Raw genomic sequence first — 57445 nt, forward strand, 5'->3', positions numbered from 1 at the left:
TCCAGCAGTTCGAGAACACCGCCTGCACCGAGCTGCCCTCCCTCTTCGAAGAGCACGCCCTCGACCCGATCGAGCGCGCCCACGTCCTCACCTACATCCGAGGGCTCCAGGACTGGCAGTCCGGCGGTCACGAGTGGCACATGCGCTCCAGCCGCTACATGAACAAGGGCTCCTCGAGCAGCTTGCTCCTCCCCAAGGGCCCGACGGGCCTCGGGACCTCGGCCGCGCGCCTCGCCTTCGGGCTCAAGAGGTGGAAGAATTTCTCCCACGTCCCCTACCAGCGCGTCGGCCCGACGACGCTGCCCGATTTCTACATGCCCTTCTCCACGGGGACGAACCCCCACCTCGATGGTGCCAGGCAGCGCCTCAAGGAATGGGCGCGCCGCATGGGCTTCACCGGGCCCGTGCCCCACGTCGTCGGCCACAGCGGCTGGACCGAGCGTGAGTTCGAGGCCATCGATATCGCCTACTTCTCGGCGAGGTGCTCCCCGGACGCCTCGGCCGATGCTCTCGACCTGAGCGCGGGCTGGATCACCTGGGGGACGTACGGCGACGATTACTTCCCGGTGGTCTACGGGAACACCCGCGACATGGCGGGGGCCAAGGTGTTCGTCAAACGGCTGTCTTCGTTCATGCCGATCGAGCTCGGCGCCACCCCACCCCCGACCACGTCGTTCGAGCTCGGCCTCGCGGACCTCTGGGAGCGCACGGCCGCGCCGCTCTCCGTGGACGATCGGCGAAAGCTCCGCAGGGTGATCGAGGGCACCGTGGAGAGCTGGTTATGGCAGCTCCAGAACCGGATCCAGCATCGGATCCCGGATCCGATCGATTACATCGAGATGCGCAGGTGGACGTGCGGCGCCGAGCTCACGACGGTCTTCTGCCGGCTCGGGCAGCAGGGCGCTGCGATCCCCCCCGAGGTCCTCCGCACCCGACCGATGCGCTCGCTGGAGAACGCGTACGCGGATTACGTCGGCCTGCTCAACGACCTCTACTCCTACCAGAGAGAGATGGAAATCGAGGGCGAGATCCACAACTTCGTGCTGGTCGTGGAGCGGTTCCTCGACTGTGGGAAGGACAAGGCCGTCCAGGTGGTGAATGACCTGATGACCGCCCGGGCGCAGCAGTTCGAGCACGTCGTCGTCACCGAGTTGCCGGCGCTCTCGGACGACCTCGGGCTCTCGGGACACGCTCGCGAGGGGCTCGAGCGGTACGTCGAACAGCTCCAGAAGATGATGAGCGGCACCCTTCACTGGAGTCGGCAGACGGGTCGCTTCAACGAGCCCGAGCGCCGGGAGATCTCGCCGCCGGTGCACTTCGCGGGCCCTCGAGGGCTCGGCACCTCGGCGGCACGGATTGTGTCATTGTTTACGAGCGATCGGACCAGGTGACTCCACCAGCTCCCCTCCACGAGCCCGTCGCGAGCTCCCGCACGACGACCGTCCTCCCGTCCCTCGTGACCGCGGACTCGTACCAGCCGCGCGGCGCCTCGAACGACGCCACGTCGTGCATCTCCTCCCCGTCGAACCATTGAATCCCCTCGCCGACCAGGATCACCTGATGGTCCGGCAGGATGTGCACGTGGGTCTCGCCGGTCTTCCGCGAGGGCGCGAGGCGAAAGGACACCACGCGCCCCGTGCGTGGATCCACGCGCCGCTGGAGCAAGCCATGCTCGGCGCGTAGGCCCCGCGCGGCCGCGAGGATGGCGCGGTCCATCTCGGAGAGCCCTTCCTCGAGTTCCTGCGCGTGGTCCGGGGCGAGCTTTTGCAGCGATCCCAGATCGACGAGCGAGAGCACGTCGAGCAGCCCGTCTCGGGTCGGGACGAACCGCGCGGGCAAGACGGTCTCGTATTCGAGGTCCTCGTACTGCCGGTAGAGCAGCGGGAGCGGAAAGCCTTCGTTCGTCGGCGCGGCGCCTCGCGTCCAGGGCCTCGCGTCATAGAGGCGCGCCTCGTACGGCGCGGCCCAGATGCAGCCGAAGACGAGCAGGCGCTCGCCGTCGGCGGAGAGCTCATAATCGGTATGGCAAAAATCCCAGCTCTCCGTGGCCTCGAACGATTGCAACGTCCGTCCGCTCGCAGCGTCGAGGAGCCGCACGTCCATGTAGCTCGTCGCCGAGAGAAGCAGCACCTCCGCGCCATCGAGCCACGCGAACGTGGCCCGCGCCGAGAGGTGGCGCTCGTGGACGGCCAGCACCTCGCCCCGCGTCGCATCCATCAGCACGACCCGGCAGCCTTTGACGTCGGGCGCGGGCGGCAGCTCGAAGCAGAGAAACCGCCCCGAAGGCGAAACCACGAGATGCGTGGGCCAAGGCGCGGGCGATTCCGGAAAGACGAAGCGCGACGCCTCCACGAAGCGCGATGCCTCGCGGACGAACCGACGAAAGCCGCGGGCCTCGTCGTAGGTGACGAGGGCCTTCGAGGCGAATGCGTGGTTTCTGGTGTCCTCGAGGACGAGGAGGGGCTGCGCGTCGCCGCCCCGTTCGAGGTCGAGGACGTGGAGGTCGTGGCCGTGGATGTACGCCACGAAGCGGTCGTCGGCGAGCGAGAGCGCCTTGTAGATGGGCGGGCCGCCGGGGCTGCGGGGGCACGTCAGGCGGAGGAAGCGCGTATCCATCCGCCGTCCTGCGCCTGCTGGAGCGTGTCCTCGGAGCCGAACCACTCGCCATCCTTGAGGAAGGCCGCGCGAGCTTCCGGGACACGGGTCTTCACGTCGAGCGCCATGGGGGGAACGTCCTCTCTTGGGGTGGTGCACGCTACATGGGTCGGCGTACATGTGTCCAGATGGGCGGCGTGGGGATTGGACTGCCCTCTTGTCACTCGGGGGTGAATCTGTACAGTCCCGAACATGGACTCGACGGTAACGAGACTTACGGCATCCTTGGGGCTCGCCCTCGGCCTGGGCTTTGTCTTCACGCCGCTCGGCTGTGGGAGCAGCCCCATGGGGACCCCTCGGCCCAGCTCTCGTGCCTCGGGCGACGGCCCGTCGGTCCCGGCGGCGACCGCTGCCAAACTCAGGGACTGCGCCGAACATGGTGCGAATCGGCTGACGGACACGCACTACGCCATCATGTTCGACGTCGACGTGGCGGGAGACGGTCAGGTCGACAAGGCCAGGGTCAGGGAGTCCATGATCGACGATCGAGAGATCGTGTCGTGCATGGAGGATGCGCTCCACGGCATGTCGTTGCCTGGGGTCGTCACGCCGCTGCGATCCTCAGGGCCGGTCTACGGCAACAGCGTCTCCCCGGACGGCCGGACGCCCATGGGCCATCCCGCGGCTGCGGCCGCGGTGGCTGGTGCCGCCGTGAACCTGATCCCGATCGTGCTCGCCGCTGGCGGGGTGACGATCCTTGTGGCCGTCACGGCGCATGTCGCGGAGGAGGTGGTCGAGGCGGTCGAGGCGGCCGGTCGACGGCGCGCGGTGGAGAGGCGATGCTATGAGCTTCAGGAGGAGTGTCTAGAGAATCCATGGCAACCCGAGGATAACAAGAAAATTTATGGAGAGAAGAAGGATTGTCGAGGCTGTCTGCGCGAGTGCTTATGGAAAAGCATTTGGCCTGCGGAGAGATGTCCGCGCCCTGGCAATCGCTCCAACTGAGCCGCATTCGGTGGTGAACTCTGTCCAGGAGTGAAGCGTCATGCAGTCTCCCCGTGAGAATCCTCAACTTTGCTCGTTCTGCAGGAAGCGGGAGGCGACACAGTCCTACACGTGCGCAGGACGCACGGAGCGCGTGTGCGCTACCTGCCTCGATCGGCTGGAGGTGCAAGAGGAATTTGAATACAAATGCCTCGATATCGATAAATTCATGAACGAAGAGCGATACGACGAAGCGCTTGCATGCCTGGATGCGTTTGAGCAAGCGAATCACTCTCGTGATCACGATGGTTGGCTGGCCCGAAGCGTCGCGTCGGAGCGCGAGCACATCCTCCACGAAGCCGGCAGGTACGAGGAAGCGCTGCAAGTATCCGAAGCCGTGGCGCAGCTTGGATTCGAGAACGTCACGTACCGATGGTCGCATGGCGGCTCCAAAGCACGGATCCTGCAAGCACTCGGGAAGGATCGGGAAGCCCTGACGGCTTACGAGGAGGCGTTCCACCATCAGGATCCGAGATACGCATCGGCCATTCCCTATTACCTGCCCATGCTGGTCGAGCTTTCGGAGAACGTAGGCCTGCCGGTCGACGAGACGTGGCGCAGCGTCGCGGAGGCGGGCGCGGAGGACTTTGCCGTCGAGCTGCCCGTCCGGGACTCGCTCGGAGAAAGCATGCGCGCACTCGCGGAGATGACCCAAGGGATGCCGTCGAAGAGGGAGCGGGAGTGGAAAGCAAAACAGGGCGGCGGAACCGACAGGGACGAACCGTGATTCGACCGCCGGGACCCTGCGCTCGTGCCGCGAGCTGCTAGCGCGAGGAAGATCCCGCGGGCAGCAGCACACGAAAAAGGGCGCCGCCCTCGGGCGCGTCGCCAATCTCGACACGACCGCCGAGATCCCGAACGACATCGGCCACGATGGGCAGCCCGAGCCCCGTGCCTCCGCTCTCGACCTTCGTCGAATAGAAGAGCTCGAAGACCTGCGACCGCTTTTCCTCGGGGATCCCGGGTCCCGCGTCGGCGACCTCCAGCCGGAGGACGGGCTCGCGCTCGGGCCCCGCTTCCTCGCCGCGCGCGAGCGAGATCCGGAGCGTCCCACCCCGCGGCTGCGCCTGAATCGCGTTGATGCAGAGGTTCATCACGACCTGGAGCAGGCGATCGCGGACGGCGACGATCGGCGGCAATCGTTCGGCGACGACGAGACGCAGCTCGATGCGACGCACGCGCAGGTCCGGCGCGAGGAACGCGCTCACGTCCCGCACGACGTCGGCGAGCTGCACGGGCACGACGTGATCCGTGGGGGGGCGGCTCACGTCGAGCATGCGCTGGACGATCCGCGTGATGCGCTCGCACTGGCCCGCGATGGTCTCGAACTGCCGGCGCACGGGCTCGGGCAGGTCGTCGTCTGCGGCCGAGAGGCGGGACCAGCCGAGGATGGTGTTGAGCGGCGAGCCGATCTCGTGCGCGAAGGAGCCGGCCACCTGCCCCACGACCGCGAGGGCCTGCGCGTGCCGCATGCGCGCCGCGAGCTCGGTCCGCTCCGCCTCGGCCGCGAGCAGTTTTTCGCGGGCCTCGGCGAGCGAGCGGGTCATGTCGTTCACGGCGCCCGCGACGCGATCGAGCTCGAGCTCAGGGGAGGCCTCGACGCGCACGTCGAGGTCCCCCGCGGCCACGCGATCGACGGCGTGCACGAGGTCGCCCCACGCGCGCCCGAGCACACGCGAGATCCAGATCGCGACGAGCGAAACGCAGAGCGCCGCCGCGCCGCCCGTGAGCGCGAGCCGGACCAGGGTGAGGTCGATCATGCGATCGATCGGCCCAAGCTCGCGGGTCATGACGACCGCGCCCAGACCGGGCGCGTCGCGCACGGGCTCGACCCGGACGAGCACCTCCTCATCGCCGATCTGCAACGTTCCATGGCTCGCGTCGCCGGTGGCCACGGCGCGCGCCGCCAGGACATCGAGGGCGGAGGGCGCGCTCCGGAGCGCGGACGAGCGCACGAAGGGCGCGCCCCGTTCGTCGTAGAAGGCGACGCCGTGCACGGTCTCCTCGGCGGCGACGCGCTCGACGAGCGCCACGGCCTCCTCCGTTCGCCCCGTCGCTGCGATGGGCAGGGAGGCCGTTCGGAGCGTCGCGATGTTGTCCGCGAGCGCACGCTCGCTGCTCTCGACGAGGGAGGCGCGGGTCGTCCGGATGGACACGACCCCCGTCACCACGAACCCGAGGATGACGGGCGTGGCGAAGACGGCGAGGAGCTTGCGGGTGAGCCGCTTGCGCGCGAGGTTCATGGCAGAGTTCGTTATGGCACGCCGCGAGCGCCGAACGGGTCGTGGCGGACGTTGCGCACTGCTTGAAGAAGAACGGCACGCGCGCCGGGAGCGCTCGGCAGGGCCGCCTACCGCGCGCCCGCGTCCTCTTCTGTTGCTCCGGCCCGCCCCGCGGCCCGGCCGAGGCGCTCGGCCAGGCGGCGGAGGTGCTCGATGAGCTCGACTGGCTCGTGCACCTCGAACTCGAACCCCATGAACCCGAGGTGGAACGCGAGCGCCTCGAGGCTCCCGCCGCCGGTGTGGACCACACAGCGGTCGGGCGCGAGCGCCTCGACGCGCTCCGCCACGCCCGACAGCCGCTCCGAGACGGCCTGCGCTGGGGCGTGCACCGTCACGCGCGCCCGGAGCGGGTACGCGACGGTCGAGACCGACTTCGACACATAGGCGGCCACGTCCTCCGCGGGCAGGGGGCGCGGCTTGAAGCGCCCCGCCGTCTTCGGCCTGCCCTGGATGCGATCGACGCGGAACGTCCGCCATGCGCCTCGATCGAGATCGTACGCGAGCAGGTACCAGCGGCGGCTCGTGTGCACGAGCCGGTACGGCTCGACGGCGCGCACGCTCGCGGCGCCGCTATGGCTGCTGTAGTCGAAGCGCAGGACCTCGGCGTCGCGGCACGCGTTCGCCATCGCGGCGAGCGCGTCCGCGTCGACGGTGGGTCCGCCGTCGCCCAGCCGCACGCTCACGGCGTCGAGCGCGCTCACCTTGCGCCGGAGCCGCTTGGGGAGCACCTGCTCCAGCTTCCCGAGCGCGCGGACCGACGCCTCCTCCAGCCCCTTCACCGGTCCGGTCGCCGCCGCGCGCAGCCCCACGGCGACGGCGACGGCCTCGTCGTCCTCGAGGGGCAGCGGCGGCAGCTCCTTCCCAGCGCCGAGCTGGTATCCGCCGCCGATGCCGGTGGCCGCGTGGACGGGGTACCCGAGGCTCCGGAGCCGGTCCACGTCGCGCCGGACGCTGCGCTCGGTGATCTCGAGCTCGCGGGCCAGCTCCGCGCCCGTCCAGAAGCGCCGGGATTGCAGCAGCGACAGCAGCTTCAGCAGCCGCGCGGAGGTCTGGACCACGTACCACCTCTCTCCTTGCGGACCAAATCTGTCCGCAATCCAGTGTAGCTTCCTCTCCTCCCTCGGGCGAGGCGTCCAAAGGCGTCCCGCCCCCATCCCTGGAGCTACCGCCCATGAGCAACGCCGCTGCCGAGCACACCACGACGACCCCCGGCCCCCGGACCTACAAGGGAAGCTGCGTTTGCCGCGCCGTCCGCTTCGAGGCCGACTTCGACCCGAGCGCCGGGACGGGGAAGTGCAACTGCACGATTTGCGCGAAGACACAGTGGTGGGGCATCATCGTGAAGCCGAGCGCCTTCCGTCTGCTCGCCGGCGAGGAGGTCCTCGGCGACCACTCGCGATCGGAGGCCGGCCATGCCCGGTTCTGCAAGACCTGCGGCATCCGCGTGTTCGCGCACGGGCACCTCCCGATGCTCGGCGGCGATTACTGCTCCGTGAACCTGAACTGCCTCGACGACGCGGACCTCACCGGCGTTCCGGTGATGTACGTCGACGGGCTCCACAACACGTGGGCGCCGATCGGCTCCACGACGTACGTCGATCGGTTCTCCGCCGCAAAGGGGGCTTGAGCCGGAGCACGCCGCGGCGGTTGATCGAACGCGGTGTACGCGATCGTCTGCCCGGGCCGTTTGAGCTGATTGCCCACAGCGTCGTAAGCGTACGCCGCTCGTCGGGTAGGCCGCGCGCGTGCTCTCCGGGGCGGCGCGCGTCGATGCGCGCGCAGGGTGCGCCCGCGGAGCAGCTCCATGGCGTACCACGGCCGTCCGGCGTCCACGCCCTGCGCGAGGATCTGGACGATGCCGGGGTGGCGGAGGCGGCCGAGGGCGTGGATTTCGCGGCAATCGGGAGCAGCCGAGCTCCCGCGAGCGCAGGGGTTCAAAGGTTCTGACGCGCGGCCAGCATCGTCACGCCTTCGACGAGCAGACGAGCTGAAATGCCGAACATGACGAGGGCGATGAGGCTGTCGAGGACCTTCCAGGCGAGCGGCCGCTGGAAGACGGGCGCCAGCAGCCGCGCGCCATAACCCAGCGCGGTGAACCAGAGGAGGGACGCGAGCATCGCGCCGCCCGCGAAGAACGCGCGGGTCTCGAGCGGATAGCGGCCGGAGATGCCGCCGAGGAGGACCACGGTATCGAGGTAGACGTGGGGGTTCAGCCACGTGAGCGCCAGGACCGTCGTGATCGCCTGGCGCGCCGAACCACCTGCGCCGCTGCCCGACTCGAGGCTCGACGGCGAGAGCGCTCGGCGCACCGCCGAAAGCCCGTACCACGCGAGGAAAGCTGCTCCGCCGAAGGCGAGCACGGTGAAGATGCCCGACGAAGCGTTCACGAGCGAGCCGACGCCCGCCGCGCCGGCCAGGATCAGGCTCGCATCGCTGAAGGCGCAGATGGCGACGATGGGGCCGACATGCCGTCGCACGAGCCCCTGGCGCAGCACGAAGGCATTCTGCGGGCCGATGGCGATGATGAGGCTCGCGCCGAGCGCCAGACCCTCCAGCAAGGCGATGACGGCTTTGGATCCCATGCGTCTCCGTTCCGTGCAAAGGTGCTGTTAGCGGGTCGCGGCCCGCCCTGCAAGCCGCCGCTTCGGGCCCGCGAGGCGACCGCGGAGCAGCGCGACATAGAAGTCCCGGTAGCCCGCGTGGCAGTGCTCGATGTTCTGGCCGATCGCGCGGTGGAGGTCAGGAAGCCGATCCATTGGCAGACGGGGCATCATGTGGTGCTCCACGTGGTAATTGTTGCCGTTCGTGTACCAGTACATGAGCACATTGGACTCGATCGTCCGTGTGTTGCGGAGGACGTCTGTGGTGGAAGGGTCGCACTGGTAGTGCTCCGGCATTTCGATCAGCGCGTGCACGGGCATCGCGACCAGAACGAGCGGTAGCACCCAGACCACGAGAATCAGCGAAGCGTGCGTCGCGAACGACGCCGCGCCCAGCGTGAGGATGGCGAGCAGCATCACGATGTAGTCACGGCACATCCGCGCCGAGACCTCTGGGCGTTCCGAAGAGAATCGCCGCACGGCGAGGGCCCGCCACAGGTTCTTCGTGACGGCCAGGTAATGTCTCGGCATCATGAGGCGATCGAACCAGAGCCCGAGCGATGCAATGCGGGAGCCGCCTTCCCCGTGCGGGTCGCCGTAATCGAAGAATTCCTCGTTCGCCGGGGTGCCCAGGTGCTTGTGATGACGCAGGTGGGCCGCCTGGTAGCCTGCGAACGAGACGAGCATGGGCAAGCCCAGGAGGATGCCGACGATCTCGTTGAGCTTTCCGTTCCTGAACCCTTGCTTGTGCAGCGCTTGATGTTGCAGTTCGACGCCATGCGCGAACATGAGCCCCAGGGTGAGGACGCCGAGGATCTGCAGCACGAGCAGGTCCGATGTGGCGAGCCGAGCGCCGTACGCGACGAGGGCGAGGTAAATCGACACCTTCAGCAGAAACGTCACTTCGTTGGGACGGCTCTCGAGATCACGGAGCGACACGCCCCGCCTTGTCATGCCAACCTGGGAGCGCGACGGTGCCTCTGGATTCATCATGGGGTGATGTCCTGCGCGTGGGTGGAGTTTGTCCCGGAGGGTGTGTCGCGTCCGGCCCCGCTGGAGCGGCTGGGCACCTGCGGACAGGGCGCCCGGTCATCACGACCGGGGTCCTCCGTGCCACCCGCCCGCAGCATGGGTCGTGCCACGTGGCAGCGACGGCGGTCGCGCTGCTCGAAAGCCACGTTGTGCCTACGCGACCGATGAACTGGCCCGGCACGCGGTGGCAAGCAAGGGTTTGCGCATGCACGCAAGCTCCGCGGCGTCGCACCCCCGCTCGGTGCCTCCTGCGCGGCGAGATACGCGCCTTTCTCTTCCCGCCAACGCCCCGGGCGCGCCGGATGGTATGCGCCGTGCACCAGGGGCCGGCGGACGTCGACCTGCCTCGACGCCCAAGGAAAGGACATGATCGGGACCAAACGTATCTCCTGGGTCGGATCGAAGTTGCCAGCCATGATGAAGGGCGCCGCGGCCGAACGAGCGCCGACGGCCGCCCGCGAGGAGGCCACGCATCGGCTCCTCGAGGCGACCGGCATTCCGACCATCGCGGAGGCCACGACCCCCGAGGAGGAGGCCATCGAGCTGTTGCGGATCGCGGCCGGCGTCGAGCACGCGCTGATGGTCCAGTACCTCTATGCCGCGTTTTCGTTCCGCGACGCACGACATGATTCGTTCGCCAGAACGATTCGCACCATCGCCGAGCAGGAGATGGCGCATTTCGCCACGGTGCAGAACCTGCTGCGCGCCCTCGGGGCCGAGCCGTTCCTCGGGCGCCGCAACGACGGACCCCCGAGCGAGCTCGATCCCCTCCCGTTCCACCTCGAGCCCGCGAGCCGCGTCGCCCTCGCCAAATATGTCGCGCTGGAGATGCCTTCGCTCGATCTGGTCGCGCCCGAGCTGCGCCCCGAGGTCGAGGCGATCGTCGCCGAGGCGAACGACGCCGTCCCCGGCGACGTGCGACGGGTCGGCGCCATTTACCTGAAAATCTACTGGCTCTTCCAGGAGGGAGATGGGCCCGAGGGCCCGCTCGCGCTGACGCCGGCGATGGGCATGCCGGCTGGCTGGCACATCCGCGCGCTCCGGCCCAGGGACGAGGTCATGCCTTACCAGACCACCGCGGCCGAGTGGCGCGGCAGCGTGCCCAATTTCTACGTCGACCCCGTCGGCGATCGCGCGGACGCATTCAAGGCGCTCCACCGGATCATGGCCCAGGGCGAGGGCTTGCTCGACGACGACGATTCGCATTTCCACGCCTTCCTCGAGGGATATCGCAGCTTCGTGGCGGCTCCCCCGGGGATCCTCCCGGTCCCGACGAACCCGAGCCTCTCGACGGAGCCGCACGCAGACGCCGAGCGCGAGCAGAATCGCATCACCCATCCGCTGGCGCGCTTGTGGGCGGAGCTGTTCGACATCCGCTATCACATGCTCCTGATCATCCTCGGCCTTTCGCTCTCCACGCCGACGTCGGACCCGGCGCGTGAGACGTACGTGAACTGGTCGCTGGAGGAGATGAAGACCGGCATCGCGCGCGTGTCCCAGCACATCTCGCAGCTACCACGCAAGGAAGGCGGCGCGCCGGACGGGGACCGCGCAGCCCCCGCGTGGAGCGCCCCCGGCGTTTTGCCGTCGGGGAGAAACGAAGGCTTGCAACGCTTGAGGGAGCTCACGGCGCGATCGGAGCGCCTGCTCGCGCGGCTCGCCGAGGTCGATCAAAGCCTCGGGGTGAGGTCGCTCATCGCGAACCTCCGGAGGCTCGACAGCGCGCGCCGCGAAGGCCCATCCCTCCTTTCCGTCTTGCCCGTCGCTTGAACACGACTCTCCTTTTGAAATCAACATCCGAGAAGGACGAAAGAACGACACCATGGCAAAGGTTTACAAGATCCACCCTGGAATCGGCATTGCGCGCGTGGGCGACAGCGCCGAGGAATTCTTCCTCGGCCCGGAGATCCCGGGGCAGCGGGGCGTCGTGCCCACGCCGGGAGGGGAACGGCCGGTGACGCAATACAAGGACACGTCGGGCCGGGTGCTGCGGCAGGCCGCGCGGTTCCGCGTTTACGAATACGAGAGGACCGACGGGGGAGCCCTCGAGCTCCTGCGCGAGATCACCGCGGCGGAGGCGGAGGTCACCTGGCAGGTTCGTCTCGCCAACCGCAAGGCGGCGTCGATCGAGTATGGCGGCAACGATCGGCGAAACCCCAACGTGCCCGAGGATGATCTCGTGATCGCGCCTGTCTTCGCCCCGATCGCCGGTCCGAGACGAAGGGTCGTGGCGAGCCGCGCGGGTCGCTTCAAGGGGACCGACGTCTACCTGGGCGAGCTGCGCACCGACGCGGCCGGGCGGCTGCTCGTGCTCGGCGGCCGCGGTCGCTCGGCCTCCGTGCCCGAGGGCCAACCCGTCGGCAGCCCCTTCAACAACGATGGCTGGCACGACGATGTGTCGGACGGCCCGGTCACGGCGACGATCCGGTTCCCGAACGGCGAGACACGAGAGGTCGACGCGCCGAGTTGGGTCATCGTGGCGCCGCCCGATTACGCCCCCAATACCGGCGCGATCACCACCCTCTACGATATCGCGGTCCAGGCCGCGGTCACCGGTGGCTTCGCGCGTCCACCGGAGACACCCTCCTTCAAGCGGGACGTCCTGCCCATTTTGCGTCGCGCGAGTGGCCTGCGCTGGGTCCACGATTGGGAGCACTTCAATGACGTACCCCGCGACTACGAGGCGCTGTCGCGCAAGGGCGACCCCGCAGCCAGCGAATTGCGCCGAGCGGCATACCATTTCGTCGTCCACGCGCCCCTGGCCCAGTTCGAACTCACCAAGGTCCAGCTCGCGGTGCTCGAGGCGTGGCTCGCCGAGGACTTCGTCGACGACGCGTCCGCGCCCGACGAGCCCATGGCGATCACGCCCGACGGTCTCGATCGCGCGGGGCTCGATGCGTGCGTGGGCGGTGGTTTCCATCCGGGCATCGAGGCCGGCCAAAAGATGAAGACCGCGGCGATGTACGCCGAGCCCTGCCGCTTCACGACCGGCTCGTTCGTGAACGCCGAAGGCGAGCAGGAGACGCTCGTACCCGGCGCAATCACCGCGCGCATGGCCGTGCCGTGGCAGGCGGATTTCAACGCGTGCGGCAGCGGGTGGTGGCCTTCGCAGCGGCCCTCGTATGTGATGCGTGACCCGAACAGCGCCGCGCCCGACGTGTACTGGGATCGTGGCATCGGTTCCAACGAGGAGCTCATCGCCAAGTTCGGGCGGCTGGGGTTCGTCCTGCCGCGCCGGAATGCCGCCGGCGACGAGGTCTTCGTCGAGGCAGAGCGCGGCGATGTCTAGGGTGGAAAGGGCATAACGAAGCCAATGGAGCCCTTCTTCGACGTCACTGTCATCGGTGGCGGGCCGGCCGGATGCGCCGCCGCCATCAGGCTCGCTCGCGCCGGCCAGCGGGTGCTCGTGCTCGAGCGCGGGCGATACGAGCGCCTGCGCGCGGGCGAGACCCTGTCCCCCGAGGCGCGCGTGCCCTTGCAACAGCTCGGGATATGGGAGCGGTTCGTCGAAGAAGGGCACCTGCCGTCGCCGGGGACGGTGTCCTCCTGGGGGAGCGAAGCGCTGCACGAGAACGAGTTCATCTGGAGCCCCTACGGCCACGGATGGCACCTCGATCGATTGCGGTTCGATCGATTCCTCGCCGCGGAAGTGATGCGAGCGGGGGCGACGCTGCGCTGCGGCGCCCATGTCCGGTCCTGCGAGTGGTCCCAGGCAGGCGTTCGGCTCACCCTCGACGTGGACGGCCGCGTCGAGCGCATCCACGCGGAGGCCGTCGTCGAGGCGGCGGGCCGGTCCGGGCGCCGCATCGCCGCGCCGAGCGCGCGCCGGATCACGTTTGATCGACTGGTCGCCCTGGTGGGCTACGTCGAGGGCGGGAGCGAAGAGGACCCGCGCACGTCGATCGAGGCGACCCCGCTCGGCTTCTGGTATTCGGCCCGGTTGCCCGGGCAAACGCTCGTGGCCGCCTTCATGACCGACGCCGACCTCCTGCCGGGGCGCGGGCACGGGAGCGTCGACGCCTGGCAAAGGGCGCTCGCCGGCGCGCCGCGGACGAGCCTGCGGCTCGGCGGAGGCCGGCTCGCCGCCGCGCCGAAGGCCGCCCCCGCGGAGAGCGCGTGCTGGGACCGGGTGGCCGGCGAGGGCTGGGTCGCCGCGGGTGACGCGGCGTGCGCGCTCGACCCCTTGAGCGGCAGAGGCCTGTTCGAGGGGCTCTCGGCGGGCGTATCCGCGGCGAACGCGCTCTTGTCGGGCAGAGAGGCGATCGCCGCCCACGCGCGCGGGGCGCACGTCCGTTTCGCGGAGTACCTGCGGACGCGGGGGGCCACGTACGACGAGGAGCAGCGCTGGCCCGCGTCGCCCTTCTGGCGGCGCCGGCACGAGGCCTCTCGCGCGGCCGCCCGCGAGCTCCAGCAGATCCCCGGGCCCCCCCAGCCGTGACGCCCCCGCTGCGGCACGAGCGAGCCCGTCGTGAGGCGGAGCGCGCGCCGAAGCGCCGGTCGTGGCGCCTTGTCGGTCACGGGCGCCGCACCCAGGTTTGGGGCAGGCCGTGGGACATCCACCCCAGTCGGGGCGCACGCGTTCGTGTCGTCCGACGGGCCGCAAGATCATGGTCAGTCCGCATCTCGACGTCCCGCGACCGGGCGACATCGTGGCCGGAAAGTACCGGGTCGAGGGCACGATCGGGCACGGCGGGATGGGCGTCGTCCTCGCCGCGGAGCACCTGGCGCTCCGGCAGCCGGTCGCGCTGAAGTTGTTGCTCCCCCCTCACGGAGGCGCGGCCGAGGCCCACGAGCGCTTCCTGCGCGAAGCCCGCGCCACGGCGTCGCTCCAGAACCAGCACGTGGTGCGTATCCTCGACGCCGGCCTGCTGGAGACGGGCGTGCCGTACCTGGCGATGGAGCGCCTGCGGGGGCTCGACCTCCACGAGGTGCTCCATCGGCGTGGGCCCCTCCCGAGCGTCGAGGCCATCGACCGCTTGCTGGAGGCGTGCGAGGCCATCGCCGAAGCACACGCGCGCGGGATCATCCATCGCGATCTGAAGCCGGCCAACCTGTTTCTGGCCACGGGCGCCGACGGGGTGGAGATCGTCAAGGTGCTCGACTTCGGCCTGTCGAAGTGGATCGCCCCCGGCGGCCCGACGGAGGGGAGCTTGACGGACTCGAACGCGGTCATCGGCTCGGTCCCGTACATCTCGCCCGAGCTCTTGCGAGGCCTCAAGTGGGCCGACACGCGCGCCGACATCTGGGCGCTCGGCGTGACCCTCTACGAGCTCGTCACGGGGCAACGCCCCTTCGAGGCCTGCACCACGCCGCAGTGCCTGCTCAAGATCCTCGAAGCGCCGCCGATTCCCATCGACGCCTGGGGCACCGTCGTGCCGGCGGGCATCAACCGGGTGATCCTGCACTGTCTGGAGAAAGATCCCGAAGCACGCCCGCAATCGGTCGCCGAGCTCGCCCAGGCGCTCGAGCCGTTCGGCACCTCCGCGGCGCGCGGGTCGTTCGAGCGTATCCGCCGCTACCAGGCGAAGGACGGCCCCGTCGACCCCGAGCACGCGATCGTCGCCAAGCCCCCCTCCTCGGCGCGCGCCGCGGCCCTCCACGCGGACGACACCCCGAAGCCCTGGGTGTCGCCGGACGAGCCGCCACGCGCGCGCCCGAGCAGCGCCCCGCCCGTCTCCTCGACGACTCGACCGAGCGCGTCGATGGCCCAGACGCCCACGCCCGCGCTCGCCCTCGCCGAGCGCCCGAGGCGCTTCTCCTGGGCCCTCGCCCTCGGCATGGTCGTCGCCGCCGTGCTCGCGTTCTCGCTCTCGCGCGTGGTGCCGCGGCTCGACGTCATCGCGTCGGCCGACATCCTACCGGAGCGCCTCACGAGCTTCGCGCCTCTGCCTGCCGGGCCGACGGTGCCGCCCGATCCCACGTCCAAGGCGCAGATCCACCTGGGCCGGGTCCTCTTCTACGATCCGCGCCTGTCCAAGAACCACGACATCTCGTGCGCCTCGTGCCACCCCCTCGATACCTGGGGCGTCGACCGCAGGAAGCTCTCGCGGGGCAGCGACAACCGCGAGCCCCCGCGGAACACCCTGAGCGTCTACAACGTCGACGGGTTCTTCGCCCTCCTCTGGGACGGTCGCCAGGACAACCTCGTCGATCAGGCCAAGGAGGTGCTCCGATCCCCGAGGGCCATGGCGGCGACGCCCGAGCGCGTCGAGGCGACCCTCCGCGCCTCGGAAGGGTACCCGGCTGCGTTCGCCGAGGCGTTCCCCGCCCAGGCCGAGCCCGTGACGTTCGACAACGTCGCGCGCGCGCTCGCGGCCTTCCAGGCCACGCTGTACACGCGGAGCCGCTGGGATCGGTTCCTCGAGGGAGACAGGGCCGCGCTGAGCGACGAGGAGAAAGCCGGGTTCAACCGCTTCGTCGAGATCGGCTGCATCACCTGCCATTTTGGTCCCAACGTCGGCGCGACCATGTACCAGAAGGCCGGGCTCGTGAAGCCGTGGCCGGACACGAAGGACCGGGGACGCTACGAGATCACGCGGCGGGACGTCGACTGGATGGTCTTCCGCGTGCCGAGCCTGCGCAACGTCGCCGAGACGGGGCCTTACTTCCACGACGGCTCGATCTCCTCGCTGGAGGAGGCCGTGAAGATCATGGGCAGGCATCAGCTCGGGCAGGAGCTATCCGACAGGGACACTCGCCTGATCACGCGGTGGCTGGAGAGCCTGACCGGCGAGATCCCCCGCGACGCCGTCGATCTCGACGAGGCCTCCCGCGCGCTCTTGCCCTGAGCCGCGCCGGGCGAAGCCGCGACGAAGGCCCCGAGCGGCCGCTCGGGCGTAGCATGGGGCGCTCCAGGTCGAGGATTGCGTAGTCGCGCAAGGAACCGTCATCGCGGGTTCGCGTGCAGTGCCGAACCCCCGCATGAACCGACGCCGGATCCCGTTGGCCCGACCGTTGCAATCCGAGGCGCCCGAGAGGGCCTCAATGGACGACCCAGCCCGGTTCGATCCCTGATGGCCACGAGCCCGAAAGGAGAGGACGCATGAAGATCAAGAAACTCACCACCGTCACCGCCAGCACCTACAAGTATCCGTGAGCGAGACGCTCGTCACGACGACCCGCCCGGGGCGACCCGGGCGGGTCGCTCGCGCCGTGACACTGGTCCGTGCGCTGCATGCGCTGGAGGCATCATGTCGATCCACCGTGTCCCATTCGAAGGATTCTCCATCCTCTGCGAAGGGGACACTTTGCATTATTCTCTGCCGTGGTTGTCCATCGAGGCGGAGCTCGTCGGGCCCGACAAAGACATGGTCCTCGCCGGCGTCGCGCAGCTCCAGAAGCAGGATTACTTCGCGCCGGAGGCGCAGGACTTCCTCCGCCGGCTCGAGGACTACCCGGCGAGTTATGTGGCTCCGCGGCAGGGCCTCGAGCGGAAGGCTCCGCCGCCCAGGCGCCGAGAGCTGCCAGCCTGCGCCGCGCCGGCGGACATCCTGTCGCAGGTGGGCGCGCCCTACACGATGCACGAGTGGCTGTGGGACGCCGAGCGAATCGCGTCGCTCTCGCGGATCGAGCACGACGCCTTCGATCCGCTCTGCGCGGCTTCATACCTCGTCGGGAGGCGGCTCGAGTTCGAAGTCGCGACGGAGCCGTACCGCCGCGCCATCGAGCAGAAGCTCGACCGGCTCCGCCGCCTCGACGAGGTCGCGCTTTTCGACGTCGCCAAGTTGCTGATCCGGCAGACGCACTACATCACGATCGGGCTCCTGCCCACCGTGACGATCGCTGGCGCGGAGACCCCTCGACTCTCGGGGCCGCTCGAGGACTTCATGAGCGAAGAGCGCGGGCACGATGCCCTGATGGCACGGTCCTTATCGCACCTCGGCTGCGAGGATCCGGAGAGAATCCCGGTGTTACCCTCGACGAGCACGCTGATGCGGCTCTTCGCGTTCGCGGCCCGGCATTCGCCCATCGCCTTCGCGAGTTGCATCGGGATGTTCGAGGGCTCATCGTACCCTGACGGCGATCCCCTGGCGGAGCTCCTGGAGAAGACGTCGATCCCTGGCGCCGCGTTCGGCTACAAGGCCCATTTCGAGATCAACCGCGCGCGCGACCACAAGAACGAGGTCTTCAAGCTCGCCGCCGCATTGCCGCCCTCGAACCTGGCGGAGGTCTTGCTCGGCGTGCGCGTATTCGAGCTCGCCGCGCGGACGTCGCAGCTCATGGACATCGAGATCAACCAGGAAATCGACCGCGCGGTCAGCGCATGGTTCACGCAATGACGAGCCCAGCCCCCCCCGCCCCGTCCTCCGCGTTCCTCGAGTTTCGACCGCCGGCGGAAGACGACATGCCCCACCTCCTGGCGCTCCAGACAGAGGCGTCGATCATGCGCTATTATGGCGGGGTACAGGACCGAGCGAACATCGCCCGCCGGTTGCAGCTCGCCATGGAGCACGAGCGAAGGTTCGGCTACGGCCTGTGGAGCCTCTACGAGCGCAATACAGGCGAGTTCTTCGGGATCGGAGGCGTCATCCACTACGACTTCGATTTCGAGGCGGAGCTCGTCGAGCCCGTCGTTTGCCTGAAGCTCGAAGCGCAAGGGCGCGGATATGGCCGCCGGATCCTGGAGCTGCTCCATGTCTGGTGTCGCGACGCCGGCCTCCTGCATCGCGCGGTGTGCCGGGTCGAGATCGGCAATCGACGGATGTTGGCGCTCATGGATTCGTATAAAGGGCACCCCTCATCTCCTGTCGTCCGATGCCATTCCATGGCGGATGCGCGCTACACGTTTTACCGTGCTGGCAAGGAAGCGCCGGACACACCTGCGGATGTGCCGTGATTACATCGTGATGCTGCTTGCCGTCATCGCGCCGGGCGCGGCGTCGTTCGCGGAAAACCGCAGGAACCATACGAGCGAGCAGAAGGCCGCGCTAAGCGCTGCACAGCCACGGAAGCGCGTCGGCCAGTTCAGCCCGCCAAGGTTCGAACGCATGTGCTCCGTGAAACACGTGGTGCCTCACCTTGGCGCCGCTGGCTTTGAGCGCATCGACGGCGGATTGCACGCCGGCGACCTGCGTGAACTCCTGGCGCATTCCCGTGGGTGGATGGGTGGCGTTGTCCTCGAGCTCCTGGTCGCCGACGCTGAGCCAGTGGCGGGAGCTGATCTTTGGGAATGCGCGTGCGAGGCTGGCGAACCGTTTGCGTTCCCACCAGAAGGAGCCGGATTGGCTCAGCGCGGACGAAAAGACGTGGGGATGGGTCAGGGTCATGTGGGCGCTGGCGAGACCGCTTAGGCTGAGACCGCAGACCAGATTTCTCTCGCCGCGGAGGGGGCTCGCTCGGTTCCTGGCCCAGCGAACCAGGTCTTCGGAGATGAATCGAGCGAAGCGATCGTTGCAGACGAAGTCTTCGTGTCGCGACGGGGGGCCGTTGCTCGGAACGAAGGCGAAGGACATCTGCGGAATGCGTTGGCTCGTGATCAGCTCCTGGAGGATGGGCAGGGCGCCGACGCGCTCGAGATAGTATTCTCCGTCCAGGAACACGCAGAGCGGGTGCTCGGTCGCCTGGGGGCCGGCGATGAACCAGACGGTACGGGTGTAGTCTTTGCCTTCGACGACGACCTGCTCGGTGTTCATGGGCCGATTCTACGGAGCCTCGCGCTCGAAGAGAAGTGATCTTCCCCCGCTCCCGTGGACAAACCGCCGATCGACGCCATCGCGGCTTGCCGACCTTCGCGATGCTCCGACGGAACCCGTCCGCTCTCACGCTCGCTCGCGGAGCTGTCGAGGCGACTCTCCTGCATAGCGACGGAATACGCGGCGAAACGCCGCCGCGTCGGCGTACCCCACACGCTCCGCGATGTCGTCGACCGAGTCGCGGGTCGTCTCCAAGAGGTGCACCGCGCTGCGTATGCGCACCCGCTGCACGAAGGCCTGCGGGCTCGAGCCCACACTCGCCCGGACGCGCCGCGCGAGCGTCCGCGAGGAGACGCCCGCCGCCCTGGCCAGCTCCTCGAGCGAGATCTGACGACTCAGGTTCCGCACGACGAACGCCTCGAGCGCAAGAACCGCAGGATCGTTCGCGCGCAGATGGTCGAGGAGCATGTAGCGAGCTTGGGTGGGCCGCTCGTCCAATACCAGGTAGCGGCTGACCAGATGCGGCAATGACGGCCCGACCGTCCGCGCGACGATTGCGAGGGTGAGATCGGCGTGCGCGAGCGCGGCGCCGGCCGTGATCACTTCCCCTTCGTCGACCACCATGCGATCGGCCGAAACCGAGACCTCGGGGAAGCGCCGCGCGAGCTCGGAGGCGAGCCACCATGACGTGGTCGCGGACCTCCCGTCGAGCAGTCCCGACGCCGCAAGCACGAACACGGCCGAGCACGAAGCTGCCACCACCACCCCCTTTGCGCTGGCCTTTGCCAGCAGCACGGCGGCGCGTCGGAGCTCCTCGCGACCGAGCAACTCGTCCAGGGTACGTCCGCTCGCCGAGAACATGCCCGGGACCAGGACCACGTCCTGCGGGCGTAACGCGCGAAGGTTGAGGGCGCCGTCCACGGCGACCGTACGCCCCACCGAAGAACGAACCGGCGCGCCGTCGATCGACACCACCCGCTGCACGAGATCCCGCTTGCCGATCCGCACCGACACGCGACCTGACCGACTGAAGTGTGCAGCGGTACCGAGGATGTCGAGCGCGACGCCGAGCGATCCATCGGAGAAGCCGTCGAGGAGGAGGTGGACAAACATGTGGCTATTCTGGACCGAACGTTGTCAATCGCGCCACTGGCGCAGAGCGCCCGCGATTGCGATGGTGGTGCTGCGTCGGGCAACCCTGCCGGGCGCGCAAGAGGACCCACATGACACGAGAACGAGAGCCCGAAGTGAAGGTCGACGTAGAAGCCCACGGTGCCACCTTGGTGGCCCGCATCGACGCGGGGCCGCTCCAGGTGTTCGGTGCCGATCTGGCGCGGCAGCTGGAGGCCCTGGTGGAGCGCGCGGACACCGATCCCGACGTGCGCGCCGTGGTCCTCACCAGCACGCACCCCACGCGTTTCATCAGCCACGCGGACGTGAAGTGGCTTCAGGAAGGGGGGGCGCAGTACGTGGCAAGGTTGCGATCGAACGCCGCCGCCGACGCTCCGCCGCCACCGCCAGAGTACGTCGGACTCGACCGACTGCATGGATTGTTTCTTCGCATGAACGGTGCCGCGGCGGTGTTCGTGGCCGCGCTGGAAGGCGCCGCGCTCGGCCTGGGCGCCGAGCTCGCCTGGGCGTGCGATCTGCGTGTCATGTCCGACCGTGATGCGTTCATCGGTCAACCCGAAGTCCTGCTCGGGATCATGCCGGGTGGCGGCGGCAGCCAGCGATTGACCCGTCTGGTGGGCGTGCACCGTTCGCTGGTTGCCATTCTCGACGGCAAACCCTTCACGCCGGCGCAGGCGCTCGAGATCGGCGCGGTCGACGCGGTGGTGCCCAAGGACAGCGTGGTCGCCAAGGCAACCGCGCTCGCCGACGAGCTCGCCAAGCGCCACAAGCCGAGCATCGGCGCGATCAAGCGTTCGGTGTACTTCGGCGGCTCCCTCCCCCTCCCCGACGGCATCAAGCTCGAAGCCAAGGAGTTCCTCGGCCTCGATGTCGCGGAGGAAGGCCAGCGACGCATGCTCGCCTATCAGGCAGAGACGCTCCAAAAGGGCGAGCTGCCGCTCTACGTGCAAGGCGGCTACGAAGAGGCGCTGCGGGCGGGGCGAACCAAGGGCTGAGCAGGCTTGGGGAGCAACCAGCCAGCAGGCCCATGATCCTCCCCCGGATCAGGAATGCGTACCCCGAGGATATGCGTCGGTGCGCGACGGAGTTACGTGGGCGACAGCTCGACGAGGAGGAATGGCGGTTGCCGGAGGGCGTCAGAGCGGCACGTCGGAGGAGAAGTCCGGATCGTTCAGATCGAACATACCGACGAAGCCCGTCAGGATCTCGACGTTCTCTTCGAGTCGCCAGCGAGACACGCTCGAGGTGGCGACCTGCTGGATGGCCTCCCCCTCGTCGTCGTCGTCGAAGTCATACTCGAGGATGAGCCGCCGGAGCTGCGGGGCGGAGAGTGGTGGCAGGTTCGCGACCTGGTTCGCATCGAGCCTCAGGGCGGTCATGTGCGGGTGCGCATCGAGAGCGGCCTGGAGGACGGCTTGCTGCCCTATCAGGTCGAGGAACCAGATGCACAGGCGTCGGAGCCCGGGCAGGGGGTGGGAGGCGATGAAGGCGAGCCACTCCGGCGTCCTCACGGTCACATGCGTGAGCGCCTGCCACACGCCGCTGGACGCGAGAGACGGCTCCGGATCGCCGTCGAGTTCCACGGCCAGCTCATGGGAGGCGCGCCGCTGAGGGTCTGGCCCGGACCAGTCGATGAAGGTCCCGCCGCCCTCGTGGTACACAAGCCCCGGGACGAAAGGCAGAACCGGTGGCTCGCCTCGCTGGAAGGCGCGCACCACCGCCACCGCGAGCTTCGTGGGGAGTGCCGCGCCGGCGACGATCCAGACCGGATCCCCCCCACCGTCATCGCCCACCGTGTACCCACCACGGTCCGGCTGGACCGCACAAAGGACAGGCCCCTTGGGCCGCCGCAGACTGCAGTAATACTGGGGAGGCTCCCCATACACCGGCAGCACCACCAGCTCCTCGGAGCCCCGGCTGGTCTCGAACATCCCGCTGGCCAGCTCGGCCTCCAGTTCCAGGTCTTTCTCGCTCTCCACCCGTGCTTCGCCCTCGGACATGCTCTCGGCTGGTAGGACCCGCGACCCTTGTTGCTCATCGTGAAAGCATCCTGCCCGAGCCGGCCCGGCCGGCGCGGAACCGCCGCCTGCTGCATGGGTTTCGCGCGACGGTGCTACGCCGGTTCCGCTCCGCAGGCGCTTCGCTGGCCGCGAAGGTCAACCGCATGGCCGCCAGAGCCACGCGACTCAGGCGGAAGGCGTACCAGCCACGGCCTCGGCCGCCTTGCGCTGCAGGAGGGCCCGGAGCGTCATGTTCATCGGCACCATAGCCACGACCGCCAAGACCATCGAGCCGGGCATCGCGTCGAGATTGAGCGAGCGCGGCAGGGCGAGATCGGCAACGAGCCCAAGGGCGAACGCTGCGAGCAGGGTTCCGACCGTGAGCCCGAGGGCGATGACGAGGCGCTCTCCCATGCCCGATCGATGCTCGACGAGGTCCGCGGCGCGCGTTCCGACGTGGATGCCGAGGACGAAGGAGACCCAGTAAAAGGCGAGCTTGCCGAAGACGAACGCGCCGACGAGGAACACCACCGCTGCTGCGATCGCCGCCCCTTTCTTGGGGGCAATGGGTTTTCCTCCGAAACCGAGCGAAAGCGTCGCGACCGCGGCCACCGTGGCGGAGAAGCTACTCATCAGCCGAAACCAGAGGTCGAGGTCGAGCGGCATCAGCAGGTGCGAAACCGTCTCGTACACGACCTTCCAAGCCGCGAGAATCCCGCCCAACGATGCGCCGAGGACCCATCCGCGAACCTTGTTGCTCATCGTGAAAGTCTCCTGCCCGATCTGGCCCGGCCGGCGCGAACCGCCGCCCGCTGCATGGGCTTCGCGCGACGGAGCTACGCCGGTTCCGCTCCGCAAGCGCGTCGCTGGCCGCGAAGGTCAACTGCATGGCCGCCAGAGCTACACGACGATGGTGGGAGCAGGCCACCGGCGCAGGCGCTTCAACTTCCGACCTGACTCCGGTACGCTCGCCGTGTGGACTCGCCCCGCGGATCGATGACCTTGCCGCTCGCCCTCGCGATCGTCGAGGCCGCGGCCGCGCGTGGTGTGGCGCGCGGTTCTCTGCTCGAGACGCTCGGCGTCGAGGCGCACGACCTCTCACGAACCGACCTTCGTGTTCCCCTCGACAGGATCTTCGCCACATGGGAACTCGCCATGCGCACCACGCGTGACCCGGGGCTGCCCATCGCCGTGGGGAAGCTCGCCAGCGTGAGCCGTTTCGGCCTCCTCGGCCTTGCCTGTTACACGAGCCCCACGGCGCGCCACGCGATCGAGTGTGCGGTGCGCTATCACGAGCTCATCAACGATTCCGGCCGCTGGAGCACCGCCCCATCGTTCGGGGGCGCGACGGTGCTGTGGGAGCGTGATGGCGAACGGACGCTCGGGCAGCGCGTCGCGAACGAGCAGGCGCTGGCGTCGTTCGTCACGATCCTGCGCGAAGTCGTCGGTGCCGACGCCGCGATCTCGGACGTCTGCCTGCGAAGCTCGAAGCCATCGCGGACGTCCGCGCACGAAGAGCATTTCCGGGCTCCCATTCGATGGGACGCCAGCACATGGTCGCTCCGGCTGCCGGAGAGGCTGCTCGACCAGCGCCCGAGGGGAGCGGATCCCGTGCTCACGCAGTACTTCGCGCGCGAGACGCAAGCGGCGCTCGCGAGGCTCGCGGTCCCCGCTGGCATCGCGCGCGACGTTGCCAGCGCTATCCTGCACCTCCTGCCCGGCGGAATCCCGACGCTCGAGAAGGTGGCCGCGGGTCTCGGCATGAGCGAGCGCACCGCCCGACGCCGACTCCGGGCGGAGAGCACCAGTTACGAAGCGATCGTCGCTGCCGTGCAGCAATCTCAGGCACGCGCGCTCCTCGAAGCGGGCCTGTCCGTGCGCGAGGTGGCATTTGCGACCGGCTTCTCCGAGCCCTCGGCGTTTTCGCGCGCCTTCCGCCGCTGGACGGGCGAAAGCCCTTCCTCCTTGCGCCCGCGCGTCAGCCGGGTCGGACTCTGAGGCCGTCCTGCTCACTCGGTCGCTCCTTCTGCTCGGCGCCCTTTCTTGGACAAACGGGCCATGCACTTGACCGAGCAGGTCCTGCTGGGCTCTGATGGCACCAATGGCCGAACACGACCCCACCGCCCTCACGATCGAGTGGACCCTGGGTCTGTGCGCTTCGCGCGGCAGCGAGACAGTTGATGTCGCCGCCGGAGCCCGAGAGGGATTGCTCGTTGTCTCGGACGGGCCGGGCGGACACGGCACGGGGTGGCTCGGCGCGCGATTGACCGTGCGCGGGCTTCTGGCGCGAGGCTCGACCTCTGCCGCGGAGGCCAGGTTCGTGGGGGCCGCGGATGGCGCTCCGGACCTCGCGCGCTGGACGGGCGGGGTGGCACGAGCTGCCGACATCGAATACGAGAAGCACGCGGCGGACGCGGGGGATCGAGCGGCGCGTGAGCTCGCCTCCCTGTTTGCCGATATCGACAGGGAGCTTGCCGGTCCCCCGAAGCATTCCCCGGCCAGCCTCCTGGCCGGGTGCACCGCCACGCGACTGGACGGCGCTCGCGTGCTTGGAGCGCACGTGGGGATCGGGCGAGCGCTCCTCTTCCGGGCAGGCGCCGACCATTTCGAGAATCTCGTGGTCGAGCACTACATGCACCTCGTCGGAAATCGCACGCCGCAATTCCGCGACATCGACCCTGCGCAGATCCCGCTCAACATCATGGTCAACGGCCTCGGGGCACTCGCCTCATCGGGGGTCGGTATCGACCGATTCGCCGTCGAACTCGGCGCGGGCGACCTTCTCCTCCTATGCTCGCGGCGGCTCGACATTCCCGATGAAGAAGCGGCCCGAATCGCGAGGACGGCCTTGGACGACGGGGTTCCGCTCCACGAGCTCGCGCGAGCGATCGAGCGTCGCGCGGCGATGACGCCGAGCCCTTCGGACGTGGCCTTCGCGATTGCGCTGGCGCGACCGATCGAAGCCCCGCCTTCTCGGTAAAAAACCGTCCCTTCCTCCGACCCCACGGGTGTTGGTGACGTCAGGGGCTCGTGCGTGCGCCCTTCGAGTTCCTTCCGAAGCTTCCGGCGCTCGCCCTTCGGCAGCTCGCCAACCCCGCGGATCTTGGCTGGATTGCGACGGGGCGACGGCCAACTTGACGGGCCGAACGCTGATACGTTTGTACGGTAAAACGCCAGCTCGCCTAGCGCCGACGGGGCCGCGTCGATTTTCTGTTACCTCACGCTTCCCCGCGCGTTGTTTGTAGGCATGGGATCGTCCAAACCCGATTTACGCCGCCGACGCGCCGAGCTCCTCGGCTTGCGGCTCGATGTCCGGCGCATCGTCCGGAGCGACAAGGCGCGCACGCGCGACTCCGCGGACGACAAGGAACAGCAGGTGATCACCAACGCGCTCGGCGACCTCCCCAACTACGCCCCGCACCCGGACGGCATGAAGCCGTGGGTCGTGACGATCACGCGGAACGTAATGGGGACAGCGCGCCGGATCACGCGCCGGCACCAGCAGGTGTTCGAATCCGATGCTGGGCGCGTGGCCAAGTTCGCGACGTCGGAGCCCTCGCCCGAGCGCGCGGCGCAGTTGAAGCAGGCCCTTCACAAGGTGATGGATGCTATCGAAGACCTGCCCCCCTCCCAAGCCGCAGTCTTGTGGATGGTGTGCGTCCAAGGGCATTCGCACGACGAGGCCGGGGCGAAGCTGGGAATCTCCGAGGACGCGGCGAAGATGGCGCTCTCTCGCGCGCGCGAGACGTTGCGGGAGCGTTTCGGCGACGATCTCTTCTCCGTCCCGCCTCCCCTGCTCGTGCTGCTCTTCGACTGGTTTCAGCGACTCGGCCACCTGTGGGCGATGCTCATGGCCATGGTGTTCGCGTCGCTCGCGCTCCCGCCGCGCGGGCCTGACGGCGAGCTTCACGCCGTGGCCGCGGGCGCGGCGCGCGTCGTGGCAGCCTCCGCCACGGACGTCGCGCACGCGGCGACGGACGCCGCGGAGCCAGCGCCGTCGTTCGAGCACGCTGGTTCACCCGTGCCGGTCATGGAACCACCCACGCCGAAGAAGCAGACGCACACGCCGCGGCGTCCCCTCGTCGACAGCGACAAGCAAGGCCGCCCCACGAGCGGTTTGTCTGCGGACCCGAAGGGTTCGTCCGCGGATACGTCGCACTAGGATCCGAGCCTCCGGGTGTGCTAAAGATCGAGCCCCATGCGCGCGATCGTGTGCTGTTCGATCTTGCTTCTCGCGTCGCCCGCGGCGCGGGCGCAGAGCCGTCTCCCCAGCGCCACCGACGAGAGCCCCGAGGCGGACGTGGAGCTACGGTTCCAGGCGTTCGCGCAGCTCGCGGACCGCGAGCGCGCCGCGGGGCGGCTGCGGGAAGCTGCCAAGGCGTACCGCCAGGCGCTCAACGTGCGGTCCGATCCGCTCGTCTCGGGGCGTCTCGGGCTCGTGCTGGTCGAGGGCGGCAGGCCCGAGGATGCCGCCGAGCTTCTGCTCTACGCGCTCCATCAGGCCCCGGCGACGACGCCCGCGGAGCGTGCAGAGCGCAGGCGCTTCTTCGAGGCGCACGAGGTGGCGCGCGCTCATGGCTCGTGGGTCGAGATATTCGTCTCTCACGCGGGCGCGCGTGTGACGGTGGACGGCATTGATCGGAACGATGCGGGGCGTTCGGCCTTCTGGACGTTCGTGGCGGGAGGAGAGCACGAGATCCGGGCGACGCTCGACGGATTCGAGGAGGCGGTCGTGAAGTTCACGGCCGTGAAGGGGAAGGACATGAAGGTTTCCGTTCCCCTGACGGCGCGCGCGGAGGAGCCGGCGGTGTTCGTGCCGGAGAAGGACTCGACCGCGACGTTGCCGACCGTCGTGTCAGGTCCGGCGTTCACGAAGCAGGAAGACCCGTTCGCGTACGACGATCAGCCCAAGGAACCTGCAAACGCAGGCGAGAAAAAGGGGTTGCGCGGCTTCGTGGGGGCGGGGCCGGTGGTGGTGTTTGGCGTGGCTTCCTGGATGCCTGCCGTGGGGGCAACGCTCGCAGGAGGCGTGAAGCCCAACGATTATGTATCGCTCGGGTTGGAGGCACGTGCGGCATGGCTGACCACGGGCGTGGCGGACCGCCCCATCAGTGCGATGACAGCGGGCGGCATCGCGAGTGTGTGCGGGCACTACAAGTGGATCTTCGGCTGCGCCCTCGGGCATTTGGGCGTAATCAACATTGACGTCCCGAGTCAGACCTACAAGCCGGCATCCTACGTCAACTTTCGACCGGGTGGTGGGCTGCGGCTCGGAGGCATCATCCCAGTAGCTGGTAGCTTCGCTCTTGATGCTTCCGCCGACCTGCTCGCGCTCACGCGAGGACTCGGAATTGTTGTCGGCGAAACTATAATTTTGAAACAACCACCGATAATGATCGGCGCAAACATCGCCGGTCGGTTGGAGTTCTAGCCGTGCGATATGGCGTTTTTGTTGTGCTGACGGTCGTTCTTGGCGCATGCACCGCTCCGTATGAGTTCAACCGGGCGGAATGCGATCCGAACGCCTTTTTGCCATCCCACGAGTGTCTTGACGCTGGGACCGACGCCGGGACCGACGCAGAAGCCGGTCCCACCGAACCCGACGCGGGTCAATCGGCGTGTCCTGGTCGGTGCGTCCCGGTGCCCAGCGGAAACGCCGGCTACTGGTCGGAGGTCGCGGTCTCGCTCCTCGTGTACCCGCCAAACGCGATGGCAGAACCTCCGGAGTGTCCAGAAGGTGCCTCGGCTGAGAAATGGCGCCTCTTCGCGGAGCTCGACGCCCCTGCCGCCGCGTGCGAGCCTTGTGAATGCGGCCCCTCGACCGGCGCGTGCAAAGCCCTGCCGGAGAAGTTCGAGATCCGCGCGGGGGCGTGCGGGGAAAGCGGGGCTGCCAGCCTCCCTTTTGATGCTCCGGCCGGTTGGGATGGCTCCTGCACGAGCGAAAACGCCCTTCCGGCCGGTGCCCAGTGCGGCGCGGAGCCGTGTGCCCAGTCTGTGTGGGTTTCACCGCTCCCCGGACCGACCAACGAGGAGGGGTGCAGCCCCAAGAGCGAGACGCCTGCTTTCACCAAGACGAGGGAGTGGAAACTCGCGGGCGTCGCGTGCATGAACAACACGGATGATGACGCCTGCGCCCCGAAGGATGCGGGCACGCGGTACTGCGTGAGTGATCCCGGGCCCGGCTTTCTCCAGTGTGTCGTTCGTGAAGGCACCGACGTGCCCTGCCCGGACAACTACAACTGGGCCCGGTACGAGATGTACCCCGAGGATGCCGTCATCGACGAGCGCGCCTGCGAGGCGTGCGAATGCGGGCCGTCCGAGGGGAGCGCATGCACGGCATCGGTACACCTCTATGAGGGTCCGGTCTGCTCCTCTCAATCGGAGCAGTTCGGCATGTTGTCTCCCCATGATCGGTGTCTGGACACGGTTCCCCCGGGGCACGCACTCGCCGGCAAGGCGATCACCGACCTCGAATACGTGTCCGGCACGTGCGCCGCGACAGGCGGAGCGCCGAAGGGCGAGGCCAAGAAGGACATGACGAGAGCCGTCACCTTCTGCTGCCTCTACCCGTTTTACCTCATCAACTGATACCCGCCTCTCGGGTACGACACTCTCCCACAAAACGACAGCGCCCGAGTTACCTCGTGCCCGCTCGCCCATTGTTTGTCTCCTGAAGGGGCGAGCATCTCGCTCCCTTTCGACACAAGCGACCCGCAGAAGGGGGCGAGGAGAGAGCAACATGAGCACGAAAACCACGAGCAGCACCCATAAGGCCGACGAACCTGCGGAGTTGGCCACGGCGTTTGCGCTCGCCAGCGATGGCATTCTCTATTTCGCGTTCGAGAACGCTCCGCCGCCGGGCCGTTCGGTGTTCGTGGGCTATGCGCTGCGTGCCGACGAGGCCCATACGTTTGGGGTCGGGGGCTTGCTCCTCTGGGCGATCGTGCATCCGCTCGCGCTCGGGAGCGATGGGTGCATTTACGTCCGAGAGGGGCTCATCGACGCCGAGGGGCGAGACGTCTTCCGGGGCTTCGCCGCGACTCCCGAGGAAACAACCCGCGCGGCCGAGGAACTACACCGTATCGCGTCCAATGTCGTCGTCGAAGTCTTCGCGCGCAAGCGTGCCGCGGCATAGCCTGGTGCGAATCACGCCGGCTGTCTTTCAAGCTTGGGGGGCGAAACGGAAGGCAGAGGATCTGTCTTGGTGGCTCTGCGAGGTCACGCGTAGTACCACGCCCTTCTGGTTCGTTCGCCAGCAGCCGATGCGCTACCTGTCGATGCTCCGGTGTTTCTTCGAGAAACGGGACACCGACGAATCGGCCCACAAGGTCTGGAAGTCTGGCGTCACGAGCGAGCGATGCGTCACTTCCAGCGGCATCCCCTCGTGGCGCTCTCATTCCGGGGCGTCTCGGGCGCGTCAATTCGAAAATCCCATCCGAAATGGGGTCGCGCACGATCCGCCGGAAGATCATGCGGTCGACCGGAGATAGCCGCGGATGATGACGTAGGTAAGCATGCTCCGCGAAGCTCGCGCGAACAACCCGTTCTGCGTCGCCCACGCCGGTGAAGATGCTCTGGTCTGGGCTATGGCCGCCGTGATGGGTTGTGGCCTCTGGATTGGCAGACAAGATCGCGTTTGGCATGGTCTCCCGTGCGGTCCGCCAGGGGCGGCCGCCGTGGCATCGTCTCGGCGTTGATGCGATCGGTCGCAGGAGGCATGGCGGAGTCAGCCTCAGCACATAGATGCGCAGCGCGGGCGGGAGCGTGAACATCAGGACCTCTCCGTCTCACGCAGCAAGCCGAGAACGCGCAGCAAGGTAGCAACTCACGTCGGGAATTTGACCAAGCGTATATCTGCGAAGGAACATGGGGAAGCTCCTGGTAGGACCATGCCGCCGATTCCCCCGAAGAAGCTCGACGATCTAGCGAGAGAGCCGAGGCTGCTGGCGGCGCAGCCGCGGGTGCCGCCGGCAGCGACGGTCGCAGGGAGAGGCCTGCGACCGCACCCGGCCACGGTGGCGCGGTCGAACGCCCCGCACCCGGCCACGGTGGCGCAGCCGAGGAGGCCGTTCGGGAGCCAGCCACCGAGCTCGAGCAGCGTGACGCAGCCAAACTTGCCGCGGCGTTGTTCGGGAAAGGCGCCACCGCCGCACGCAGCGACGGTGGCGCAGCCCAAGGTGCCCCACGCGGCGACGGTGCCGCATGCCGCGGGAGCGGGGAAGGTGCCGCCGCCTCATCCAGTGGCCGCTGGGCGGCTCGCCGGGGCTGCCGGAGCGCCGCCTTCGGCGGGTGAAGGCGCAGCACAACCGTTGCTGGCGACCGTTGCGACCCTCGGCGCTATGGCCTGGAGCACATTCTACTTGCGAGAGCACTTGTTTGGCAGCTCCGAATTGCCACGCCGGGGCAAGCGGAATGACGACATGATCGACGAGGTGGCCAAGGACTACACGCCGAAGCAAGGGTTGAGCGTCGTTCAGCGGACGAGGACGCGGATCGTTTGCACATTCAAGAACATCCTGACGGTGAGCTACGATATATCGACCGCGACGTTCTCCATCGGAGAAATCGAGAGACCAAAGAAGGTCAAATATCATGCGAGCGACATCCTCGAGTTTGCTTTCAGGAAGATTGAAGCCTACCACAACCAGGGGACCTTGCCGCTCAGAACGATCGAGGGGGCCGGCATCATCAATCAAGGCACCGCTTGGATTACCAATATCCCAGGCGTCGAAACCCTCTCGTCGCTGGTGTCGGGTAGCCTGTCCGTGGACGTCGGGAGGCAGACTCCGCTCGGAAAGATGATCGAGCATTTCTTGGCGGACTACCATCCAGAGTTGTTCATGACGAGCATCGTCGTGCAGGGAGGGCCGCGATCGAATGCGAAGAATACCGTCGTAACACTCGAAGAGAGGGCCTAGAACTCATCTTATAAACCGTCCAGGAGCCTCCTGATGAACAGGACGATGCATCCGAGGTGGACGAAGCCGCGGAAGTTGTGGCGTTCGTATCGTACCCAAATGCGGCAGAAGCTCTAGAGCCAGGCGAAGAGGCGCTCTACCTTCCAGCGGAGCTTGTATCGGCGGAGCGGGCGGAGGTCTTGGGTAGGGCGTTTGCGATTCGATCGATTGGGCGCAATCAGCTCGATCCCCCGCTCCTCCGCGGCCACGTGTCGAGCGCGTCGCTGTCGTAGGCCTTGTTGCCGATGAGGCGCTTGGGGAGCTGGGCGAGGAAGCAGTTATCGCGCGTTCGCTCGACGAGCGTGACTTTTTGGCGCTCACGAACGTCCGTCGATGAACGCCTCACTCAAATCCATCTCCTCGGTCAGCCCGGCGAAGAAGTGCTCGACGAGGTTCAGCCAGGAGACGCCTGTCGGCGTGAAGTGGACGTGGAAGCGGCCGTCACGGACTATAAGCCACCCAGCTCACCGTCGCGCCGTATACCACGGAGTCCGCCCAGGTCCCGTAGCGGAGGTCGAAGCCGCTGGGCGTTACGTTTAACGCTTCGACACCCAGACGAACACTTGTCGGCGTGGTAGCGGAATCCAGGCCACTGATGGAAACAATGACTGTCGGGGCCGTTGCGAACACCGCGGAGAAATTGATGTGCTGCACAAACGTGCGCAATCCGTTTTCAGTATACAAAGCCCATGCGCCCGCATTTACGGTGTAATTATTGGGGATTGTGCCGCTCTGAATCGTTGTCGCTTCAGCATATGTCGGCGCACCAAGAAGCATCGCCGCAACAACCAGACTCAGGACATGAGTAACAACGCCTATTCTTCGCTTCATGACCCTCCGTTATAGGTACAATCCTGTTCACTCGTGTGCACATTTCAATGAGCAACATGTGAGCGACGAACGCGAGTGTCATCCACCCACCGGGCTGGCTTGCGCCTAGGCGGTTCGCTCGATCAGGCGGTAGAAGCCACGATGCGCACGACCGGTCCGCGTTCGTTGGAGGAGGAACAAGCTTACGGCGACTGGACCGTAATCCCGGTAGAGAAAGGATCTCGAAAGAGGCCTACCCGTATCAGCGCCGCGATCTGCCCCACGACGAGGTGCCGCCCATCCATGTAAAGCGCCATCATCCCCCGCACCGCATCCACGCGCAGATTCCCCACTGCGGCCGCGAGGATCGGATCCCACTTCTCCTTGATCTTCCCCTCGATCTCCACGACCTCGCCCATGAGCCTGCACAGCTCGTCCCCGGGCGCCGGCGACGGCATCACGCCGCCGTCGGCCGCCGATTGCACCGCCGTCAAGGCGCCATCCAGCACGTCATCGCCCGCGATCTGCCGCGGAGAATACCCGAGCAGCCGGTGCATGGTGATCCGCTCGGCATCGCTCCACGCCACGGCGCCCCTCAATGCCCTGCTTCTTGCCCTCCCCGTCGCGCCTGAGCGCCTTCGAGGTCGAGTCCCTCGACGCGTAATCCCGAGCGGAAAGGGCGGCCACGCGATCTGAAGTGGCACCAACCCGCGCCAACGATGCCGCTCCATCGCCAGCCGGACGCGGATCCCGCGAGGTACGCCGGGTCAGGTGTGCCAGAACCGTTCTCGAAGGGTGAACCGGCCGCGCCGTGCCACACTCGAACGCCACGAGGACCGGATGGAAACCACGAAGCGCCCCCCGATGAACCTACTCGTGGTGGAAGACGACGCCCCCCTCGCCGAGCTCTTCGTCGGCATCGCCGAAAAGCGCGGCCTACGCGCCTCCCGGGCCGCCACGATCGCCGAGGGCCGCGCGCGGATCGAGGCGGGCGACGACATCGAAATCCTCCTGACCGACATGCGCCTCCCGGACGGCAGCGGCATCGACCTCATCGAGTGGACCCGCAAGGCCGACCCGCGCATCGTGATCCTCGCGATCACCGCCTTCGGCAGCATCGAGATCGCGGTCCGCGCCGTGCGCCAAGGGGCGTACGATTTCCTCACGAAGCCCGTCGAGCCGGCGGTCCTCGGCGTCGCGCTCGATCGGGCCATGGAGGCCCGGCGGCTCCGGGGCGAGGTCGAGGCGCTGCGCGGGGCGCTCGCGACCGAGAGCGCGCTGCGCGGCATCATCGGCAAGAGCCGCGCGCTCGCGGACATCACGAGCGTCGTGCGGCGCGTCGCCGATTCCCCGGCGACGGTGCTCGTCACGGGGCCGAGCGGCAGCGGCAAGGAGCTCGTCGCGCGCGCGCTCCACGAGGCGAGCCGGCGCAAGGAGGCCCCCTTCGTCGCCGTGAACGCGGCGGCGATCCCTGAGACGCTCCTGGAGAGCGAGCTCTTCGGGTACAAAAAGGGCGCCTTCACGGACGCGCGGCAGGACAAGAAGGGCATCTTCGTCGAGGCGGACGGGGGCACGCTCTTCCTCGACGAGATCGGCGATCTTCCGCTCGTGCTCCAGGCGAAGATCCTGCGGGTGCTCGAAGAGCGCGAGGTCCGGCCGCTCGGCGCGACGCGCAGCGCGCCCGTCGACGTGCGCGTGGTGGCCGCGACGAACCACGACCTGCGCAAGGCCGTAAAGGAGGGCCGGTTCCGCGAGGATCTCTTCTATCGGCTCGCCGTCATCGAGATCGCGATCCCGCCCCTGCGTGACCGGCCCGAGGACATCCTGCCGCTCGCCGAGCACTTCCTCGGGCGCGCGAAGGCGCGCGCGGAGCGCTCGCTCCAGGGGTTTTCGGGCGCGGCGGCGCGTGTGCTCATGGCCTACGACTGGCCGGGCAACGTGCGCGAGCTGGAGAACGCGGTCGAACGCGCGGTGGCCCTCGCCCAGGACGAGTGGATCAGCCCCGATGATCTGCCGCCCACGGTCCAGAAGCCGAGCACGCCCGACCTCTTCGCGAGCGCCGCCGAACGTATGATGACCCTCGACGAGGTGGACCGCGCCTATGTGAGGCACGTGCTCGAGCGCTTCGGCGGCAACAAGGTCCGCGCCGCGGCCGCGCTCGGGATCAACCGCCGCACGATCCAGCGTTGGCTCGGCGAGGAAGAGTGACCTTCCCCGTGCGACACAAGGTCGCACCTGGGATCGGGCGTCGCACCGCGTCAGGGGCGAAGCCCCGCAGAATGGGCGGCGGGAGGCTCGTCCGCGGCTGGCACGGGAGGTGAAAAGGGCGGGGCACCCGTGACCCACCCGGACATCGTCCCGCCCCCTCCCCGTCCCTCGTTTCCCCCGCCGTCGGAGACACTGGAAGCGCCCCCGCCTCCGTCCTCGGACGAGCGCTCGGCCGCGGTGAAGGCCGCCTGCGATGCCGACCTTACGGAGCCCCTGCTCCAGGCGCTCGAGTTCCTCGGCAAGAACTCGAGCGTCGAGGTCGACCGCTCCACGGCGCGCCGCGCGCTCGACGAGGCCCGGCAGGAGAAGGCGTTCGTGGGACCGGAGGCCTGGTTCGACGAGCTCTCGCGCGCGGGCGCCACGGTCGGCCTGCGCATCCGCACCCTCCGCCGATCGAGCGTGGACGCCGTGGCCGGCGCGCGCGCGCTCGCGCCGGCGGTGTCGCTGGCGGCCGGCGCGAACGGACCCGTGTACGCCGTGGGCATCGTCGCGCAGCGCCCCGGCGCGGTGTTCGTGGTGCCCGCGGGCGGCGCGGCCAAGCCCACGTGGGCCGGGCCCGAGAGGCTCGCGGCGCTCGTGGGCGCGGCGAGCCAGGCCGAGGCCGTGACGTGGGCCATCGCCGATCCCCTCGAACCCTTGCGGGCGCTCGGAGGCGGCGGCGGGGGTCACGGCCCCGGCGCGCCCTCGCCGTGGAAGAGGCTCGTCTCCTTGCTCCGCCTCGAACGCGACGACATCGGCGTCGCGCTCGTGTACGCGATCGGCGTCGGCATCGTGTCGCTCGCCGCGCCCATCGGCGTGCAGGCGCTGGTGAACACGGTCGCGTTCGGCGGGATGCTCCAGCCCCTCGTCGTCCTGACCTTGCTGGTCTTCGTGGGGCTCGCGTTCGCCGGCATCCTGCGCGCGCTCTGGGCGTGGGTCGTCGAGCGTATCCAGCAGCGCATCTTCGTGCGGGTCGCGGTGGACCTCGCGCACCGGTTGCCGCGCGTCCGATCGGACGCGCTCGGGGAGGCGTACGGGCCGGAGCTCGTGAATCGCTTCTTCGACGTGCTCACGGTGCAGAAGGGCGCCGCGACGCTCCTCGTCGACGGCGTCTCCATCCTCTTGCAGACGGCCGTGGGCATGCTCGTGCTCGCGTTTTACCACCCGCTCCTGCTCGCGTTCGACGTCGCGCTCGTCATCGCCGTGTCGTTCGTGTTGCTCGGGCTCGGGCGCGGCGCGGTGCACACCGCCGTGAAGGAGTCGAAGGCGAAGTACGCGGTCGCGGCGTGGCTGGAGGAGATGGCGCGCCACCCGGCCGCGTTCCGCTCGGGGGGCGCCGCGGGCTTCGCGCGCGCCCGCGCCGAGGACCTGCTCCACACGTGGCTCGGCGCGCGCCAGAAGCACTGGAAGGTGCTGTTTCGCCAGATCGTGGGGTCCCTCGTGGTGCAGGCGACCGCCAGCGCCGCGCTGCTCGGGGTCGGCGGCTGGCTCGTCATGGTCGGTAAACTCACGCTCGGCCAGCTCGTCGCGGCGGAGCTCATCGTGACCACGGTCGTGGCCGGCATCGCGAAGTTCGGCAAGACGCTGGAGAGCTTTTACGACCTGCTCGCGGGCGTGGACAAACTCGGTCAGCTCGTCGATTTGCCCCTCGAAGTGCCCGGCGGCGCGCAGGTCCCGCCGAGCGAGAAGGGCGCGCGCGTGCGGCTCGTCGACGTCACGTTCGGCTATCCGGGCAAGGAGCCGGTCCTCGAGGACGTCTCGCTCAGCCTTGCGCCCGGCGCGCGGGTGGCCGTCGTCGGCCCGAGCGGCTCCGGGAAAAGCACGCTCGTCCAGATCTTGTACGGGCTGCGCGCGCCCACGCGCGGGCGCATCGACGTCGACGGCATGGATATGCGCGACATCGATCTCGATTCGCTGCGGGAGGACATCGCGCCCCTCCGCGACGTCGAGATCTTCGACGGCACGATCGCGGAGAACGTGCGCGTGGGCCGGCCCGAGGTGAAGACCCGGGACGTCCGCGCGGCGCTCGAAGCGGTGGGGCTCTGGGCGTACGTCGCGGCCCTGCCCGAGGGGATCGAGACGCACCTGCCGACGGGCGGGTCCCCCCTCTCGCGCGGGCAGGCCATGCGCCTCTGCGTGGCCCGCGCCATCGCCGGCAGGCCCCGCCTCGTCGTGCTCGACACGGCGCTCGCGGAGCTCGATCCCGCGTCGCGCAAGGCGATCCAGGCCGCGCTGCTCGACCCCAAGGCGCCATGGACGGCGCTCGTCGTCACGCACGACCGCGACCTCCTCCGGAGCTGCGACGAGATCTTCGTGCTCGACGCGGGCAGGCTGCGCCCCCTGCGCGCGGGAGACCTCCCTTGAACGGGCGTATGCGAGAGAACGAGATCCCCATGCCCGAACGCCCGAAGCCCTACCCGACGATGGCCCTCGAAGGCGAGAGCGACGTGCTGCGCCTCGTCCGGGCGCCGCGGCTGACGCGCACGATCGCGCGGATGCTGATCGCGCTGCTCGTGCTCGTCGCCGTCGCCCTCGTGGTGGTGCCCTGGCAGCAGAACTCGCCCGCGCACGGGCGGGTGATCGCCTTCGCCCCGCTCGACCGCCAGCAGACGATCGAGGCGCCCGTCGAGGGCCGCGTCGTCCGCTGGTACGTGAACGAAGGCGACCACGTCGAGGAGGGCGCGCCGATCGCCGACATCTCCGACAACGATCCCGAGATCGTCCCGCGCCTCGAACGCGAGAAGGCCGCGGTCGACGCGCGCATCGATGCGGCCCGCGCGCGTACCGGCGCCGTCGCGGGCCGCATCGAGTCGCTCGCGTCCTCCCGCGACAGCGCGCTCGCCGCGGCCTCGTCCCGCGTGAAGATGGCCAAGGATCGCACGCGCGCCGCCGAGCAGACGGTCGTCGCGACGCGGGCCACGCACAAGACGGCCGAGCTCCACTTGAACCGGCAGCGCTCGCTCTTCGAGGAGGGGCTCTCGTCGAAGCGGCAGGTCGAGCTCGCCGAGCTCGAGGAGGCGCGCGCGCGCACCGACGAGGATCGCGCCGGCGCCGCGCTCTCGGCGGCCCGCGCGGAGGAGGCTGCGCTCGCCGCGGACCTCTCCAAGATCAAGAACGACGCGAGCGCCTCCATCAACGACGCCACGGCGTCGCGCGCCACCGCCGAGGCCGAGATCGCGGTGGCGACCGCGGAGCTCGCGCGCATGGAGGTGCGGCTCGCCCGGCAGCTCACCCAGAGCGTGAAGGCGCCGCGCGCGGGCACGGTCCTGCGGGTCGTCGCCAAACAAGGCGGGGAGATGATCAAGTCGGGCGAGGTCCTCGCGATGCTCGTCCCCGACACCGACGACGTGGCCGTCGAGCTCTGGGTCGACGGCAACGACGTCAACCTCGTCACGCCGGGGCGCAAGGTGCGCCTGCAGTTCGAGGGGTGGCCCGCGATCCAGTTCTCCGGCTGGCCCTCGGCCGCCGTCGGTACCTACGGCGGCAAGGTCGCGTTCGTCGACGCCACGGACGACGGCGCCGGCAAGTTCCGCGTGGTCGTCGTGTCCGACGGCGACGCGCCCTGGCCCGGCAAGCAATACCTGCGGCAAGGCACGCGCGCGAACGGCTGGATCCTGCTCGACCGTGTCTCGCTCGGCTACGAGCTCTGGCGCCAGTTCAACGGCTTTCCCCCCCAGTGGCCCGCGCCGCCCGCGGACGGGTCCAAGGGCGACACGAAGAAGGGAGGCGGCAAGTGACGAGCCCCGTACGAACCCTCGCGCTCGCGCTCGCGCTCGCGTGGCCGGGCGTCGCGAGGGGACAAGCGCCCTCGGCGGCCACGGACGCGACCACGTCCGCGCGGGCGCCCGAGGGCCCCGCGACGACGGCCTCGACGAGCGCCGGCGAGCTGCGCCTGGAGGAGCTCGTCCGTTCGGTCGAGCAACGCTTCCCGCTCATCCTGGCGGCAGCGCAGGAGCGCGCCGCGGCCGAGGCCGATCGGATGACGGCGTCGGGCGGGTTTGATCCTTCCTGGCGCACGACCGCGGCCGTGATCCCGATCGGGGGGTATCCCTCGCAGCGGATCGACACGTTCGTCGAGCAGCCGCTCCCGTGGTGGGGGTCGAGCGTCTTCGCCGGCTACCGCATCGGCCGCGGGGAGTTCCCGGTCTACGACGGCAAGCTCGCGACGAACGAGTATGGCGAGGTGCGCGCCGGCGCGCGCCTCAACCTCTGGCGCGACGGCCCGATCGATCGGCGCCGGGCGAACCTCCAGCGCGCCGAGCTCGGCGTCGACGCGGCGACCCAGGGCGCCGATCAGCAGCGGATCGAGGCCACGCGTGTCGCCTCGTTCCGGTACTGGGACTGGGTCGCGGCGGGCCAGCGGATCGCCGTCGCGCGCACGTGGCTCGACCTCGCGCTCGTGCGCGACGAGGCGCTCGCGCGCCGCGTGGAGGCAGGCGACGTCCCCGCGTTCGAGCGACAGGAGAACCAGCGCGTGATCCTCCAGCGCAGGGCGCAGGTCGTCTCCACACAGCGCGCGCTCGAACAGGCGGCCCTCGAGGTCTCGCTTTTCCTGCGTGCCCCGGATGGTTCGGCCCTCCTGCCCGAGGCCTCGCGGCTCCCGAAGCGCCTGCCCGAGCCCACGCCGCTCGACGTCGCGCGGGTCCGCGCGGACGAGCGGGAGGCCGTCGAGCGCAGGCCGGAGCTCAAGCGCCTCGACGCGCAGAAAGAGCAAGCCGAGGTCGAGCGTCGCTGGGCCGAGAACCAGAAGCGCCCCGCGATCGACCTCGTGATCGTGGGCTCGCAGGACCTCGGCCCGGGGGATCCCAAACAAGCGAAGCCCGTGCTCGAAGCGGCCGTGGTCGTCGACATCCCGCTGCTCAACCGTGTCGCCAGCGGGCGCGAGCGAGCGGCGGCGGCGCAGGTCTCGCGGATCGAGGCCCAGGCGCGGCTGCAGCGGGATCGTGTCGTGGCCGACGTGCGCGACGCGGCCTCGGCGCTCACAGCGGCCGAGCAGCGGGCGACGGTGGCGCGCACGGAGGTCGATGTCGCGCGCAAGCTCGCCGAGCAGGAGCTTCGGCGCTTCGAGCTTGGCGAAGGCACGCTGCTCCTCGTGAATTTGCGCGAGCAAGCCGCGCTCGAAGCCGCGCTCCGGCAGGTGGACGCCGTCGCCGACTGGCAAAAGGCCCTCGCCGCCTACCGCGCCGCGACCGCGGGCGCGGCGAGCGCCGTGCGGTGACGAGATCCCGCCGAGGACCGCATCAGTACGCCCGGGTTTGCTGAAAACAACAGCATCGTCGACGCCAGGTCAGCGTCGACCCGCGCGTGTCGTGAAGAGCGGCGCAAGCAGCGGCACACGACGGAGGTCGGCGCAAATGGCTTCGAGTCGACCGAGCTGGGCCTCCCCCAGCGCTTCACGACCTCCCAGGGACATGGCAATCTGCTCGGGTGTGGCGCCCCGGAGGATGTTGCGGAGAATGGCCCAGTGTCCCTCGGAGAAATTGAGCGTGATGCCTTGTGCCTCTCTGGCACCCCGCAATCCCTCGAAAAGGAAGGCGTCGGGCTGCGCGTCCGGGAAATGCTTCGTGATGAAGTCTTCTATCGAGGTCCTGTCCTCCAGGCTCGAGAGCAGCGCCAAGACCAACCGCTGCGTCGGGTCCGCAAGGCGCGCCCAGCGGATACCGGCATGTCGATCGGTCGAACGGATCGCGTCACCCAAGTGCCGTATCCAATCTCCATGTCGCTCCGTGAGCCGGGAAAGCAGCCGTTCGAAAGATGCAGGGTCGCGTGAGGAGCGAGCGCTCCTCTCGGCGAACACTTTCGTCAAATAAAAGAAGCTGCTCCAGGGGTCACCCCCCAGCACCAGCTCTTCGGCGAGGCTCTCCTTGCTGGGATGATCGGTCCGAGACAGGTACTCGAGCAACTGGAAACGTCGCGTGAAGGCCGCCGACGTCTCGATGCGCGCTGCCACGCCGGGGGGGTGGTATTCGAACTGCGACCATCCATCCTCGTGGAACGTCCTGACGACGAGCGTGATCGTCGGACGGCTCACGTGCCACACTTGATGGATGAAGTCCCTCCCGCCGGCAATGGCCCTGACGGAGCCGGGCTGGAGGTATTCGACGCCGGTGAGCGCGAGCGAGCCCAGCCGCAGGTTCGGCGCGGGTGTGGCGTGCGTATCGAAACCGTACATGCAATGCAGGCTGTTCCCCTGGAGGTTCGTGAACGCGCCCGTGAAGCCATGGTCGTGAACGGCCGTCTCCGGGGTGACCCAGAAGTAAAGATCGACGAAAAAGCGGCTCCCGTGCCAGAGCGTCAGCGGTGGTTGTCCGAAGCCACCCCGCAGATCATGCTGCTCGGGGAGCTGTTCGGCGGCGATGGCCCAGCGCAAGATCTCTGCTTCGTCGAAGCGCGCGTGGAGCTCGGCCTGCGCCAGGCAGTCGTGCGCGATCGAGGCGAAATCCGTCGAGCGGTACTCGGCGCTGCTCCAGCGACGTTCGATCTCGGACGCAAGAGCATGGATGGAGTCGAGCATGAACCGACCTCGCTGTACCCCTCTACTCCCAGAGGAGCACCGATGGAAGCATGTTCGGGTCGTGCAAACGCAGCAATGTATAACCTATCCCCGACATGCCCTGAAAGAACCCCGGCGAGGGGACCTCGCGACGGAACGGCGGGAACAGCGAGAACCCGCCACGCGCCGCGGCGCGCTCCACGAGCTCCCCTGCCAGGCGGCCCGCGTGCTCCTGCAGCGTCGGCTGGCCGAGTCGCCTGGCGGCCACGAGGAACAGCTCCACCCGGCCGAAATTACCACAGCAGAGATGATCGGCGGAATGCAGGTCGAACGTCTTCACCGTGCGCAGTGCCACGTCGATGTCCTGGCGAATGTCCGGCGTCGCCAGCACGTGGAGCCCGCCCAGTCGCGAAAGGCCGATTCCGACGGCGCCGTGACACCAGCTCTTTCCGAACGCCGGCACATCCGTTTCGCGTCCTCGCAGATCGGGCCAGTTTTCCTGGTCGGCGTCGAACACGCTCCGCTCGTAGGCGAGTGCATCCTCGGCTGCTCCCCGGAAGGTCGTCTCCCTCGTCGCCTCGTGGAGGCGCAGAAGCGCGTAGCAGACGCCGGCGGCGCCATGGGAGAACCCGGTCAAGAATCGACCATTGACAGCAGGCCAGAGTCGGTGGCCGGAGGGTGTTTCACGTCGCGCCGCGAGGAGGTGCTCTCCGCAGGCGACAGCTCGTTCGAGCAAGCTCGGAGCACCCGTTTCCCTGTGCAGCGCCAGCAGACCGAGAATCGCGCTGGCCGACCCACCGATGATGTCGAGGGCCTGGTCGGCTGCGATTCGATCCATCGTGATGAGCGGCGCAGCCTCGAGCGCCGCATCGATGAGCGTCCCATGCCCCAGGCGCTTGCCGACCTGCACGAGCGAGTAGAGCACCGAGGCCAGCCCGGTCGCCCCGCTGATTCCAAGCTGACTGGCAAACCGCTGTCGGCTGGTGCCACGGCGCAGCAGCTGCAGCACCGGCTCGAGTGCGGCGAGGGCCAGCTTCCCATACGCCGCCCCCGCGACGTCGTTTAATGCCGAGAAAAAGATCGCGACTCCGCAGACGCCGTCGTACAGCCCCCAACCGATGGACTGGAAGCGATAGCGCCCGGCCTGCATCATGTACCGTGGCGCAAACCAACTGATGCTCCCGTCCTTGGCCTTGATGGCCTGTTTTCGTAATTCGTCTGCACAGCGCACGGCCTCTTCCACGAAACCGGCGGGTGGCCGGGAGAGATGGCCAGCGCGGGCGGGCTTCTCGCCGGGGGCGGACGGGTCCTCGTGTACCTCGGTGGCTATGTAAGCGTAGAGTGCGCCACGAATCAGCGCGGTGTGCCCGGCCAGGTCGTCGTCTCCCAGAGCGGAGAGCCGGCCCAGGACCAGGTGAAAACTGGGCTCCAGAAAAGCTTCGTCGATGTGTTCGCCAGGAGAAACTTCGAGGCGATCACTGGCAGGGTCCGCAGAAAAGAACGGGATGTCTCCCTGAACGAGCGCTCGTATCTCGGCGGGCAACAGCGCCCACAGCACGGGCCGCTCCTCGTGCGCGATCCTGTCTCGGCCCAGAATTTCGAGGACGATGCTCGCGTCGACCCCACTTCGTAGGTGCTTTGGAAGCAGGAGTTTTTTGAATACCGACGCATAGATGGCAGTGGCCCGATAAATGAAGCGCACCCGCTGCCGCTTGAATGCGTGAATCGGACCCTCGGGCGAGAGGAGCTCACGCCGATGACGCTCGAGGAAGCGATACATCTGCGTGAACCCCGCGACCAGGTCTTCGATGTGCGCGCCTATTCCGACGGGAGACCCACGCAGCAGAGGGGCGTTCCCTTGCGCGTGGATCTTGCCCACTTCATAATCCATCTCCATGCCGTCGGAGTTGACGTTGCCCCATTTCCGCATGCGGAACGGCGCCTCTTGATCACCGATTCCACTCAGCCCGCTGAGGTCGAAGGCCACCTGGCCATCCTTCGCGACCTGCCAGGTCGGGATCATCCCCGTGCCCAGCACCGAGTTGACGAAGAGATCACTCGTGAGGTGAGCCGCGTTCATCCCCTCGTCGTCTGCGGTGCGCGCGCGCGGGTGGAGAAGGGTCTCGAGGTCGATGAGGACGGGCGTGTCACCGTTCGCGATGAGGTTCTCGAAATGGCAATCCCTTCCCGCGAGGACATGGACGAGGCACAGGAGCGCGCCCCCGCGCTGATAGTATCTGCGAATCTCGTCCGCCGAATCGCAGGTGTTCCGAGGCACGCGCTCGACCCAGCCATGGGAAGGTCGACGAAGGAGCCGCGGGGCGGTGAGCGGCAGCGCGAGCCCCCTGTCATTCAACCAGGCGACGAGGTGACGGAAGGCCTCGTCGATACCCAGGTCTTTGGGCTTGTAAAAGAGATCGACGCCAGACGCAAAGGACACGCCGATCACGCATCGCTGGCCACGATGCGGGTCCGACAAGCTCGCCTGCACACGCTCGACACGCCCGAGCCCCCGGCCTCCCCCGAACGTCTCTTCGAGCTGGCCCAAATCCGCGGACAGATGCTCGAGGAACTCCGCGGTGGCCTCTACCCAGAAGTGCGTCGTCGAGGCCAAGAGCCTCGCCAACACGGCATACTCCTGAAGAAAGGGGGACAGCCCACCTCGATCCATCTCGAGAACGAACGCACGGTAGAGCTCTCGACCTGCCGGACCTTTCGCCGCGAAGCCGTTCCGCACGCGGAAAACGGAAAATTCGAGCTGGAGGGGGAGCGCTGCGTGATTCGCCAGGGTATCGAGCAGCCTGTTCTCCAGCGCGGCGTGGGATGCATCCGTCAACAGGTCGTAACAGGCGCCTGCCCGCCCGAGGAGGCGCTGCCGAGCGGCGAGCACGAAGGGGAAAAGAATCTCCTGGAACGGAAATGGCTTCTCCGGATCGACGAACCGCTCTCGGTCGTCCGTGCGGTTCCCCGAGGGCGCCGGGTCCTTGAAGCCCTTCAATACATCCGCCAGGAGCTCCGCCCAGGCGGGGAGCTGGGCGCCTGGGGACGGCCGAACGGCCCCTAGCCATTCGAGCACCGCCGCCTCATTCAGGCCGTCCCAGGCCAGCCGTCTCTGGAACAGGGACCGATCCCCCTTGGCGACGGCCTCACACCACGCCTGCAGCCGGGGCGAGCGCTTTTCATTCTCGCGAGCATCCTCGACGGGAGAAAAATCACCGCTGAGCCGCTCTGCAATCGTGCTGGCTCGCCCGAAGATCTCCGCGAGCGGGGAGGGATGTACGGCGTGGGCCATACTTTATTGGCGTGCCGGTCGCGGCATGTCGCTCCGGCGAAAGCGCCTGAAGCGTGAAGGTTACGGGGTGGGATTCCAGCGCCCAAGCTACATGGGGCAGGGCGTGCCCGTCAAGGCACGTCGCTCGTCGAAGGCGCCGAAAGCGTGCGGCTCACAGGGGATTTCTGCCCAGATCACATCGGACAGCCGCTGCCACACAGCGTCGTCCAGCTCCCCGGGGCCCCCTCGTACTCGTCGGCGGGCAGCATATCCTCGGCCTCCTCGACGCGGAGATTGAGCTCGCTCTCGAGAAGGTCCTTGATCGACTGCAGATCCTGGTCTTGCATCTTGCCAACTCCTCTGGTTGTTGTGGAACGTTGTCGTTCCACGGACGGGAGCAGGTTACGAGCAAGAAGGTTCCCGTGCAACGGGGGTGCAGCCTTTCGTCGGATCTTCGCTCGACCTCCTCCCTCCCCCGCCGCTCTTGCGGATGGGGAGACGAGTCGACCCGGTCACCGTCATGGGACGCTCGGTTCCCGGGCGCATCGTGAGCCCCCCTGGTTCGGTTTCCCTTGTCGCCCGGCCGAGCAACGTGCGATTCGGTACCCCATGCAAGCACGGAGGAGACGCCGGTGGTCAATGCTGTGCGTGCTGGTGATGGGCTTCTGTGGGGCAGGGATGACGGGTGCGTGCGGGTCGAGCGAGCCAAGCGAAGCAGGATGCCCCGCTCCGGGCGTCGAGCCGCCGGTTGAGCCACCGAGCGATTGCGCGATGCCCGTTGAAAAGCCGTGCATGCGTTATCGCATCCCTCTCATGGGAAATCCGAGCACGGACGTCGCGTTGCGGAGCAAGTACATCGCCGCGTTCGGCAGCGCTTGTTATGTGTCCGAGGCCAATACGTTCGACTGCTTCTACAGGGATCCGCTGAAAGCGTGCGCCGATGCCGTGTTGGTCGCAGAGGTCTTCGGAGCGGCGCCCTACGACAAGAACTATCCGGCGTGCGAGCGTATCAAAGGCACGGAGGACTACTCGCGCCAAGTCGGCTCGGATCCCGCGAACAAGATCATCATCAACCACCAGGCTGCGCCCCTGGAGAGTTCATTCATCGAGGTCAACGGTGTGCCGACGGAGGTCAACGGTCCGTACCGGAACTTGGTCGAGCCGTCGAATGTCGGACCGGGGAAAGACTTCCACTGCGAGGAAATCGACAACATCGAGCAGCGGGTGCGGATCCTCCAGGTCAACCGCAAAGCGCACGGCGGCAAGATTCACTCCGATCTAGCGGGCTTCACGTATCCTTGTGTGGATGAGAATTGCAAGCCGACGACGTGCACCGAGCCGGACATCCTCAAAGATCCGGAGAACACGCCTCATCAATATGACCCAGAGCGCGCCGAGGTGCACCACGTGGTGCGCAGGAAGGACAAGCGTCTATGTCCGTGGGGCACGAACTCGAACAAGAACGCGGCGGTCATCTCGGGTAAGCTCAACAGGCATCTAACGAACAACTACCCGTCGGCGGACGAGGTGAAGCGGATCCACCAGGTGCCGGCGTACACGCCATGACGCCGCAGGCACACCGATTTTCCCAGCGCCTTGACGCGGAGACCGACGTGGCGTAGGCGACGCAGATGGTCGCGCGTACCAGTCGTTTTGGACGCCTCGTTTTCGACCGCGATGCCATCGTGCGCGCCGCTCTGCGCGCCTACGTCGAAGTCAGCCTTGCGCATGTGGACCCGCTCGAGCGCCATAGCTTTACCGCCTGCGCCTTCCCGGGCTGGACGGGCGACCTCCAGCGAGGCGCCTTCTACAACGGCAACGGATGCGGAGATTACGACGTCGTGGCGTGGACCGAAACGGGCGTCGTCGGCCTCGCGTACGAGCTGGGGGCCGGTCCGATCGAGCAGCTCGGCCTTTCGGTCGATGCGGTAACCGGTGGCCCAGACGACGTGCGCGGGGCCGTGCCAGAGCTTCCCGCCGAGCTGGAGCCGGCGTTCGAGATGGCCGTCGGCATGCTTGGAGTGGGACCCGAGCATGGGCAGAGGGATGCGGGCGTGGGCTTCTGGCTTTACGGCGATCGTGTCGCCAGCACACTGTTCGACGATCCAACGGCCTGTGGCGCCGACCGGCTGGCCGTGTGGGGCTTGCTCCGAGGCGGACGGCTGCAACGAAGATATGGTCGAGAGACCGCTGCGTTCGCTGCGGAGGTCGCCCGAACGACAGCCGCCCCCATTCACGCGCTCGCGGACGCGCTGGTCGACCGGAGACTGGGTGGCCCCACGGAGCTGACGACCGACGAGCTCGCGACGCTCCTTCCCCGCCCGCCCGACCCGGAGCGACTGCTTTGCGCTCAACAGCGCCTTCGGAAGGTGGGCATCACGTGGCCCGGCTCGCCCGAGATCCCCGCGGAGCCGACATAACGGGCCAACCGAGGGTTCGTCCAGGACCAACGGTCTAGAGCGCTGCAGCAGGATGAGGTCAAAGGGCCGCCGCCGTGTCACCGGGCGAGCGCGCTCGCCCGGTATGCCACCGGAAGAGCAGAAAAAGAGTGAAGGCTTCCTACGTAGGCAGGAATCTCCCATGACGAACCGGATTGACGTTCAGCGTGTCCTCTTCACCGGCCCTTCCGGTCTATCCGCGCGAATTGCCATCGAGAAGGATGACACCGGGCGCCCGGAAGCCGTTGTCACGACGTCGGGGGGCGCCAAAGAGAAGTCCAAGCGGTTCAAGCATTCGGGCTACTACAGCGAGCTCATGTACGAGACCGCGCTTGATTTCGTCATCGACAAGGCGCTCGTCCATCTTTCCAAGCAGCGATTCATCGTGAAGCCTCCGCAGGACGGAGCGCTCGACTTTCTCTTCCCTACGGACGTCGGGCCGTCCACCACGAACGCCTTTGCCGTCGACGAGGCGCGCGGTTGCGCGTGGATCGGTGATTGGGGGGTGTTGCGGCGCGTCGACCTTGCGAGCGGAGAGATCCGCGATCTTTCGCTTGGAGATTATCGAGACATCCGAGACGTCATCGTGGACGTGGACGGCCGGGTCCTCATCCACGCCCTTCGTGCGGAGCCGGCAAAGGGAATGTGGCTGCCGCCGTTGCCGCCGGGGAGTTCGACGAAGCAGGGCATTCTTCGTTCCGACGGCTCGGAGCTGGAGATCCTCGTCACGGCGGACGGGCGACTCCACGGGGCTATCGATCCGCCGGCGTGCTCGCTCGCGCTCGCTTCGAGTGGATCTGCGGGAGCCGGCGCTTTCGTCGGGCCCCATGACGAGGGGCTTGGTCTCTACGATCGAGCGGGAGAGCTCCTTCGTCGTTTCTCGGTCAAGGCCCAAGGAACCTCCAACGCCGCTGGAGCCATCGACCCCGACGGCGGTTTTGTGGTCGTCACGAGCGCAGACGGCAAGCTGACGCGTCATGATTTGCAGCGCGGCGACGAGACGACGCTTCGTGGTGACTTCGCGGAAGCTCGTCAACTCGCCGTCCTCGCCGATGGAACGACGCTCGTTCTCGGCGCGGACTACGACATCCATTGCATTGGACCTCACGGCCCTTCTGGTAAACTCGGCGTACGAGCGACGCAGTTCTCCATCACGCCCGACCGTCAGAGCGTGGTGGTGGCCCAGCACCCTCAGGTGGTGACCATGATTGACATCGCAACGGGCAACGCCCGATTCGAGCTCACGACGATCGGCGCCGACAAACCGAGCCGCGCGATGGTCGTCGGAAATCACGTCTACGCACGAGGACTGCTCTTCCATCGGATGGCGCTCCCGCGCAACGGATACGGCGCTGTCGTGAGCTGACCCGGGACCACGTGCGGTGGATGCGGAACGTTGTGGAGTTCACCGCCGCCCGCGTGGACCTGACCGGGGAGCGCGTGGACCTGACCGGGGAGCGCGTGGACCTGACCGGGGAGCGCGTGGACCTGACCGGGGAGCGCGTGGACCTGACCGGGGAGCGCGTGGACCTGACCGGGGAGCGCGTGGACCTGGGCCGGGACCGTGCGCGGGGTGTGCGCGCGACGCCTGGACCCGAGGGGCGAGCGGTTGGGGTTCGGCGAAGCCTTGCGCGGGGTTCTGCCGGGAGCGCGTGCGGCTCTCCGCCGGACGCGTGGACGTCCCAAGGTGGACGCGCGGAGTCGAGGACGGCACGCCTGAAGTCGACAGGGCCGCGCGTGGACCCGAGACGTGGTGCGCCTGGACCTTTTGGGGAATCACCTGGACCGCTCGGCGGAGCATCTGAGGTATCCTTCCCCCCCATGACCCGCCCGTCCGACCACGCATCCCGCATGGAACGCGCCCTCCTCGCGCTCGACGGTCTCTCCACGGGCGACGCCTTTGGCGAGCGTTTTTTCGTGCACCCCGACCACGTCGAGCGCCTGATCGGCGATCGCGCCGTTCCCGCCGCTCCCTGGGGGTACACCGACGACACCGTGATGGCCCTGGGCATCGTCGAGGTGCTCGATCGCCACGGGAAGATCGATCAAGACGTGCTGGCCCGCGTGTTCGCGCGACGGTACGGCGCCGATCCGCGTCGCGGGTATGGCGGCGCCGCCCACGAGATCCTGCGGAACATCCTCACCGAGATCCCGTGGCAGTTCACGGCCAAAGCCGTCTTCGGCGGAACGGGTTCGATGGGCAATGGCGGGGCCATGCGCGTCGCGCCGCTCGGGGCTTATTTCGCCGACGATCTCGACGAGGTCGTGCGCCATGCCAAAGCCTCGGCCGAGGTCACGCATGCCCATCCGGATGGCCAGGCCGGCGCGGTCGCGGTGGCCATCGCGGCCGCGGTCGCGTGGCACATGGGCACGGGAAAAGAGCCCCGATCGGGCGAGGCCCTGCTGCGCGCGGCCTTCCACCACACGCCCGACGGCGAGACGAAGGACGGTCTGGCGAATGCATTGGCGCTCCCGCTCGACAACGATCCTCGAGATGCGGCGAGCGCGCTCGGATCGGGGTATCGCGTGCTCTCCTGGGACACGGTTCCGTTTGCGCTCTGGTGCGCGGCGCGGCACCTCGACAACTACGAAGAAGCGCTCTGGGTGACGGTCAGCGGCCTCGGCGACCGGGACACGACGTGCGCGATGGCGGGTGGCGTCGTGGCGCTTTCGGCAGGGCGCGCGTCGATCCCGGCCGCATGGCTCGCCGCGCGGGAGCCGCTCGCGCTCGGTGAGCCGGGCTGAGGCGGTCGCGCCGTCGTCACGCCGAAAGGCCCTTCAACGCCGCCCGAAGCGCCCCCGCGAGTTTCCCCCGTCGTGCCACCTCGACCCGCTCCATGCCGAGCCACGTGGCCATCCTCGAAAGCTCCGCCGCCAAGAGGTCGGGCGTGTCCGGGCCCGCGCCCGGCTCGGTGTGAGAGGCCTGCACCCGCAGCACCTTCTCTTTGCGGTCGGCTTTCAGGTCCACGCGCGCCGTGATCGTGTCGCCTTCGAGGAAAGGCAAAACGTAATACCCGTGGGTGCGCTTCTCGGCCGGCGTATAGATCTCCAGCCGGATCTTGACCCCGAAGAGCCGCTCGGTGCGGTCGCGGAACCAGATCAGGTTGTCGAACGGCGAGAGCAATGCGCGGGCGGCGATCTTGCGCGGCGTCTGCGCCTCGGGGTGCAGGTAGGCCGGCTTGGAAAACCCCTCGACCTTGACGGGTAAGAGCTCGCCGGCCTCGACGAGCTCTTGCACGCGGGCGCGAGCGCCCTGCAAAGGGAGGCGGAAATAGTCGCGCAGGTCGGCCTCGGTCGCGACGCCCATGGCGCGGGCTGCGATACGGACGAGCGCGCGCTGGGCGTCGGCCTCGGGCGGGGTGGGCATGCCGTGGATTTCGGCAGGCAGGACCCGCTCGGTCAGATCGTAGACGCGCTCGAAGCCACGCCGCGTGGCGGTCGTGACGTAGCCGGCCCAGAACAACCATTCGAGCGCCCGCTTGCCCTCGGACCAGGACCACCAGCCCGACGCGCCGCGCGGACCGGTGGCGAAATCGCCGCCCGTCACGGGACCTCGTTTCTCGATTTCGGCGAGCACGCTCTCGATGTACGGGCGCCGCTCCTTGCCGAAGCGCGCGAGCCCGCCCCATTGCTCGCCCGCCTCCGCGCGCGCCATGCGCCATCGCAGCAAGGGCTGGAGTGCGAGCGGCAGGAGCGAGGCTTCGTGCCCCCAGTATTCGAAGAGCGTGCGCTTGTTCCCCCAGGCCTCCGTCTCCAGGAGCGCCTGCGGATACACGCCGAGCCGCGAGAAGGCGGGCAGGTAGTGGGTGCGGACGACGACGTTGACGCTGTCGAGCTGGATGACGCCGAGCCGCTCCGCCGTCTTCGCGAAGTGACGCCGGTTCACGCTCGCCGGTCGCGCTTCGCCAAACCCCTGTGCTGCCAGGGCGATACGCCGCGCTTGGTTGGCCGAGAGGTCGAAGGTCTCCTTCATTGGGGACGCGCATGGTAGCCGTAGTGCGCCCGAGGGCCAACCAGGGCGCGCGCGTCGCAGCACGCAAGCGACCGCGGCAGCGCTTGACAACATGCCCTGCCCGCCTGCAAACTGCCGCCGCCGCCATGTTCTTCTTCTTCGTGTAAGCGCGGGCCGTCCGTTCCCAATCGTCGCCCCTGGTGTCTCTCGTACCCAGGGCGGACGGGGACGGCTGCGCGCTGCACGTGAGCTCGTGGCCCTTCGATGCCGCGTCACGCGTGCGCGCCATCCGTCCGCCTCCGCCCCGAAGGAGGAGCGCATGGACTCCGTCTATGGCGCGTCGAACCCGTTTGCGACGGGCTCGATGGCGCGCGGGATCGTTTTTGTCCGTCGAATGGTATCCGTATCCGCAAAGCTCCGTCGGCCCGCCGTGCGCGCCGTCGTTTTGATTCACCTCGCCGCCGCGGCGCGCGCGCTGGAGCGGCGATATTTGGGGGCCCCGACCTGTGAAGGCGAGCTCTCCGGCGGGATCCTCGCGGAGCTTCGTACGCTCGTCGGCGCGCGTGAAGGCTGTGAGGCGGGCCCGGCGGGAGCGCTGCTCGTGGCGTATCTGGAGGAGCGGCTTGCCGCCGAGGAGTGCCTCACGCCGCGGGCGCTCACGCGGATCGCCGCGCGCGCGGAAGGGCTCTTCGGCAGCATCGAAGCTGCGCGGCTGCATCGCTTCAGCGTCGAGCTTGCGAGCGGACGGCGGCGAGAGGCGCTCGAACGCGCGCGGGCCTTGCCCGAGGGCACGGTGCGCGCGCGTGCCCTTGCGCGGATCGAGGATGGACTCGAGCACCACCCGGGGCGCGAGCGCGCGTGCTCGTTCGTGGGAAACCTCGATTCACTGGAGGAGGCGCGTCTGTATCGACCGTCCTTGCCGCTCGTGCGGGAGCTGCTCGTCGTGGGCGGGGACGCGCTCCCCCTCGTCGAGGCCCTGCTCCCGCAGATTGAGGGAAACGCAGGACAGGAGGCGCGCGCGCTTTGGGCGATGGCGATGTATCCGGAGCGCGGGCCCGCGGGGGTCCTCGCGCTCCTGCGCGCCGTGCGCCACCGCAGCGCGTGGAGCCATGGATGGCTCGGCGCGATGGGCGCGGCGCTTCACGCCAAATGCGTGGACCACGCAGAAGCGCTGCTCGCGCACGCGCCGGGACGAACGCTGCGAGGTCGGGCCGAGCTCGCGATTGCGACCTTTCTCGCCGATCAGGGAGAGCGGCTTTCGGCGCGGCGCAGGCTCCAGCGCGTGGAGGATCCCGCGCTCGGGCCTGCGATCCAGCTCTTGCTCGCGCGCCTCGACCTCGACGCGGGCTTCGCGCGCCGCGCCGAAAAACGCGTCTGTGCCCTGCCGACGACGTTGCTCGTCCCGCCGCGGCGTGCGGCTGCGCACGCACCACGGCTCGAAGGCGAGCCCGAGCCGATGGAGACCACGCTGGCCCGCGACGCATGGCTCCTGCGGATCGCGCTCTCTTGTGGGCGCACGGACGACGATCGCGACGATCTGCTCCCGCGCGAGCTCGTGGATCGCGCTTTCGCGGATGTTTCGTTGCGACGCGCGTTGTTTCATGCCGGACCCTGGAATGACCTGCTTTTTCCCGACAAAGGAGAGCCGCACGGGGGGCGCTGGTGGAAGGAGCAAGAGGCCAACGCCACGTGGATCACGGAGCATTGCCTTGCTCTCCTCCGGAACGCTCCCACGCAGAGGGACACGCTCGCCGATCTCGAAGGCGACGGCCCCGTCACGCCCGAGGCGGCCTTCGCGCTCGGCGTGCTCGGCCCTGCGTCGAGCTGGGATCGTTGCCGTCGGGATCCACGTTTCCGTGACGCCCTCGGCGCCGCGCGCGCCCATTACGACGAGGGGATCTCGCTCACGAGCAGCCGCAAACGGCGCCGCGTGGCGCTGATCGACGCGGCCCGCGCCCACCTGCGCCGCGTGCTCGACATGGATCCCGTGCGCGGCGAGGAGGAGCACGTCGCCACGACGTCGCGCATTCGGTGCCTCCAGAACCTCGGCGGAGAGCAGGCCACCACCATTCAGCACCACGCGCTCGTGCGATCCATGGAACGTGGCGGGCATTCGCAGCTCCGAAAAGCCCTGTTCCACGCGCTCGCCGCGCTCGCTCCGCAGCGCGCGACGGAGGTCTTCGTCGAGCGGTACGAGGTCTTCGCGCGGGATGGGCAGGCGCCCTGGGCCGCGGAGCAGATCGAGGCGCAGGGCCTCTTCCCGCCCGGCACCACGAAGGGGCACGACAGCGCCTTCACGCACCTCACCGAGCGCCTCGGCGATCGGGCCTCCGCGTGGCTCGCCGACTTCGTGCGGACGTTCGCGCGGGACGTCGGCACGCCCCCCGGCCCCGAGGTGCTGGCGCTCGTGGACACGCCCGATCTGCCGGCGACCGGCGAAGCGCGGGTGCGACAGATCCTCGAACGTCATGAGGCGCTCTTTCAAGGCGATGCCGAGGATTTCGTGGGTCGCCTCGTCGAGGCGCCGGAGCGGCTGCAGTTGCTCTCCGCGCTTTGCCCCGTGTCGCCGGGGCGCCATGCGGAGGCATGGAAGGGGGACGATTGGGCAAACCTCGTGGAGCGACTTCAGAAGGACGTCGGCGGGGTCGCCGGCGGCCCGATCGCGCGCCTTCGCCGGCATTTGCCCGGCGCCGAGCACGCCGTGCAGGCGCTCGTCCAGGGCGCGCCGCCCGTGCCCGCGTTCGCGCGCCCGCTGCCCCTCGGATCGAGCGGCGTCCTCAGCTTGCGGTACCTGGACAAACGGCGTGATTTTTTGGCGTTCTTGCGCTTCGCCGACTGCGTGCCCTGCTGCTTCAACAGCACGAGCTGGATGTACAGGCACGGAGACGAAAAGAGCACCAAGCACATGGTGCTCTCGCTCTGGAAGGACCCGCTCTCCTTCTGCTTTCAGCTCGTGCGCGCGCCTCACGCGGGCGTGGCCGAGGCGCAAGGGTTCGTGTTTGGTGGCTTCGGGCTCTGCGAGGATCGCCCCGCGCTGCTCTTGAACGGCCTTTATTTGCGCCGCCAGCTCCCATGGCTGCGCTTTGCAATCGTCGAGGCCATCGAGCAAGCGTTCTGCCGGCCGCTCGGCATCCGCCTCGTCGCGATCGCCGCGCGGTACGGCGGCGCGGGCCCGCTGCCGCCGGAATACAAGACGCAGCGAGGGCGCACCGTGCATCGGCTGCGGGCGCTCCGCGCGCCGAGCGGCGTCCTCGTGACGCGCGTGTACGACGACCTTTCGTCGCGGATCAATGGCGACATCACGTCGTCGTACGACATGTACTGGAAAGAAATCGCGTGATCTGCGGAGATCCCAGTCTCTCAGGCAGGCAGCGTATACACGCCGACGTCGCCGTGCTCGGTGCCGACGACGAGCGTGTTGCCGCGGAAGGCGCAGAACGCGCGCTCGCCGTGGACGCTCCGACGGCCGAAGATCGGGCCGGTCCATGCGGCGATCGTGCCCTCGGGATTGCAGAGGACGACGCCGAGCGCGTGGCTCTTCGTCTTCGCGGTCACGGCGAGCCAGCGGCCGTCGTGGCTCACGGCCACGCTGCGCAGCGGGCCGTCGGAGAACTTCGGATCGGTCTTCGCGCCTCCGATGCCGTTCTCGAGCGCATTGAGGCGCTCGCAGTTACCGGCCGCGTCCCAGCGGAAGATACGGCACCTCGCGAGCGCGTAGACCTCGCTCCCGTGGACGACGAGCTCCGAGGGCCACGTATAGCCCTTGAGCTTCTTCGGGACCGTGTGCGTGCGCAGGACCGCGCCGCTGGCGTCGCGCTCGACGAGCGTGGTGTCGGTGCCGACGAAGAAGCGGCCCGCGCCGTCGCTGCCGAGGCAGGCGGAGCCCGGGAGATCGCCGAGCGCCGTGATGGCGCCGGTCGTCACGTCGAGCAAGCGCAGACCGGTGGAGCCGTGGACGGCGAGCCGATCCTCGTCGATCCACGCAACGAATGCGGCGGGCTCGATCCGCCGCACCTCGCGCCCCTCGGCGAGATCGAGGATCACCACGGGGAAGCCTGCATTGCCGCAGCGAACCGCTGCATATCGGCCGCGGGGCGATATCCGGAGGCCATCGAGGGCGGGTTCGACGGCCGGCGTGACCGGGATGGGCGCGCCGCCGTCGACGCGCACGCCGTCTTCATGGAGCGTGACGACACGCTCGCCGGCGAGGCCGAGGCCAAGCAATGCCACGGGGCCGTCGCCGATCGGCCGCCCCGTGCGCGGGTCGACGAGGAAGAGGCCGAAGCGCGACGCAATCGCCAGGTGCTCGTCGAGGAGCGCCCAGATCCCGGGGCCGATCAGGGTGTGCTGGGGCGGCACGACGGGCAGCTCCTCCGGCGCGAGGTGCTCTGCGTCGAAGAGCGTGTTTTTGCCGGTATAACGGCCGAGGACCCAGCGGCCGTCGACGCTCGCGAGCATCGGGTTGCGTGCGCGCCAGACGTCCGCGCGTCGCCAGGCCTGAAACACCTCGGGCACTGGGAGCTCCGCGCCGTCGCGGCCGCGGCGTTGCGTGGCGTCAGGTTGCTCGACGTCCTGACCGAGGTAGAGCGTGCCCTGTCCGACGCGGAGCACATGGCCGGGGCCCCCGCTCCCACGGCTCGGGACGAAGGCGCCGCCCTCGCGCGCGTACCAGCCGTCGTAGAGCAGGACATCGCCGGTCGCCGGATCGGCCTGGGGCGGGAGGTTTCCGCTGTTGCCGATGCGGAGCGTGTCGACGAGGGTATTCGTGTTCGTGTCGTGCGTCGTGATCATTTCACCGCCGTCGCGATACACGACGAGGCGCAGCCGCTCGGGCGCGAGGGGATCAAAGAAGGGCCACGCGCCGGGCGCCTCGATTTGCGACGCGGCTCCGTCGGGTCGGACGACGTGGATCCTGTCGCCCACGGCGAAGGCGACGACGCCGGCATCCGAGACCGCCGCCTTCCCGAGCCGCGCGTCGCCGAAGCGATAGCCGGTGCGCGCCGGCGTGTGCACGAGGACCTCGGTGAAGGTGCGCCCATCGTGGGAGAAGACGCGGACCCGGAGCGCGTCCTTGTCGTCGCGTTCGTTCTCGTCGGCGGGAGGGAGGGCGTCGAAGACCGCGACGTACAGGCCGCGGGGCGCGACGACGATGGTTGCGTCGACGGCCGCCGGCCTGCCGGAGAGCGGCAGGGCCAGATCCGATGCACGGGACAAATGGGGCCAGCTCTTCGACTTTGCCATGACCTCTCCCGTAGGGCGCGGTCTCATACAGCACCGCTGTCATTTTGCCCCAGCCGTGAGCATGATTTTGACGCGCGCTCGTGGTCTCGGCCACGCAATGAGGCGAGACGTCGCGGCTCTTCGCGAACAACGCCTCTTACGCGTCTTCCGTCGCCGGACGCAGTGACGTGAACATCCCGAGGATTCCGGCCCCGTCCCCCGACACGGTGACGCACGTGGCCTCGTCCCCGAGCAAGCCCCGCTCCCGCGCGAGCGCCTTCACGGCCCTGTCGGCATTCTGGAGCTGGAGCCCCACCGCGCCGCCGCCGATCCGCACGGGCATCCCTCGTTTCAGCTCGATCACGTACGCCCGTCGGCGCGCCCGCCGCGGGTTCGACATGTCGATGGCCAGAAAATCGCCGCAGAAGGCGCGCTGGTTTGCCCGGAAGAGCCAGAGCTCGGTGCGGCGGCAGAGCAGCTCGCGGGCGAATGCGTGCTCGTCGGCCTTGAACGCGAATGCATGAAAGGCGAAGGCCGCATCGGCCTGGGAAGGTTTGGTGATTTTCTGGACGAGCTCGCAGAAGAGGTCGCGCCGCGCGACGGCGCGGCGGGTGAGCTTGATCGTAAGCGGAAGACGGGGCGCCATGAGGTCCTCGGGGGCGAAGGTCGAACGCAAGGCTCGCTCGCTCGCGCCATGGGAGCGCGGGACGAACGGCGATGGAGCGCGCCGGGGAAAGCAACGCGGGCGGCGGAGGGACCCGCCCGGCGAGAGGACCGCGTTGCTACCGGAAGACCTTCATGGCGCCACCTGAATGCGCCGAGCCTACACCCGGCGTGAGATCCGGTCAACGGCGCGTCGCCAGGACCAGGCGACCGTCAACCGTGATGGGCTCGCCGCCCGGATCCGGCACGACCGCCGTGGCGCTGCCCGGGCGCACGACGAGCGGCGCGGCGTCGCGCTGCAGGCATCGGAGCGAGACGTTGCCGTCGTGCCACGGGCAACGAATCGTGCCCGCGTCCGCGTCGAGCTGCCCGAGGTGCAACGGCCCGCCGCGGTGCGGGCACGCCGCCCGCAGCAGGTGAAAGACGTGCCCGTCCGTCGTGCTCAGAAAAAAGCGCAGGTTCCCCGCGATCACGAAGCGCGCGTGACCCGGATCGAATGTCACGACAGCCATCGCTGAACCTCGCCGATCGAGTGGATGTCGTACGTGCATTCGTCGGACTCGATGATCGCGCCGTGCAGCCGATTGCGCCGGATCACCGTGCCCTCCCCCGCGTGCAGCAGCACGGACCGCTCGTGCCCTGTCACGAACCGCATGGTGCCGGACTGGATGAAGCAGAGCTCGTCGCCGTCGTGCACGTGCGTCACCGAGAGCTCGCCGCGCGGCTCGACGAACTGCTGCACCCTCGGCTTGTCGTGGCTCTTCTCGATGTTCCGGTGAATCGCCGGGGCCAAGGATTTCCAGTGGGCGCTGCCGTCGGACCAGGCGACCTGATCGATGAAGTCCTGCGTCGCAATGTCGGTGAGCAGCTTGCCCTCCTCGAACCCTCGCACGATGTCCGGGATGATCCCCTCCCCGAACATCTCCACGGCCGGCAGGATCATCTTGTCGTAGACCATCCGGCTGTGGTGCCCATCGATATGGGCGTGCTCCTGGAAGTAGCGGACGTCGACGCGCGGGCCGAAGATCTGGCGGAGCGTGTCCGCCATGCGTCGGCAGAGCGCGATGAAGGCGGTCTC

The 57445-nt window shown here is 68.4% G+C and carries 47 protein-coding genes and 1 pseudogene (2 of these 48 only partly in view); 27 read left to right on the plus strand and 21 right to left on the minus strand.

Features of this window, described 5'->3' with window-relative positions; translation table 11 throughout:
* Window positions 1-1391 carry the 3' portion of a terpene synthase family protein gene (locus QHF89_RS17965; protein ID WP_136970766.1) on the plus strand. It extends 853 nt beyond the left edge of the window, so only the last 1391 of its 2244 coding nucleotides appear in the window; its start codon lies off the left edge, out of view; its stop codon occupies window positions 1389-1391.
* Here the strand turns inward: QHF89_RS17965 and QHF89_RS17970 are convergent.
* A complete protein-coding gene (locus QHF89_RS17970) occupies window positions 1369-2616 on the minus strand; it encodes a hypothetical protein (RefSeq protein ID WP_136970733.1) in 1248 nt (415 codons plus the stop codon). The genes QHF89_RS17965 and QHF89_RS17970 overlap by 23 nt on opposite strands.
* The gene (locus tag QHF89_RS17975) at window positions 2592-2723 is read right to left on the minus strand and encodes a hypothetical protein (protein WP_284720632.1); all 132 of its coding nucleotides are present in this window, start codon (window positions 2721-2723) and stop codon (window positions 2592-2594) included. The genes QHF89_RS17970 and QHF89_RS17975 overlap by 25 nt, the downstream gene beginning before the upstream one ends.
* A 346-nt stretch (window positions 2724-3069) precedes the next feature.
* Here QHF89_RS17975 and QHF89_RS17980 point away from each other — a divergent pair, with 346 nt between their 5' ends.
* On the plus strand, window positions 3070-3600 hold the full coding sequence (locus QHF89_RS17980; RefSeq protein WP_136970732.1) for a hypothetical protein: 531 nt from the start codon (window positions 3070-3072) through the stop codon (window positions 3598-3600).
* 208 nt (window positions 3601-3808) lie between these two features.
* The gene (locus QHF89_RS17985) at window positions 3809-4366 is read left to right on the plus strand and encodes a hypothetical protein (protein WP_136970731.1); all 558 of its coding nucleotides are present in this window, start codon (window positions 3809-3811) and stop codon (window positions 4364-4366) included.
* 37 nt (window positions 4367-4403) lie between these two features.
* On the opposite strand, the gene QHF89_RS17990 is transcribed toward QHF89_RS17985, so the two are convergent.
* Window positions 4404-5882, minus strand: a complete 1479-nt coding sequence (locus tag QHF89_RS17990) for a sensor histidine kinase (RefSeq protein ID WP_284720633.1) — start codon at window positions 5880-5882, stop codon at window positions 4404-4406.
* Between the two features lie 107 nt (window positions 5883-5989).
* Window positions 5990-6979 (minus strand): helix-turn-helix transcriptional regulator, encoded by a 990-nt coding sequence (locus QHF89_RS17995; RefSeq protein WP_136936506.1) that lies wholly within the window; start codon window positions 6977-6979, stop codon window positions 5990-5992.
* A gap of 113 nt (window positions 6980-7092) precedes the next feature.
* Between QHF89_RS17995 and QHF89_RS18000 the strand changes: the two genes are divergently transcribed.
* Window positions 7093-7548, plus strand: coding sequence for a GFA family protein (locus QHF89_RS18000; RefSeq protein ID WP_136970728.1), 456 nt, complete (start codon window positions 7093-7095; stop codon window positions 7546-7548).
* Window positions 7549-7855: 307 nt separating this feature from the next.
* Here the strand turns inward: QHF89_RS18000 and QHF89_RS18005 are convergent, their stop codons facing one another.
* Both QHF89_RS18005 and QHF89_RS18010 read right to left on the minus strand, forming a co-directional pair.
* Window positions 7856-8503: a LysE/ArgO family amino acid transporter gene (locus QHF89_RS18005; protein ID WP_136970727.1), complete on the minus strand. Its 648-nt coding sequence runs from the start codon at window positions 8501-8503 to the stop codon at window positions 7856-7858.
* A gap of 27 nt (window positions 8504-8530) precedes the next feature.
* Window positions 8531-9460: a fatty acid desaturase family protein gene (locus QHF89_RS18010; RefSeq protein WP_284720634.1), complete on the minus strand. Its 930-nt coding sequence runs from the start codon at window positions 9458-9460 to the stop codon at window positions 8531-8533.
* A gap of 459 nt (window positions 9461-9919) precedes the next feature.
* On the opposite strand from QHF89_RS18010, the gene QHF89_RS18015 reads away from it, so the two are divergent.
* The 6 genes from QHF89_RS18015 to QHF89_RS18040 all read left to right on the plus strand — a co-directional run bounded on the left by QHF89_RS18015 (window position 9920) and on the right by QHF89_RS18040 (window position 18389).
* Complete coding sequence (locus QHF89_RS18015) at window positions 9920-11323, plus strand: ferritin-like domain-containing protein (RefSeq protein ID WP_136970725.1); 1404 nt, start codon at window positions 9920-9922, stop codon at window positions 11321-11323.
* 52 nt (window positions 11324-11375) lie between these two features.
* Window positions 11376-12842, plus strand: coding sequence for a LodA/GoxA family CTQ-dependent oxidase (locus QHF89_RS18020; protein WP_136970724.1), 1467 nt, complete (start codon window positions 11376-11378; stop codon window positions 12840-12842).
* A 24-nt stretch (window positions 12843-12866) separates the two neighbouring features.
* Window positions 12867-13991 (plus strand): FAD-dependent oxidoreductase, encoded by a 1125-nt coding sequence (locus QHF89_RS18025; protein ID WP_136970723.1) that lies wholly within the window; start codon window positions 12867-12869, stop codon window positions 13989-13991.
* Window positions 13992-14160: 169 nt separating this feature from the next.
* Complete coding sequence (locus QHF89_RS18030) at window positions 14161-16341, plus strand: cytochrome c peroxidase (protein ID WP_136970722.1); 2181 nt, start codon at window positions 14161-14163, stop codon at window positions 16339-16341.
* Window positions 16342-16743: 402 nt separating this feature from the next.
* Entirely contained in the window at window positions 16744-17832 is a 1089-nt protein-coding gene (locus QHF89_RS18035) for a hypothetical protein (RefSeq protein WP_136970721.1), read from the plus strand.
* Window positions 17829-18389 (plus strand): GNAT family N-acetyltransferase, encoded by a 561-nt coding sequence (locus QHF89_RS18040; RefSeq protein ID WP_284720635.1) that lies wholly within the window; start codon window positions 17829-17831, stop codon window positions 18387-18389. The genes QHF89_RS18035 and QHF89_RS18040 overlap by 4 nt, the downstream gene beginning before the upstream one ends.
* Before the next feature lie 91 nt (window positions 18390-18480).
* Here QHF89_RS18040 and QHF89_RS18045 read toward each other — a convergent pair whose 3' ends face one another.
* Both QHF89_RS18045 and QHF89_RS18050 read right to left on the minus strand, forming a co-directional pair.
* Window positions 18481-19185, minus strand: a complete 705-nt coding sequence (locus QHF89_RS18045) for an alpha/beta hydrolase (RefSeq protein ID WP_136970719.1) — start codon at window positions 19183-19185, stop codon at window positions 18481-18483.
* Between the two features lie 126 nt (window positions 19186-19311).
* A complete protein-coding gene (locus tag QHF89_RS18050; protein ID WP_342763963.1) occupies window positions 19312-20157 on the minus strand; it encodes a GlxA family transcriptional regulator in 846 nt (281 codons plus the stop codon).
* A gap of 275 nt (window positions 20158-20432) precedes the next feature.
* Between QHF89_RS18050 and QHF89_RS18055 the strand changes: the two genes are divergently transcribed.
* Window positions 20433-21311 carry an enoyl-CoA hydratase/isomerase family protein gene (locus tag QHF89_RS18055; protein WP_284720636.1) on the plus strand — a complete coding sequence of 293 codons (879 nt, stop codon included), beginning with the start codon at window positions 20433-20435 and terminating at the stop codon, window positions 21309-21311.
* Between the two features lie 141 nt (window positions 21312-21452).
* Here the strand turns inward: QHF89_RS18055 and QHF89_RS18060 are convergent, their stop codons facing one another.
* Both QHF89_RS18060 and QHF89_RS18065 read right to left on the minus strand, forming a co-directional pair.
* Window positions 21453-22316 (minus strand): hypothetical protein, encoded by an 864-nt coding sequence (locus tag QHF89_RS18060; protein WP_136970716.1) that lies wholly within the window; start codon window positions 22314-22316, stop codon window positions 21453-21455.
* Window positions 22317-22502: 186 nt separating this feature from the next.
* Complete coding sequence (locus QHF89_RS18065; protein ID WP_136970715.1) at window positions 22503-23078, minus strand: hypothetical protein; 576 nt, start codon at window positions 23076-23078, stop codon at window positions 22503-22505.
* Between the two features lie 213 nt (window positions 23079-23291).
* Here QHF89_RS18065 and QHF89_RS18070 point away from each other — a divergent pair, with 213 nt between their 5' ends.
* The 7 genes from QHF89_RS18070 (at window position 23292) to QHF89_RS18100 (ending at window position 31234) form a co-directional block, all read left to right on the plus strand.
* Complete coding sequence (locus tag QHF89_RS18070; RefSeq protein WP_136970714.1) at window positions 23292-24314, plus strand: AraC family transcriptional regulator; 1023 nt, start codon at window positions 23292-23294, stop codon at window positions 24312-24314.
* Between the two features lie 103 nt (window positions 24315-24417).
* On the plus strand, window positions 24418-25296 hold the full coding sequence (locus tag QHF89_RS18075) for a hypothetical protein (RefSeq protein WP_136970713.1): 879 nt from the start codon (window positions 24418-24420) through the stop codon (window positions 25294-25296).
* Window positions 25297-25563: 267 nt separating this feature from the next.
* Window positions 25564-26478 (plus strand): RNA polymerase sigma factor, encoded by a 915-nt coding sequence (locus QHF89_RS18080; RefSeq protein WP_136970712.1) that lies wholly within the window; start codon window positions 25564-25566, stop codon window positions 26476-26478.
* A gap of 138 nt (window positions 26479-26616) precedes the next feature.
* Window positions 26617-27747 (plus strand): peptidase associated/transthyretin-like domain-containing protein, encoded by a 1131-nt coding sequence (locus QHF89_RS18085; protein WP_136970711.1) that lies wholly within the window; start codon window positions 26617-26619, stop codon window positions 27745-27747.
* A 674-nt stretch (window positions 27748-28421) separates the two neighbouring features.
* On the plus strand, window positions 28422-28904 hold the full coding sequence (locus tag QHF89_RS18090; RefSeq protein ID WP_136970710.1) for a hypothetical protein: 483 nt from the start codon (window positions 28422-28424) through the stop codon (window positions 28902-28904).
* A 151-nt stretch (window positions 28905-29055) separates the two neighbouring features.
* Window positions 29056-29451, plus strand: a complete 396-nt coding sequence (locus QHF89_RS18095; protein WP_136970709.1) for a hypothetical protein — start codon at window positions 29056-29058, stop codon at window positions 29449-29451.
* A 1285-nt stretch (window positions 29452-30736) separates the two neighbouring features.
* Window positions 30737-31234 carry a hypothetical protein gene (locus QHF89_RS18100; RefSeq protein ID WP_136970708.1) on the plus strand — a complete coding sequence of 166 codons (498 nt, stop codon included), beginning with the start codon at window positions 30737-30739 and terminating at the stop codon, window positions 31232-31234.
* A gap of 8 nt (window positions 31235-31242) precedes the next feature.
* Here the strand turns inward: QHF89_RS18100 and QHF89_RS18105 are convergent.
* The 3 genes and pseudogenes from QHF89_RS18105 to QHF89_RS18115 form a co-directional block, all read right to left on the minus strand.
* Window positions 31243-31583: pseudogene (locus tag QHF89_RS18105) on the minus strand (transposase); the annotation flags it as partial.
* A gap of 131 nt (window positions 31584-31714) precedes the next feature.
* Window positions 31715-32104 (minus strand): H-type lectin domain-containing protein, encoded by a 390-nt coding sequence (locus tag QHF89_RS18110; protein ID WP_136970707.1) that lies wholly within the window; start codon window positions 32102-32104, stop codon window positions 31715-31717.
* Between the two features lie 182 nt (window positions 32105-32286).
* Window positions 32287-32670, minus strand: a complete 384-nt coding sequence (locus QHF89_RS18115; protein ID WP_136970706.1) for a hypothetical protein — start codon at window positions 32668-32670, stop codon at window positions 32287-32289.
* Window positions 32671-32947: 277 nt separating this feature from the next.
* On the opposite strand from QHF89_RS18115, the gene QHF89_RS18120 reads away from it, so the two are divergent.
* From QHF89_RS18120 to QHF89_RS18135, 4 genes are all read left to right on the plus strand, one after another.
* Window positions 32948-34291: a sigma-54-dependent transcriptional regulator gene (locus tag QHF89_RS18120; RefSeq protein WP_136970705.1), complete on the plus strand. Its 1344-nt coding sequence runs from the start codon at window positions 32948-32950 to the stop codon at window positions 34289-34291.
* A gap of 129 nt (window positions 34292-34420) precedes the next feature.
* Window positions 34421-36694 carry a peptidase domain-containing ABC transporter gene (locus tag QHF89_RS18125; protein ID WP_284720637.1) on the plus strand — a complete coding sequence of 758 codons (2274 nt, stop codon included), beginning with the start codon at window positions 34421-34423 and terminating at the stop codon, window positions 36692-36694.
* Between the two features lie 29 nt (window positions 36695-36723).
* A complete protein-coding gene (locus tag QHF89_RS18130) occupies window positions 36724-38067 on the plus strand; it encodes an HlyD family secretion protein (protein ID WP_136970704.1) in 1344 nt (447 codons plus the stop codon).
* Window positions 38064-39548 carry a TolC family protein gene (locus tag QHF89_RS18135; RefSeq protein ID WP_284720638.1) on the plus strand — a complete coding sequence of 495 codons (1485 nt, stop codon included), beginning with the start codon at window positions 38064-38066 and terminating at the stop codon, window positions 39546-39548. Before QHF89_RS18130 ends, QHF89_RS18135 begins: the two co-directional genes overlap by 4 nt.
* Window positions 39549-39617: 69 nt before the next feature.
* On the opposite strand, the gene QHF89_RS18140 is transcribed toward QHF89_RS18135, so the two are convergent.
* The 3 genes from QHF89_RS18140 to QHF89_RS18150 form a co-directional block, all read right to left on the minus strand.
* Window positions 39618-40844: a cupin domain-containing protein gene (locus QHF89_RS18140; RefSeq protein ID WP_136970702.1), complete on the minus strand. Its 1227-nt coding sequence runs from the start codon at window positions 40842-40844 to the stop codon at window positions 39618-39620.
* 22 nt (window positions 40845-40866) lie between these two features.
* Window positions 40867-44115: a type 2 lanthipeptide synthetase LanM family protein gene (locus tag QHF89_RS18145; protein WP_136970701.1), complete on the minus strand. Its 3249-nt coding sequence runs from the start codon at window positions 44113-44115 to the stop codon at window positions 40867-40869.
* A gap of 173 nt (window positions 44116-44288) precedes the next feature.
* A complete protein-coding gene (locus QHF89_RS18150; protein ID WP_284720639.1) occupies window positions 44289-44441 on the minus strand; it encodes a hypothetical protein in 153 nt (50 codons plus the stop codon).
* A 466-nt stretch (window positions 44442-44907) separates the two neighbouring features.
* On the opposite strand from QHF89_RS18150, the gene QHF89_RS18155 reads away from it, so the two are divergent.
* From QHF89_RS18155 to QHF89_RS18170, 4 genes are all read left to right on the plus strand, one after another.
* Window positions 44908-45660: a hypothetical protein gene (locus QHF89_RS18155; protein ID WP_284720640.1), complete on the plus strand. Its 753-nt coding sequence runs from the start codon at window positions 44908-44910 to the stop codon at window positions 45658-45660.
* 65 nt (window positions 45661-45725) lie between these two features.
* Window positions 45726-46514 carry a hypothetical protein gene (locus tag QHF89_RS18160; protein WP_136970699.1) on the plus strand — a complete coding sequence of 263 codons (789 nt, stop codon included), beginning with the start codon at window positions 45726-45728 and terminating at the stop codon, window positions 46512-46514.
* Window positions 46515-46674: 160 nt separating this feature from the next.
* On the plus strand, window positions 46675-47898 hold the full coding sequence (locus QHF89_RS18165) for a WD40 repeat domain-containing protein (RefSeq protein ID WP_136970698.1): 1224 nt from the start codon (window positions 46675-46677) through the stop codon (window positions 47896-47898).
* 455 nt (window positions 47899-48353) lie between these two features.
* Window positions 48354-49277, plus strand: coding sequence for an ADP-ribosylglycohydrolase family protein (locus QHF89_RS18170; protein WP_136970696.1), 924 nt, complete (start codon window positions 48354-48356; stop codon window positions 49275-49277).
* Between the two features lie 16 nt (window positions 49278-49293).
* On the opposite strand, the gene QHF89_RS18175 is transcribed toward QHF89_RS18170, so the two are convergent.
* Window positions 49294-50505, minus strand: a complete 1212-nt coding sequence (locus QHF89_RS18175) for a winged helix-turn-helix domain-containing protein (RefSeq protein ID WP_284720641.1) — start codon at window positions 50503-50505, stop codon at window positions 49294-49296.
* A 298-nt stretch (window positions 50506-50803) separates the two neighbouring features.
* Between QHF89_RS18175 and QHF89_RS18180 the strand changes: the two genes are divergently transcribed.
* On the plus strand, window positions 50804-53824 hold the full coding sequence (locus QHF89_RS18180; RefSeq protein ID WP_136970694.1) for a hypothetical protein: 3021 nt from the start codon (window positions 50804-50806) through the stop codon (window positions 53822-53824).
* A 20-nt stretch (window positions 53825-53844) separates the two neighbouring features.
* Here the strand turns inward: QHF89_RS18180 and QHF89_RS18185 are convergent, their stop codons facing one another.
* The 4 genes from QHF89_RS18185 to QHF89_RS18200 all read right to left on the minus strand — a co-directional run.
* The gene (locus QHF89_RS18185; protein WP_136970693.1) at window positions 53845-55725 is read right to left on the minus strand and encodes an SMP-30/gluconolactonase/LRE family protein; all 1881 of its coding nucleotides are present in this window, start codon (window positions 55723-55725) and stop codon (window positions 53845-53847) included.
* A gap of 136 nt (window positions 55726-55861) precedes the next feature.
* The gene (locus tag QHF89_RS18190; RefSeq protein ID WP_136970692.1) at window positions 55862-56350 is read right to left on the minus strand and encodes a hypothetical protein; all 489 of its coding nucleotides are present in this window, start codon (window positions 56348-56350) and stop codon (window positions 55862-55864) included.
* Between the two features lie 199 nt (window positions 56351-56549).
* On the minus strand, window positions 56550-56879 hold the full coding sequence (locus tag QHF89_RS18195) for a Rieske 2Fe-2S domain-containing protein (protein ID WP_284720642.1): 330 nt from the start codon (window positions 56877-56879) through the stop codon (window positions 56550-56552).
* Window positions 56867-57445: the final stretch of an iron-containing redox enzyme family protein gene (locus QHF89_RS18200; protein ID WP_136970690.1), read on the minus strand. The gene runs 864 nt beyond the window's last position; 579 of the gene's 1443 nt are visible here — the last part of the coding sequence; the start codon falls outside the window, past its right edge — the gene reads right to left on this strand; the stop codon is at window positions 56867-56869. The genes QHF89_RS18195 and QHF89_RS18200 overlap by 13 nt, the downstream gene beginning before the upstream one ends.

This window comes from Polyangium sorediatum, from assembly GCF_029946465.1.
GTDB classification, from domain to species: Bacteria; Myxococcota_A; Polyangia; order Polyangiales; family Polyangiaceae; genus Polyangium; species Polyangium fumosum.

Coding starts and splice junctions, on each gene's coding strand:
- QHF89_RS17970 (WP_136970733.1), bottom strand. CDS start 2,616: ATGGATACGCGCTTCCTCCGCCTGACGTGCCCCCGCAGCCCCGGCGGC.
- QHF89_RS17975 (WP_284720632.1), bottom strand. CDS start 2,723: ATGGCGCTCGACGTGAAGACCCGTGTCCCGGAAGCTCGCGCGGCCTTC.
- QHF89_RS17980 (WP_136970732.1), top strand. CDS start 3,070: ATGTTCGACGTCGACGTGGCGGGAGACGGTCAGGTCGACAAGGCCAGG.
- QHF89_RS17985 (WP_136970731.1), top strand. CDS start 3,809: ATGAACGAAGAGCGATACGACGAAGCGCTTGCATGCCTGGATGCGTTT.
- QHF89_RS17990 (WP_284720633.1), bottom strand. CDS start 5,882: ATGAACCTCGCGCGCAAGCGGCTCACCCGCAAGCTCCTCGCCGTCTTC.
- QHF89_RS18000 (WP_136970728.1), top strand. CDS start 7,093: ATGAGCAACGCCGCTGCCGAGCACACCACGACGACCCCCGGCCCCCGG.
- QHF89_RS18005 (WP_136970727.1), bottom strand. CDS start 8,503: ATGGGATCCAAAGCCGTCATCGCCTTGCTGGAGGGTCTGGCGCTCGGC.
- QHF89_RS18015 (WP_136970725.1), top strand. CDS start 9,920: ATGATCGGGACCAAACGTATCTCCTGGGTCGGATCGAAGTTGCCAGCC.
- QHF89_RS18020 (WP_136970724.1), top strand. CDS start 11,376: ATGGCAAAGGTTTACAAGATCCACCCTGGAATCGGCATTGCGCGCGTG.
- QHF89_RS18025 (WP_136970723.1), top strand. CDS start 12,867: ATGGAGCCCTTCTTCGACGTCACTGTCATCGGTGGCGGGCCGGCCGGA.
- QHF89_RS18030 (WP_136970722.1), top strand. CDS start 14,161: ATGGTCAGTCCGCATCTCGACGTCCCGCGACCGGGCGACATCGTGGCC.
- QHF89_RS18035 (WP_136970721.1), top strand. CDS start 16,744: ATGTCGATCCACCGTGTCCCATTCGAAGGATTCTCCATCCTCTGCGAA.
- QHF89_RS18040 (WP_284720635.1), top strand. CDS start 17,829: ATGACGAGCCCAGCCCCCCCCGCCCCGTCCTCCGCGTTCCTCGAGTTT.
- QHF89_RS18045 (WP_136970719.1), bottom strand. CDS start 19,185: ATGAACACCGAGCAGGTCGTCGTCGAAGGCAAAGACTACACCCGTACC.
- QHF89_RS18060 (WP_136970716.1), bottom strand. CDS start 22,316: ATGTCCGAGGGCGAAGCACGGGTGGAGAGCGAGAAAGACCTGGAACTG.
- QHF89_RS18065 (WP_136970715.1), bottom strand. CDS start 23,078: ATGAGCAACAAGGTTCGCGGATGGGTCCTCGGCGCATCGTTGGGCGGG.
- QHF89_RS18075 (WP_136970713.1), top strand. CDS start 24,418: ATGGCCGAACACGACCCCACCGCCCTCACGATCGAGTGGACCCTGGGT.
- QHF89_RS18080 (WP_136970712.1), top strand. CDS start 25,564: ATGGGATCGTCCAAACCCGATTTACGCCGCCGACGCGCCGAGCTCCTC.
- QHF89_RS18090 (WP_136970710.1), top strand. CDS start 28,422: ATGAACAACACGGATGATGACGCCTGCGCCCCGAAGGATGCGGGCACG.
- QHF89_RS18095 (WP_136970709.1), top strand. CDS start 29,056: ATGAGCACGAAAACCACGAGCAGCACCCATAAGGCCGACGAACCTGCG.
- QHF89_RS18100 (WP_136970708.1), top strand. CDS start 30,737: ATGATCGACGAGGTGGCCAAGGACTACACGCCGAAGCAAGGGTTGAGC.
- QHF89_RS18110 (WP_136970707.1), bottom strand. CDS start 32,104: ATGAAGCGAAGAATAGGCGTTGTTACTCATGTCCTGAGTCTGGTTGTT.
- QHF89_RS18120 (WP_136970705.1), top strand. CDS start 32,948: ATGAACCTACTCGTGGTGGAAGACGACGCCCCCCTCGCCGAGCTCTTC.
- QHF89_RS18130 (WP_136970704.1), top strand. CDS start 36,724: ATGCCCGAACGCCCGAAGCCCTACCCGACGATGGCCCTCGAAGGCGAG.
- QHF89_RS18140 (WP_136970702.1), bottom strand. CDS start 40,844: ATGCTCGACTCCATCCATGCTCTTGCGTCCGAGATCGAACGTCGCTGG.
- QHF89_RS18145 (WP_136970701.1), bottom strand. CDS start 44,115: ATGGCCCACGCCGTACATCCCTCCCCGCTCGCGGAGATCTTCGGGCGA.
- QHF89_RS18150 (WP_284720639.1), bottom strand. CDS start 44,441: ATGCAAGACCAGGATCTGCAGTCGATCAAGGACCTTCTCGAGAGCGAG.
- QHF89_RS18155 (WP_284720640.1), top strand. CDS start 44,908: ATGGGAAATCCGAGCACGGACGTCGCGTTGCGGAGCAAGTACATCGCC.
- QHF89_RS18160 (WP_136970699.1), top strand. CDS start 45,726: ATGGTCGCGCGTACCAGTCGTTTTGGACGCCTCGTTTTCGACCGCGAT.
- QHF89_RS18165 (WP_136970698.1), top strand. CDS start 46,675: ATGACGAACCGGATTGACGTTCAGCGTGTCCTCTTCACCGGCCCTTCC.
- QHF89_RS18170 (WP_136970696.1), top strand. CDS start 48,354: ATGACCCGCCCGTCCGACCACGCATCCCGCATGGAACGCGCCCTCCTC.
- QHF89_RS18175 (WP_284720641.1), bottom strand. CDS start 50,505: ATGAAGGAGACCTTCGACCTCTCGGCCAACCAAGCGCGGCGTATCGCC.
- QHF89_RS18180 (WP_136970694.1), top strand. CDS start 50,804: ATGGACTCCGTCTATGGCGCGTCGAACCCGTTTGCGACGGGCTCGATG.
- QHF89_RS18185 (WP_136970693.1), bottom strand. CDS start 55,725: ATGGCAAAGTCGAAGAGCTGGCCCCATTTGTCCCGTGCATCGGATCTG.
- QHF89_RS18190 (WP_136970692.1), bottom strand. CDS start 56,350: ATGGCGCCCCGTCTTCCGCTTACGATCAAGCTCACCCGCCGCGCCGTC.
- QHF89_RS18195 (WP_284720642.1), bottom strand. CDS start 56,879: ATGGCTGTCGTGACATTCGATCCGGGTCACGCGCGCTTCGTGATCGCG.